The organism is Aquimarina aquimarini (assembly GCF_900299535.1).
In the GTDB taxonomy this organism is placed as follows: domain Bacteria; phylum Bacteroidota; class Bacteroidia; order Flavobacteriales; family Flavobacteriaceae; genus Aquimarina; species Aquimarina aquimarini.
Genome location: NZ_OMKE01000020.1, coordinates 1 through 57,671 on the forward strand (window position 1 = coordinate 1; position 57,671 = coordinate 57,671).

General features: G+C 33.0%; 46 protein-coding genes (1 of these 46 running past the window's edge). 24 read left to right on the forward strand and 22 right to left on the reverse strand.

The features are described 5' to 3' along the window. Together DG508_RS10430 and DG508_RS10435 are read left to right on the forward strand one after the other, a co-directional pair. A partial coding sequence (locus DG508_RS10430) for an Ig-like domain-containing protein (protein ID WP_159090791.1) occupies positions 1 to 1,519 on the forward strand: 1,519 nt, incomplete at its 5' end. 56 nt (positions 1,520 to 1,575) lie between these two features. Next, complete coding sequence (locus DG508_RS10435; protein ID WP_103864002.1) at positions 1,576 to 2,451, forward strand: PorP/SprF family type IX secretion system membrane protein; 876 nt, start codon at positions 1,576 to 1,578, stop codon at positions 2,449 to 2,451. Positions 2,452 to 2,554: 103 nt separating this feature from the next. On the opposite strand, the gene DG508_RS10440 is transcribed toward DG508_RS10435, so the two are convergent. Further along, positions 2,555 to 3,808, reverse strand: coding sequence for an ABC transporter permease (locus DG508_RS10440; RefSeq protein ID WP_108868086.1), 1,254 nt, complete (start codon positions 3,806 to 3,808; stop codon positions 2,555 to 2,557). Between the two features lie 151 nt (positions 3,809 to 3,959). Here DG508_RS10440 and purH point away from each other — a divergent pair, with 151 nt between their 5' ends. The 6 genes from purH (at position 3,960) to rodA (ending at position 11,358) form a co-directional block, all read left to right on the forward strand. Beyond that, the gene (purH, locus tag DG508_RS10445; RefSeq protein WP_108868087.1) at positions 3,960 to 5,492 is read left to right on the forward strand and encodes a bifunctional phosphoribosylaminoimidazolecarboxamide formyltransferase/IMP cyclohydrolase; all 1,533 of its coding nucleotides are present in this window, start codon (positions 3,960 to 3,962) and stop codon (positions 5,490 to 5,492) included. A gap of 43 nt (positions 5,493 to 5,535) precedes the next feature. After that, positions 5,536 to 6,564: a rod shape-determining protein gene (locus DG508_RS10450; RefSeq protein WP_103069858.1), complete on the forward strand. Its 1,029-nt coding sequence runs from the start codon at positions 5,536 to 5,538 to the stop codon at positions 6,562 to 6,564. Between the two features lie 134 nt (positions 6,565 to 6,698). Then, positions 6,699 to 7,514: a rod shape-determining protein MreC gene (gene mreC, locus DG508_RS10455; RefSeq protein WP_108868088.1), complete on the forward strand. Its 816-nt coding sequence runs from the start codon at positions 6,699 to 6,701 to the stop codon at positions 7,512 to 7,514. Between the two features lie 3 nt (positions 7,515 to 7,517). Continuing rightward, positions 7,518 to 8,024, forward strand: a complete 507-nt coding sequence (locus tag DG508_RS10460) for a rod shape-determining protein MreD (RefSeq protein ID WP_108868089.1) — start codon at positions 7,518 to 7,520, stop codon at positions 8,022 to 8,024. Then, positions 8,021 to 9,892, forward strand: coding sequence for a penicillin-binding protein 2 (gene mrdA / locus DG508_RS10465; RefSeq protein WP_108868090.1), 1,872 nt, complete (start codon positions 8,021 to 8,023; stop codon positions 9,890 to 9,892). Before DG508_RS10460 ends, mrdA begins: the two co-directional genes overlap by 4 nt. Next, complete coding sequence (gene rodA / locus DG508_RS21180) at positions 9,892 to 11,358, forward strand: rod shape-determining protein RodA (protein ID WP_199912778.1); 1,467 nt, start codon at positions 9,892 to 9,894, stop codon at positions 11,356 to 11,358. Before mrdA ends, rodA begins: the two co-directional genes overlap by 1 nt. 8 nt (positions 11,359 to 11,366) lie before the next feature. Here the strand turns inward: rodA and DG508_RS10480 are convergent, their stop codons facing one another. Further along, complete coding sequence (locus tag DG508_RS10480) at positions 11,367 to 12,164, reverse strand: DNA/RNA non-specific endonuclease (protein ID WP_108868091.1); 798 nt, start codon at positions 12,162 to 12,164, stop codon at positions 11,367 to 11,369. Between the two features lie 309 nt (positions 12,165 to 12,473). Here DG508_RS10480 and DG508_RS10485 point away from each other — a divergent pair, with 309 nt between their 5' ends. The 3 genes from DG508_RS10485 (at position 12,474) to DG508_RS10495 (ending at position 14,761) form a co-directional block, all read left to right on the forward strand. Next, on the forward strand, positions 12,474 to 14,063 hold the full coding sequence (locus DG508_RS10485; protein WP_108868092.1) for a vitamin K epoxide reductase family protein: 1,590 nt from the start codon (positions 12,474 to 12,476) through the stop codon (positions 14,061 to 14,063). Positions 14,064 to 14,086: 23 nt separating this feature from the next. After that, positions 14,087 to 14,296 (forward strand): hypothetical protein, encoded by a 210-nt coding sequence (locus DG508_RS10490; protein WP_108868093.1) that lies wholly within the window; start codon positions 14,087 to 14,089, stop codon positions 14,294 to 14,296. A gap of 261 nt (positions 14,297 to 14,557) precedes the next feature. Further along, the gene (locus DG508_RS10495; protein WP_108868094.1) at positions 14,558 to 14,761 is read left to right on the forward strand and encodes a hypothetical protein; all 204 of its coding nucleotides are present in this window, start codon (positions 14,558 to 14,560) and stop codon (positions 14,759 to 14,761) included. A gap of 95 nt (positions 14,762 to 14,856) precedes the next feature. On the opposite strand, the gene DG508_RS10500 is transcribed toward DG508_RS10495, so the two are convergent. Then, positions 14,857 to 15,969: an ABC transporter permease gene (locus DG508_RS10500; RefSeq protein ID WP_108868095.1), complete on the reverse strand. Its 1,113-nt coding sequence runs from the start codon at positions 15,967 to 15,969 to the stop codon at positions 14,857 to 14,859. Positions 15,970 to 15,977: 8 nt separating this feature from the next. Continuing rightward, positions 15,978 to 18,113, reverse strand: a complete 2,136-nt coding sequence (locus DG508_RS10505) for a carboxy terminal-processing peptidase (RefSeq protein ID WP_108868096.1) — start codon at positions 18,111 to 18,113, stop codon at positions 15,978 to 15,980. 262 nt (positions 18,114 to 18,375) lie between these two features. On the opposite strand from DG508_RS10505, the gene surE reads away from it, so the two are divergent. The 3 genes from surE (at position 18,376) to lpxB (ending at position 20,637) form a co-directional block, all read left to right on the forward strand. Next, positions 18,376 to 19,158, forward strand: a complete 783-nt coding sequence (gene surE / locus DG508_RS10510) for a 5'/3'-nucleotidase SurE (protein ID WP_108868097.1) — start codon at positions 18,376 to 18,378, stop codon at positions 19,156 to 19,158. Then, positions 19,151 to 19,447 (forward strand): hypothetical protein, encoded by a 297-nt coding sequence (locus tag DG508_RS10515; protein WP_234418217.1) that lies wholly within the window; start codon positions 19,151 to 19,153, stop codon positions 19,445 to 19,447. The genes surE and DG508_RS10515 overlap by 8 nt, the downstream gene beginning before the upstream one ends. Positions 19,448 to 19,521: 74 nt before the next feature. Next, entirely contained in the window at positions 19,522 to 20,637 is a 1,116-nt protein-coding gene (gene lpxB / locus DG508_RS10520; RefSeq protein WP_108868098.1) for a lipid-A-disaccharide synthase, read from the forward strand. A gap of 18 nt (positions 20,638 to 20,655) precedes the next feature. On the opposite strand, the gene DG508_RS10525 is transcribed toward lpxB, so the two are convergent. Then, on the reverse strand, positions 20,656 to 22,860 hold the full coding sequence (locus DG508_RS10525) for a hybrid sensor histidine kinase/response regulator (protein ID WP_108868099.1): 2,205 nt from the start codon (positions 22,858 to 22,860) through the stop codon (positions 20,656 to 20,658). 226 nt (positions 22,861 to 23,086) lie between these two features. On the opposite strand from DG508_RS10525, the gene DG508_RS10530 reads away from it, so the two are divergent. After that, on the forward strand, positions 23,087 to 23,620 hold the full coding sequence (locus DG508_RS10530; RefSeq protein WP_108868100.1) for a C40 family peptidase: 534 nt from the start codon (positions 23,087 to 23,089) through the stop codon (positions 23,618 to 23,620). A gap of 118 nt (positions 23,621 to 23,738) precedes the next feature. Continuing rightward, entirely contained in the window at positions 23,739 to 25,784 is a 2,046-nt protein-coding gene (locus tag DG508_RS10535) for a ComEC/Rec2 family competence protein (protein WP_108868101.1), read from the forward strand. Positions 25,785 to 25,797: 13 nt separating this feature from the next. Here the strand turns inward: DG508_RS10535 and DG508_RS10540 are convergent, their stop codons facing one another. The 5 genes from DG508_RS10540 to DG508_RS10560 all read right to left on the reverse strand — a co-directional run bounded on the left by DG508_RS10540 (position 25,798) and on the right by DG508_RS10560 (position 33,247). After that, positions 25,798 to 27,075: a serine hydrolase domain-containing protein gene (locus DG508_RS10540; protein WP_108868102.1), complete on the reverse strand. Its 1,278-nt coding sequence runs from the start codon at positions 27,073 to 27,075 to the stop codon at positions 25,798 to 25,800. Positions 27,076 to 27,390: 315 nt separating this feature from the next. Beyond that, a complete protein-coding gene (locus DG508_RS10545) occupies positions 27,391 to 27,930 on the reverse strand; it encodes a thioredoxin family protein (RefSeq protein WP_108868127.1) in 540 nt (179 codons plus the stop codon). Positions 27,931 to 28,091: 161 nt separating this feature from the next. Next, positions 28,092 to 29,657 (reverse strand): peptide MFS transporter, encoded by a 1,566-nt coding sequence (locus tag DG508_RS10550; RefSeq protein ID WP_108868103.1) that lies wholly within the window; start codon positions 29,655 to 29,657, stop codon positions 28,092 to 28,094. A 9-nt stretch (positions 29,658 to 29,666) separates the two neighbouring features. Continuing rightward, a complete protein-coding gene (locus DG508_RS10555; RefSeq protein WP_108868104.1) occupies positions 29,667 to 31,058 on the reverse strand; it encodes a peptide MFS transporter in 1,392 nt (463 codons plus the stop codon). A 17-nt stretch (positions 31,059 to 31,075) separates the two neighbouring features. After that, a complete protein-coding gene (locus tag DG508_RS10560) occupies positions 31,076 to 33,247 on the reverse strand; it encodes a S9 family peptidase (protein ID WP_108868105.1) in 2,172 nt (723 codons plus the stop codon). 349 nt (positions 33,248 to 33,596) lie between these two features. Between DG508_RS10560 and DG508_RS10565 the strand changes: the two genes are divergently transcribed. The 3 genes from DG508_RS10565 (at position 33,597) to DG508_RS10575 (ending at position 37,242) form a co-directional block, all read left to right on the forward strand. Next, positions 33,597 to 34,913 carry a hydroxymethylglutaryl-CoA reductase, degradative gene (locus tag DG508_RS10565; protein ID WP_108868106.1) on the forward strand — a complete coding sequence of 439 codons (1,317 nt, stop codon included), beginning with the start codon at positions 33,597 to 33,599 and terminating at the stop codon, positions 34,911 to 34,913. Beyond that, complete coding sequence (locus DG508_RS10570) at positions 34,914 to 35,846, forward strand: GYDIA family GHMP kinase (protein ID WP_108868107.1); 933 nt, start codon at positions 34,914 to 34,916, stop codon at positions 35,844 to 35,846. It begins immediately after the preceding gene. 286 nt (positions 35,847 to 36,132) lie between these two features. After that, positions 36,133 to 37,242 carry a toxin-antitoxin system YwqK family antitoxin gene (locus DG508_RS10575; protein WP_108868108.1) on the forward strand — a complete coding sequence of 370 codons (1,110 nt, stop codon included), beginning with the start codon at positions 36,133 to 36,135 and terminating at the stop codon, positions 37,240 to 37,242. Between the two features lie 15 nt (positions 37,243 to 37,257). Here DG508_RS10575 and DG508_RS10580 read toward each other — a convergent pair whose 3' ends face one another. The 3 genes from DG508_RS10580 to DG508_RS10590 all read right to left on the reverse strand — a co-directional run bounded on the left by DG508_RS10580 (position 37,258) and on the right by DG508_RS10590 (position 45,231). Next, positions 37,258 to 40,785 (reverse strand): CHAT domain-containing protein, encoded by a 3,528-nt coding sequence (locus DG508_RS10580; RefSeq protein ID WP_108868109.1) that lies wholly within the window; start codon positions 40,783 to 40,785, stop codon positions 37,258 to 37,260. A gap of 385 nt (positions 40,786 to 41,170) precedes the next feature. Then, positions 41,171 to 42,385 (reverse strand): 2-oxoglutarate dehydrogenase complex dihydrolipoyllysine-residue succinyltransferase, encoded by a 1,215-nt coding sequence (gene odhB / locus DG508_RS10585; protein WP_103864028.1) that lies wholly within the window; start codon positions 42,383 to 42,385, stop codon positions 41,171 to 41,173. A gap of 68 nt (positions 42,386 to 42,453) precedes the next feature. Further along, positions 42,454 to 45,231 carry a 2-oxoglutarate dehydrogenase E1 component gene (locus DG508_RS10590; RefSeq protein ID WP_108868110.1) on the reverse strand — a complete coding sequence of 926 codons (2,778 nt, stop codon included), beginning with the start codon at positions 45,229 to 45,231 and terminating at the stop codon, positions 42,454 to 42,456. A gap of 114 nt (positions 45,232 to 45,345) precedes the next feature. On the opposite strand from DG508_RS10590, the gene DG508_RS10595 reads away from it, so the two are divergent. Next, positions 45,346 to 45,885 carry an alpha-ketoglutarate decarboxylase gene (locus DG508_RS10595; RefSeq protein WP_108868111.1) on the forward strand — a complete coding sequence of 180 codons (540 nt, stop codon included), beginning with the start codon at positions 45,346 to 45,348 and terminating at the stop codon, positions 45,883 to 45,885. Positions 45,886 to 45,899: 14 nt separating this feature from the next. On the opposite strand, the gene DG508_RS10600 is transcribed toward DG508_RS10595, so the two are convergent. From DG508_RS10600 to DG508_RS10610, 3 genes are read right to left on the reverse strand one after another with little or no spacing between them, the layout of a single operon-like run. Continuing rightward, complete coding sequence (locus DG508_RS10600) at positions 45,900 to 46,520, reverse strand: hypothetical protein (protein ID WP_159090792.1); 621 nt, start codon at positions 46,518 to 46,520, stop codon at positions 45,900 to 45,902. Positions 46,521 to 46,530: 10 nt separating this feature from the next. After that, entirely contained in the window at positions 46,531 to 46,893 is a 363-nt protein-coding gene (locus DG508_RS10605) for a hypothetical protein (protein WP_108868113.1), read from the reverse strand. After that, entirely contained in the window at positions 46,886 to 47,860 is a 975-nt protein-coding gene (locus DG508_RS10610; RefSeq protein WP_108868128.1) for a polyprenyl synthetase family protein, read from the reverse strand. The genes DG508_RS10605 and DG508_RS10610 overlap by 8 nt, the downstream gene beginning before the upstream one ends. Positions 47,861 to 48,056: 196 nt before the next feature. Between DG508_RS10610 and DG508_RS10615 the strand changes: the two genes are divergently transcribed. The 4 genes from DG508_RS10615 to DG508_RS10630 are packed head-to-tail and all read left to right on the forward strand — an operon-like array spanning position 48,057 to position 54,699. After that, complete coding sequence (locus tag DG508_RS10615) at positions 48,057 to 48,662, forward strand: TetR/AcrR family transcriptional regulator (RefSeq protein WP_108868114.1); 606 nt, start codon at positions 48,057 to 48,059, stop codon at positions 48,660 to 48,662. After that, a complete protein-coding gene (locus DG508_RS10620) occupies positions 48,659 to 50,026 on the forward strand; it encodes a TolC family protein (RefSeq protein ID WP_108868115.1) in 1,368 nt (455 codons plus the stop codon). The genes DG508_RS10615 and DG508_RS10620 overlap by 4 nt, the downstream gene beginning before the upstream one ends. A gap of 7 nt (positions 50,027 to 50,033) precedes the next feature. Next, on the forward strand, positions 50,034 to 51,200 hold the full coding sequence (locus tag DG508_RS10625; protein ID WP_108868116.1) for an efflux RND transporter periplasmic adaptor subunit: 1,167 nt from the start codon (positions 50,034 to 50,036) through the stop codon (positions 51,198 to 51,200). A 7-nt stretch (positions 51,201 to 51,207) separates the two neighbouring features. Next, a complete protein-coding gene (locus DG508_RS10630; protein ID WP_108868117.1) occupies positions 51,208 to 54,699 on the forward strand; it encodes an efflux RND transporter permease subunit in 3,492 nt (1,163 codons plus the stop codon). 73 nt (positions 54,700 to 54,772) lie between these two features. Here the strand turns inward: DG508_RS10630 and DG508_RS10635 are convergent, their stop codons facing one another. The 6 genes from DG508_RS10635 to DG508_RS10660 all read right to left on the reverse strand — a co-directional run. Next, on the reverse strand, positions 54,773 to 55,144 hold the full coding sequence (locus tag DG508_RS10635; RefSeq protein WP_108868118.1) for a DUF1801 domain-containing protein: 372 nt from the start codon (positions 55,142 to 55,144) through the stop codon (positions 54,773 to 54,775). A gap of 42 nt (positions 55,145 to 55,186) precedes the next feature. Further along, the gene (locus DG508_RS10640) at positions 55,187 to 55,903 is read right to left on the reverse strand and encodes a hypothetical protein (RefSeq protein WP_108868119.1); all 717 of its coding nucleotides are present in this window, start codon (positions 55,901 to 55,903) and stop codon (positions 55,187 to 55,189) included. Positions 55,904 to 55,917: 14 nt separating this feature from the next. Then, positions 55,918 to 56,319 carry a hypothetical protein gene (locus DG508_RS10645; RefSeq protein WP_108868120.1) on the reverse strand — a complete coding sequence of 134 codons (402 nt, stop codon included), beginning with the start codon at positions 56,317 to 56,319 and terminating at the stop codon, positions 55,918 to 55,920. A gap of 85 nt (positions 56,320 to 56,404) precedes the next feature. Then, positions 56,405 to 56,662 (reverse strand): hypothetical protein, encoded by a 258-nt coding sequence (locus DG508_RS10650; RefSeq protein ID WP_108868121.1) that lies wholly within the window; start codon positions 56,660 to 56,662, stop codon positions 56,405 to 56,407. Between the two features lie 142 nt (positions 56,663 to 56,804). Then, positions 56,805 to 57,302 carry a DUF2867 domain-containing protein gene (locus tag DG508_RS10655; protein WP_108868122.1) on the reverse strand — a complete coding sequence of 166 codons (498 nt, stop codon included), beginning with the start codon at positions 57,300 to 57,302 and terminating at the stop codon, positions 56,805 to 56,807. A 126-nt stretch (positions 57,303 to 57,428) separates the two neighbouring features. After that, positions 57,429 to 57,671, reverse strand: the final stretch of a protein-coding gene (locus DG508_RS10660) for a YARHG domain-containing protein (protein WP_108868123.1). The gene runs 483 nt beyond the window's last position; only the last 243 of its 726 coding nucleotides appear in the window; its start codon lies off the right edge, out of view — the gene reads right to left on this strand; it ends in the stop codon at positions 57,429 to 57,431.

Genomic DNA, 57,671 nt, shown 5'->3' on the forward strand with positions numbered 1-57,671 from the left:
GGTAAGCAATGTGAATACAGCAGATTTTACAGTGAGCGGAACAACAGCTACAATTACTTCGGTAACAAACCCAAGCGGTAATGTATACAGAGTAACTACTTCTGGTGGAGACTTAGCAGGGTTAAACGCAACAGTTACTTTAGACTTTGCAGGTGGGCAAGACATTGCAGATGCTTCAGGGAATGCATTGACTAATTTAACACCAACAGGAACAAACAATAATACTTTTGTAGTAGATAACACTTCGCCTCCAATAATAATCAGTGTTAATGTACCCGCAAATGCAACTTACATAACAGGGCAAAATTTAGATTTTGTAATAAACATCAATAAGAATGTAACAGTAAATACCACTGGTGGAACTCCGCAATTAAGCCTTACTATAGGTACCACAACCAGACAAGCTGTTTATTTAAGCGGAAGTGGAACTTCGGCATTATTATTTCGTTATACCGTACAAGCAGGAGAACAGGACACCGATGGAATAGCAATAGAAACATTAAATACCAATGGCGGAACGCTAAGAGATGCTATTAACAACGACCTAAATACCACATTAAATAGCATAGGAAGCACCACAGCTGTATTAGTAGACACTGTTGCTCCTACCGCAACGATAACAATGAGTGATACTAATATTATCACAGGTGAGACAGTAATCGTAACCTTTACTTTCTCTGAAGCCGTAACTGGATTTACCAATACTGATATTACTACAACACCAAACGGAACACTATCTGCAGTAAGCTCAACAGATGGTGGGATTACCTACACTGCAACCTACACTCCTAATACTAGTGTAGAAGATGCAACCAATGTAATCACTATTGACAATACGGGAATAACAGATACCACTAGTAATCCAGGTACAGGAACAACAGATTCTCCTAATTTCACAATCGATACAAATGCTCCTACTGCAACGATCGTTATGGATGAAACTATGCTATCAACAGGTCAAACTGCAACAGTTACTTTCACATTTTCTGAAATAGTTACTGGTTTTGATAATACTGATCTTACTATACCAAACGGAACACTATCTGACGTAAGCTCAACAGATGGAGGTATTACATATACTGCCACCTATACTCCAAATACAGAACTAGATGATGCTACCAATGTGATTACAATAAATAACATTGGAATAACCGATGTTGCTGGAAACACTGGAATAGGTACTACAGATTCATCAAACTTTGTAATAGAAACAGAAACTCCTATTGCTACGACTACACTTACATTTGACAAAGGATTTTCTCCTAATGGTGACGGAATCAATGACACTTGGGTGATAGAAGGTATTGAGAATTTTGCGAATCATATGATTCAAGTATTTAACAGATCTGGTAAAAAAGTGTTTGAAGCGGTAGACTATCAAAACAATTGGAACGGAGAGTCTAATGGTCGTTCTACATTTGGAAACGACACTTTGCCAGCAGGAGCTTATTATTATGTTATAGAAACTGGTAATCCAGAAATCCCTCCTTTTAATGGCTGGATCTATATTAACTATTAAATGATTTCAAGTCCATAAAAAGGTAAAATCTTATTATTTCTATAAAAAAAATAAAAATGAAATATTTACAATATATATTTTTCACACTTGCTACTTCATTCATATGTAATGCACAGCAAGACCCACATTTTAGCATGTACCGATACAATATGAATGTTATTACTCCTGCTTATGCAGGAACTAGCGGAAATCTTGAAGCTGTATTCGGGGTTAGAAGTCAATGGACAGGAGTTCAAGGAGGGCCTGAAACTCTTAATTTTAATGTAAACACTCCTGTTAGTGACAAAATAGGAGTTGGGCTAACTGTAGTAAGCGACAAAGTTTTTGTACTAGATGAAACGCATTTATATGCTGATTTCTCATACAAACTTAAGCTAGCAGAAGAGCTAGATCTCTATGCAGGAATAAAAGCCGGAGGATCTTTCTTAAAGATTGATCTCAATAAAGTTGGTATTGAAGATGACCCTTTATTTGCAGAGAACATAAGTACTTTTAATCCCAATGTTGGAGTAGGGTTTTATCTTAAAGCTCCTAAGTATTATATATCTGTGTCTGCTCCTAGCCTTCTTTCTAATGATAGGTACGAAAAAGAAGGAGTAAACCCTGTATCTGCAAGTGATGATACGCAATTTTTTATGGGAGGTGGATATGATTTTGATATTAGTCCAGATTTCAAATTACGCCCGTCTGTATTAGGAAAAGTAGTAACAGGAGCTCCATTCTCATTAGACCTTACAAGTTCATTACTATACAAAGAGCGAATAGAGTTAGGAGCTAATTATAGGCTAGACGAAAGCGTAACCATGTTTCTGACCACAAGTTTCCTTGAAAATGTACTAACCTTTGGATATGCCTATGAGCATACCACCACAGATGTTAATACATACACCAACGGAACTCATGAAATTATTTTAAAGTTTAAGTTAAATTAAGTAATATATACTTAGACAAGAAACTAAGCATACAATATCCAACACATACGCACACTATTTGCAAATAGTGTGCGTATGTATTAAAAATCTTGTTGTTTTAGTATTACATTCCTGTTCTAATAGCCTCTACAGGATCTAATCTAGAAGCTGATATAGCAGGTAAAATTCCTGCAATCAAACCAATTATAGTAGAAGAAAACATACCCCAAAACATATTCGATCCAGAAAGGATAAATTGAAAATCCCCTGTAAATTGTGATGCCGATATTGATATTAGCCAAACTAGTATAAGCCCTATCAAACCACCAAAAACAGCCAAAATAATTGCCTCAAACAGGAACTGAAATAATATAAACCTTTTTTTAGCCCCCAAAGCTTTTTGTATCCCGATTAGGTTGGTTCGTTCTTTTACACTTACAAACATAATATTTGCAATTCCAAAACCTCCTACCAACAAAGAAAACATACCTATAAAACCACCTATAGTAGACATTGTACTGGTTATATTATCAATAAAATCAGTAAATCCTTGTAATTGATTCACAAAAAAATCATCTACCTCATCTGGTTTTAAACCACGATGTGCTCTAATTTTCTGTTTTAGCAAAGCCACAAACTCGGGAGTATCAATATCTGATTCTGGTTTGATGATAATGGCAGGAAAAACTGATTTATTATTATCCCCATACATTCTTCTTACTAAATTAACAGGAAGAATTACCACCGTATCTTTACTATCCCCAAAAAGTCCAGTTCCTTCTTTTTTCAGCACTCCGATCACAGTAAGTTTTCTACCATATAAACGCACTTTTTTACCAATAGGATCCACCCCTCCAAACAAACTATTAGCAATCTGATCACCAATAACTATCACAGGAGCTCCAGCAACAGATTCCTGCTCATTATAAAATCTACCATTGACTACCTGTAGCTCTTCTATATCATAATAATCATTTGTTACAGGAGCAACCTGCACATTACTTACACTATTATCCTCATACTTAATCGTTTCTTCACCTACATTCAGAATAAAACTTGTTGCTTTGACATTAGGCATTGATCTTTTGATATATTGGTATTCTTCAAAAGTAACATCAGGAAATTGTTCTCTTTTCCATTGTGGAATATCTGTAGGTCCAAAAGAAAAACGCATCACATAAATAGTGCTATTATCTAATGAACTGATACTTCCTTTTATCTCTTGTTTTAATGAATCTACTGCCGCAAGAACTCCAATTATTGAGAAAATACCTATGGTAACTCCCAATAAAGAAAGAAATGTACGCAACTTGTTATTTACAAGCGCATTAACCGCAAAATTAAAACTTTCTTTAAGTACTCTAAGATAGATGAGCATGCTTTGTTTTTTGAACTGAATTTTGGATTATTTAAAGATAGGACGTATTCCTTATCTTTTTGTTACAATTTAATAAAAACAATTACATATAATTGGTTGTCTAATTGACTACTAAATTGCTACTTTTGCGTTTTACAAACTAAATTTTCTCATGAGCAACACAAAAACTGCTAAATCTGCATTAATTTCTGTATTCAGTAAAGACGGATTAGCTCCGATCGTAAAAAAATTAGACGAACTTGGAATTACAATTTATTCTACAGGTGGAACTGAAAAATTTATCAGAGATCTTGGTATTAATGTCATTCCAGTAGAAGATGTTACTTCATATCCTTCAATTCTTGGAGGAAGAGTTAAAACCTTACATCCTAAAGTTTTTGGAGGAATTTTAAACCGTCAGAATAATGATAGTGATGTTGCAGAACTTGAGCAATATGAGATTCCACAAATTGACATAGTCATTGTTGACTTATATCCTTTTGAAAAAACAGTAGCTTCTGGTGCTTCTGAACAAGATATTATCGAAAAAATAGATATCGGAGGAATTTCATTGATTAGAGCAGCTGCCAAAAATTTTGCAGACGTTACTTGTGTAGCTTCTGTTGATGATTATGCTGAGTTTTTATCTGTCATCTCAGAAGGTAATGGTACTATTACAATCGAAGATAGAAAACGTTTTGCTGCAAAAGCTTTTAATGTATCTTCTCACTATGATACTGCAATTTTTAACTATTTTAATAGTAACCATACAATTCCTTCTCTAAAAGTAAGCGAGACAAAAGGAAAAACATTACGTTATGGAGAAAACCCTCATCAAAAAGGATTTTTCTTTGGGGATTTTGAAGCTATGTTTGACAAACTACATGGTAAAGAACTGTCTTACAACAACCTCCTTGATGTAGATGCTGCGGTAAATCTTATGTATGAATTCAAAGGAGAAGCTCCCACATTTGCAATATTAAAGCATAATAATGCTTGTGGTTTGGCTCAAAGAGAAACTGTTCTCAAATCTTATGTTGATGCATTAGCAGGTGATCCAGTTTCTGCTTTTGGAGGAATCTTGATTAGTAATACAGAAATTGACAAAGCAACAGCAGAAGAAATTCATAAATTATTTTGTGAAGTAGTTATTGCTCCTTCTTTCAGTAGTGAAGCTATTGAAATTTTAAAAGGAAAGAAAAATAGAATCATTCTGGTACAAAAAGAAATTGATCTGCCAGAAACACAAATAAGATCATGCTTAAATGGGGCATTGGTACAAGATAAAGATCTTAAAACCGATACTACAGACGATCTAAATACTGTTACAAAGACTGCTCCTACTGCAGCACAGATAGAAGATCTTTTGTTTGCTTCAAAAATATGTAAACATACCAAATCAAACACGATTGTGTTTACCAAAGAAAAACAATTACTAGCTAGTGGAACAGGACAAACATCAAGAGTAGATGCATTAAAACAATCTGTAGAAAAAGCGCGAGCTTTTGATTTTGATCTTAATGGAGCAGTAATGGCTAGTGATGCTTTTTTTCCTTTTCCTGATTGTGTAGAATTAGCAGATAATGCAGGCATAAAAGCGGTAATTCAACCTGGAGGATCTATCAAGGATCAATTAAGTATTGATTACTGTGATGAAAACGGAATTGCAATGGTTATGACAGGAACACGTCATTTTAAACATTAATTTTATTACATTTACTGAATTTTAACCCCTTTTTTCGACTTTTATGGGATTTTTTGACTTCTTTACCGAAGAGATTGCAATAGATTTAGGTACCGCCAATACGCTAGTAATTCACAATGACAAAGTAGTTGTGGACAGTCCCTCTATTGTAGCCAGAGATATAATGACTGGCAAAATTATTGCAGCAGGAAAAGAAGCTGCTATGATGCAAGGAAAAACTCATGAAAACATAAAAACCATAAGGCCATTGAAAGATGGGGTTATTGCTGACTTTGATGCTAGTGAAAAAATGATTAGCATGTTTATCAAAGATATTCCAGCATTAAAAAAGAAACTATTTGCTCCTGCATTACGTATGGTTATTTGTATTCCTTCTGGGATTACAGAGGTAGAAATGCGTGCTGTAAAAGAAAGTGCCGAGCGCGTAAACGGAAAAGAAGTATATCTTATTCATGAACCCATGGCTGCAGCCATAGGAATAGGCGTAGATATTATGCAACCCAAAGGAAATATGATTGTTGATATAGGTGGAGGTACTACCGAAATTGCGGTTATTGCTTTAGGCGGAATTGTTTGTGACAAATCTGTAAAAATTGCAGGAGATGTTTTTACCAATGATATTATATACTATATGCGTACACAACATAACTTATATGTTGGAGAACGTACTGCAGAGAAAATAAAAATACAAATTGGTGCTGCAACAGAAGATCTAGAATTACCCCCAGAAGAAATGAATGTTCAAGGACGTGATCTTCTTACAGGAAAGCCAAAACAAGTGCAGATTTCTTTTAGAGAGATGGCAAAAGCTTTAGATAAATCAATTTTACGAATTGAAGATGCAGTAATGGAAACCTTATCACAAACTCCTCCTGAACTTGCAGCTGATATCTATAACACAGGAATCTATCTTGCTGGTGGAGGATCAATGCTTCGCGGACTAGATAAACGTTTATCACAAAAAACCGATCTACCTGTATACATTGCAGAAGATCCGTTGAGAGCAGTAGTAAGAGGAACAGGAATCACACTCAAAAATTTAAACAGATATAAAAGTGTGCTTATAAAATAATGTTTTTGAAAAAAAACATTCTTAAAATATACCTAAATTTCTGATTTTACGTTATCCTGCTTTGACACTTGCTAAATATGAACTAGCAATGTATTACAGAAGGTTTAACCAAGAAAGTTATCATATTGTAAATCATGCAGCAGATTATTAATTTTTTAATAAAGAATAAACATTTTCTGCTATTCTTATTATTATTGTTTTTATCATTGATATTTACAATACAATCTCATTCATACCACAAGAGTAAGTTTATAAGTTCTACCAATTTTTTTAGCGGAGGCTTATATGGGTGGCAAAATTCTACCAGTGATTATTTCGGCTTAAAAGGAGAAAACGAACGTTTATTAGCAGAAAATGAAAATCTACGCAATCAGTTGAGTGTTTTATTAGGATTAAAACCTACTGATATCAAAAAAACAGATACATTATCGTTTGACAAACCCTACACCTTTACCAAAGCTAGAGTCATTAAAAACGATTACAGTAAAATTGATAATTATATTCTTATTGATAAAGGAGAGAACGACAGTATTTTCCCTGATATGGGAGTAATCACAGACAAAGGTATCATTGGTATTGTAGAAAACACATCAAAAAATTACAGTAGAGTTATATCTATTCTCAATAGTAATTCCAGAATCAATGCTGGTCTTAAAAAATCAAATCAATACGGCTCACTAGTTTGGAATGGCAAGGACCCAAATATTGTTCAATTAGAAACCATCCCCAGACAAGCTATTCTCAAAGAAGGTGACACAATTATTACTCACGGGCGTTCTACTATTTTTCCTAGAGGCATAGGAATAGGAACTATCGCAAGCTATAAACTCAATCAAAATAAAAGTTATTATTTGATAGACATCAAACTGTTTAATGACATGAGTGATATTGGTTTTGTGTATACAATAAAGAGCAGAGATATTGAAGAAATCAAAAGTCTAGAGGATTAATTCATGAATAAAGATACACTACTACATATCACACGGTTCATTGTTTTGATTTTGGTTCAGACTATGGTACTTAATCACATTAATTTTTTAGGATATCTAAACCCTTATATTTATATTATTTTTATTCTTCTTGCTCCTATCAATATCAATAGAAGTCTTTTTTTGGTAGTAAGTTTTATGCTAGGATTGACTATTGATATGTTTGGAGATTCTGGAGGGGTGCATGCTGCCGCCTGTACCATTATTGCTTTTTTTCGACCTATAGCATTGCGTTCTGTATTTGGACTAAGTTATGAGTTTCAAACTGTAAAATTAAGCAATGTTAGATTTGGAGAACGTTTTGCTTATGTAATCTTAATGGTTTTAACACATCATATTGTACTTTTCTCACTAGAAATTTTTAACTTTTCTCACATACTATTAATTATCAAAAAAACGTTATTATCTAGTTTATTTACTATCGTAATCACTATGTTAGTTTTGGCATTGTTTAGAAGAAATAATTCATGAGAAAGTTATTACTCTACCTAATTATTATTACTACTGGTATTGTATTTATTGCAAGACTATTTTATCTACAAATTTACAACACGTCTTATGCTTCATTATCAGAGGACAATGCTATAAAAGTAATATATGATTACCCCCAGAGAGGAGCTATCTATGATAGAGACGGTAAGCTACTGGTTACCAATCAACCTTCTTATGACGTTATGGTAATCCCCAGAGAATTGAAACCTTTTGATACGTTAGAGTTTTGTTCTATTCTTAATATCACAAAAGAAAAGTTAAAAAAAAGACTAAAAAAAGCCAGAGTCTATTCTCCTAGAGTTCCCTCTATCGTAATCCCACAATTAACTAAGGATGAATATGCGTACCTACAGGAAAAGATGCGGAAATTCGACGGTTTTTATATTCAGAAACGTTCCTTAAGAGAATATCAAACTACAGGTGCTGCCAATGTTTTAGGGTATATTGGAGAGGTAAATGACGCTTTGATCAGAAAAGATCCTTATTATCTATCAGGTGATCTTATTGGCATTGGTGGTGTAGAAAAACAGTATGAAAAAGAGCTTAGAGGGATTAAAGGGGTTAAACGTATTCAAAAAGACAGGTTTAATAGAGATATTGGCCCCTATAAAAATGGTAAATTTGACACTTTACCTGTAAATGGAAAAGATCTTACCCTGACCTTAGACAGTAAACTACAGGCGTATGGGCAAAAATTAATGGAGAATAAACGTGGTGGTATTGTGGTTCTTGAACCAGCATCAGGAGAAATTTTAGCTTTGGTGACTGCACCAACCTACAAACCAGAATTACTAGTAGGAAGAAAAAGATCTCCTAATTTCACTAAACTAGTTTATGACACTATCGGAAAGCCACTTTATGACAGAGGATTAAAAGGTGAATACCCCCCTGGCTCCCCATTCAAAACAATAAACGCATTAATTGGACTACAAGAAAATGTCATTGATGTAAAAGAAGGTATTTCTTGTAGGATGGGATATTACTATGGAAAAAATGGCCGAAAACTAGGCTGTCACTCACACAGAAGTCCACTAAGTATGATTCCAGGAATAGCCAATTCCTGTAATGCTTATTTTGCTACTGTTTATAGACGAATTATTGAAAAATACGACACGCCTCAAAAAGGAATTGATACATGGAGAGAGCATGTACAAAGTTTTGGCTTAGGAAACTACCTAGGGTATGATTTACCAACGGGAAAACGAGGAAAAGTACCTACCTCTGAGTATTACAATAAAATATACCAATATCCAACCTATAAATGGTATGCCACTGCTACATTATCAAACTCTATTGGGCAAGGTGAAGTTATAGCAACACCTATCCAGCTTGCCAATATGACTGCGGCAATTGCCAACAGAGGATTTTATTACACACCTCATATCATAAAGAATGTTAATGGAAAACCTATAGAAAATGAAAATTATACTACTCCAAAGGTAACAACCATTGATAAAGAACATTTTGAACCTGTTATAGAAGGAATGCATCAGGTATACACCCAAGGTACCGCACTCTCTTTACAAGTTGAAGGAATCGAAATTTGCGGAAAAACAGGAACAGCAGAAAACTTTACTAAAATCAATGGCAAAAGAACACAGCTCACCGATCACTCTGTATTTATTGCATTTGCTCCTAAAGACAACCCAAAAATTGCCATTGCAGTATTTATAGAAAATGGATACTGGGGATCTCGTTATGCAGGTAAAATAGCCTCTTTAATGATAGAAAAACATATTAACGGCACTATTTCCAGAACAGATTTAGAAAAATGGCTTCTCACTCATAGTCTAGAAGAAGAATATGCAAAACAATATAGTGGCGAACCTTTTAAAATTAATCAATAATGGCAAAATCCAGTATAGCAGCAATAGATTGGATCACAGTCTTATTATTTATAGCCCTAGTTGGTTTTGGATGGGGAAATATCTATTCCTCCTCCTATGATAACGAAGCTTTTTCTTTAACCGATTTTTCTCACGCGTATGTAAGGCAAGCCTACTGGATCTTATTCAGTATTGTTCTTATTATTATTACTCAAGCAGTCGAGGTTAAATTTTATGAACGTTTCGCTGGACTAATCTATGTAATATCACTATTATCTTTATTAGGTCTATTTGTATTCGGAAAAACCATCTCTGGTGCGACTTCTTGGTATCAATTAGGGCCAGCTAGTATACAGCCATCAGAATTTGCTAAAGCCTGTACTGCATTAGCTCTTGCTAAATTTCTTAGCGACATGCAGACCAATATTAACCTTTTGGGGCATCAGGTAAGAGCTTTTTTAATCATTGCGATTCCAGCGATAATTATTATTCCTCAACCCGACCCTGGAAGTGCATTGGTCTATGCCGCTTTTTTCTTTCCTCTTTACAGAGAAGGACTCGCTGCTATTTATCTAATTGTAGGAGCTGCTGCTGCCATATTATTTGTCCTTACACTACTCTATAGCCCTGTTTTTGTAGTCATAGGAGCTCTTTTATTTTTAATTGGATTTTTAATCTCCAAATCAATCTATACGCATAGAGAAAGAAAATCAAAAATACACTTAACCACTGGGTTATCTATATCTATATTAATTGTATTATACTTCATTCTAAACATAGAATCAATAGTTACTAAACTAGGTATACTGTCACATATTATTAACCTAACTATCATATCGCTATTAATAATTGCCATTGGTTTTTTTATTGGCTTATTAAGCAAAAAGAAATCTTCTGAAAGGCAAAAAATAAGATATTCAAGATTTATCCTTGTTTTTATTGTCATCACAGGGTTTTGTTTCTCAGTCAATTATATTTTTAATAACGTATTCGAGCAAAGGCATCGTGACCGATTTAATATCGTTCTAGGCAAGGAAGTCGATTCAAAAGGAATAGGATATAACACCAATCAAAGTGAAATCGCTATCGGTAGTGGTGGATGGACTGGTAAAGGATGGAAAGAAGGAACGCAAACCAAAGGTGGATTTGTACCTGAACAAAGTACTGATTACATTTTTAGTACCGTGGGTGAGGAATGGGGTTTTCTAGGAGCCACTCTAATTATAATTCTGTTTGTTCTTTTATTAATCCGCCTTATTCATCTTGCAGAAAGACAAAAGTCTCAATTCAGTAGAGTGTATGGTTATAGTGTTATTGGTATTTTATTTATTCATTTTGCTATTAATATAGGCATGGTAACGGGGCTTATGCCAACTATTGGAATTCCGCTACCTTTCTTTAGCTACGGAGGCTCTGGATTATGGGGCTTTACAATTTTACTATTTATTTTTATTAAGCTGGATTCTAATCGTGTTAATGAATGGTAGTTTAACTCTTAGAATTTCCATTTTTTGATGGTTATTGATGATTCCAACTTATTTTCAGTTTTATCATCAAGTTTATCAAAGAAATCAATCCCTGTTAATTCTTCTATTTTATCCACAGGTACTACAAATTCTTGTAGTTTTTTTTGTGTATCAGTATGAGGAATTAAAAAACCTATCATTTTTGGGTTTGCAGAAGAGTTATCAAGAACAACTTTATAAAAATATCTTGGCACAGAGACATGCTCATACCCTATCGTAGAAAGATCATTTACCAATACTCCTCCCGTAACCACATAGATTGCATTATATGTTTTTGCCCAATACCTTACCTTTTTCTCCAGATCATTCCATACACCACTATTAAACTCATGATTCATTGGCGATATATTAGAAGTAAGAAAAGTTTCTTCAAAAGCTTTATATGTAAATCTTCTATCTCCCGCAGGACATAAATGCCCTCTATCGTATCCTGATTTTTTATAATTACGCCAATCAGCAGAGGATGTTTTTACTTTTCTATCTTCTTCAAAGAATGGTCGTTTAAAATTATTTGAGGACATATGCTCTTTCTTTAATTCATAAGCCACCCATTCTGCTTGTTCATGCTTCTCAGAATATGATAATGAATAATTGTTATGAATTATTACTGAACCTGTAGTAGATGTAGGGAGATAGAAAAAACCTTTATTACCATTTTCGCTTTCTTCATTCGGTATAGTTCTATTATTATCTAGGTATCCTTCAAAATAATAAAATCCAACGGTAACAATGATAATCAACATTGGGTATATATACTTTCTATTCATGTGCTATTTTTTAGGCGAGACAAAAATAACAAAATGCGCACTCCTATCGTTTTCAAAAACCCTATAACCTTTATTATTTCTACATATATTACATTAAACAATCATACGATGTGGTTTTTCCTTCTTTTTTTTGAGCTAAACCCTTGTTGCTTTAGACAATAAAATCTTTACATTAGACAAAGTGTTTTTTTTATAAAATAACATCTGTATTACAAATATTAAAACCATTCAGTTACTTACTACGCAGTGTTAGTTAGATTTTTAAAAAACACCCATACTTAAACATATAACAATTCTAACCAGACATAGATGAATACTACTATAGAAAAAATTGTTGAAACTACTTTAATCAATAACAGAATTGGTAATTACGACAAAAAAGATCTGGAACTACAATTGCAAATACACCCAAATTATCCAAGTTTTCAATCTATTACTGATACATTGGATTATTTTGATATAGATAACATAGCTGTAGAAGTTCCTAGTGAAGCATTAGATCAATTACCAGAATGTTTTATCACCTTGATCACATTAGACAACAAAGAAGAAATTGTAACTGTAATCAAAAAAGGCAACAATATAGAGTTAAAACACACAGGTTTAAAGAAAAACAAACTTACCCTAGAAGAGTTCAAAGATATATGGGTTCCTAAAGTTATCGCAGTTGAATATAACACAAAACAAAAACTTATTTCTGATAAATCTATTTTTCAGAATCTAATATTGGCTGGTTTATGCATTAGTACACTCTTTGTACTCTACAATAGACCATGGGTTATACATCATTTAGTTTTTATTGCTTTGTCAATTACTGGTACTATTTTAAGCTTTTTTGCAATACGAGAAAGTTTAGGGATACAATCACAAACAATACATCAATTTTGTACATCGGTAGGTAATACAAATTGCGGAGAAGTTATAAATAATAATAGCGGAAAATTATTCCCTAATTTTTCTTTAGCAGATGCTGGAATGGCCTTTTTTGGTTCAATATTATTACACCAATTGTTTTATGGATTTAACAGCACATTATTGGTCTCATCTCTAATTGGTATTCCTTTTATTGCATACTCATTGTATTCTCAAGCGTTTATTATAAAAAAATGGTGTGCGATTTGTTTAGCTATGGGATCAGTATCCATAGGCTTAGTGGTGATAGCAATACTCAATATCCCTATCAAATTAGATCTTCTCGAAATTACCAGTTTTATTATTGTAGCCTCGTTATTTACATTAGGCTTTTTATATGCAAAAGAGAAAATAAAAGAAAACAAAAAATTTAAAGCAGAAAACTTAAAGCTAAATCATTTCAAAAGAGACGAGCAGATCTACAATCATTTATTTAATAGTTCAGAAAGAATAGAAGACAACAAGACTATCCCTCATGAAATTGTTTTGGGTAATCCAAATGCTACTTTCAAAATTATTAGCCTTACCAATCCAATGTGCGGATACTGTAAAGATGCATTTGAAGCGTATACACGCACTCTAAAAACCATGGGAGATCAAATTCAGATAATTATTAGACTCAATATTAAACATAATGATGTCAATGATAAAGCCACCCAAATAGCCCTTACTCTTTTTGATATCTATCGCAATCAAGGAGCTGACAAATTTATTCTTGCTTACAATAATTGGTTTGCAGACAGAACGCATAGCAAATGGCTTAAAAAACATGCTGTTCCCCAAAACACTCAAGAATATGTAGACATCTTGAAGCAGCAGTCTGAATGGGCAGATAAAAACAATTTGTATTACACACCTGCTACGCTTATCAATACCAAACTATATCCAAAAAAGTACAATTACCAAGAATTCTTTCATTTTATGAGCATGATGATCGAAAATCACACCAATCAACTTGAAGAATCTCATAATGCTGTGACCATATAATCATACCTTAAAACCGATATAACATGTTAACAAAAATTTTGAAATTAAAAGATATTCAAGAAATCGACAAGAATCAACAATCCAGTATTAAAGGAGGCACTTTTCCGTTTCCCTCAACAGATCACTGCGGGTGTATCGTAATGGGTAATGGTGGTTATCTTGAAATCATTGCCATCTCGTGTGATAGTATTTGTCCTGATGGTTCTAATCCTGTGCCTGGTTTGGGGCATTAACATCTCCTTTTTAGCTTTGAAGGAACAATTAATTAAGTTATTTCAAAGACCAGAGTTACAGATACAGTACCAATAACTAATAAAAACACATACGATAACCTTGCTCATAGCGTTATCTTAATAGAAACAAAAACAGTGACTTAGTAAAAATTATAATAAATACGCTTTACTTTATAATGAATGCTGTTTTCATTTTTCAAAACAAAATATCGTTCTATATAAGTAATTAAATAATTTATTAACTTTAATTTTTCATTCATTATGTTACGTAAAATTTTAAGCTTAGAAGGTACTCAAAAAATCGAAAAAAAAGATCAGAAATCAATCTCTGGAGGAGGTAGACCTATCCTAATAAGATGCTACCCTAGTAGTGATCCTGAGTGCTGTGGAACTGCACAATGGCAATGTGGTGTAGGCCCTCATAGTGGAGGATCTTATCAGAATGGATATTGCGCATGTTTTTAAGCATTAACATAAGGAGATTAAAACTCTAGAGTTTTAATCTCCTTATGTTAATTTAATTTCGTTTTTTCTTTTTGAAAAAAAGTAATCAAACTATACTATCTTTTTACATCTAATGCGTCACGTAGTGCATTACCTATCAACATAAATGCCATTACTAAACTCATAATACCTAATCCAGGTATAACTGCAAGATAAGCTTTACCAAGGATGATATAAGAATAATGATCTTTGATCATTGCCCCCCAACTTGCCATAGGTGGTTGGGCTCCTATTCCTAAAAAGCTAAGCCCACTTTCTATAAGAATTGCACCAGCAAAGTTTGCAGCAGAAATCACAATTACGGGCGCTAAACTATTTGGGAGTATATGTTTTATAATAATTCTAGAGTTAGTAAATCCTAATGCTTTTGCAGCAGTAACATACTGCATTTGCTTCACACTTAAAACTTGTCCTCTAACCACTCTAGCCACTTCTACCCACATTGTCAACCCTACTGCAACAAAAACTTGCCAAAATCCTTTCCCTAAGGCTAATGTAATAGCAATAACTAATAACAAAGTAGGTATTGACCACGTAACATTTATCAACCACATAATGATCGCATCTACCTTGCCTCCAAAATAGCCTGCAATTGCTCCCAAAGATATCCCTAGAATCAAAGAGATCAACACTGCCACAAATCCTATAGCAAATGATATACGGATCCCTATCAACATTCTACTCAACAAGTCTCTTCCATACTTATCTGTTCCTAGAATAAAAGTTTTGGATTGTACATAGGTTGAAACTATTTCTTGAGAAGTTAAACCAGCTGGAAATTTTTCAAAGTTAATTTCCTTTGATAGCTCTATCACTTCTCCTTCACTATACGGGTAAATTTTGAGCGCATCACTTTTTAGAACATAGCGTTCTATTGGAATTTCTGTATCTGTGTTTTTTTTACCAAAAAAAGTTGTATTCAAAAAGGATTGATCTGTTACTTCTTTTGAGGGAATAGTAAGCATCTGAACCTTAAACCCTGGAGATTTGGAGTGGATAGACAAGTGCATTTGATTAGCATTCTGAGAGTTATCAGGAGCTAAAACATATGCAAAGACAGCTATAATTGCACAAAAAACAATAAAACTAAAACTTAAAACGCCCCAAAAATTCTTTTTGAATTTTTGGAGCGCTAATTTACTCAGAGAGTTTGATTTTATTTCTGGCATTACACCTCTTAATTCTTTAGTGAAACTGGGTTTTTAGACCTTCTAATGTTATTGATTTTCAGATCTTCAAGTACACTAATTGCTTCTTCAACATAAACATCTTTACTAAGACTTTCGTGCCATCTGTTTCTTTTTCTTTCTAAAATTGAATCCTCTTTCATCATTTTCTTTTCGTAAGGTAATGACTGAAATGTTAAATTAGTTTTATAGTCTCCTATTGCTTTAAATCGTTCAACCTGTTTCTCATTGGCAGCTATATTCGATTTATACTCATCATATTGCAAAGAGTACATATTAACATCTCTTCTTTGTCTTACCCACTTTGCATTTTCTTCGATCAATTTTAATTGATCATTTTTTAACATTCGCTCTTTACTATTATTGATTGTCTGATCAAAATCAATATAACCGTTCCAAATTTTATAATCTGCTGCAGCAATTTTATCCCATGGCAATGGGTTTTCCTGATCTTTTTCTCCTATATCAATATAACTATAACGATCAGGAACAACAACATCACTCTTTACTCCTTCTAATTGTGTTGAACCACCATTCACTCTATAAAACTTCTGTGTAGTAAGTTTTAATGCTCCTAGATCTCCAAAATCATTACTACGCATCCATCTATTAAGATCCATTACATTCTGCACAGTTCCCTTACCATAGGTTTGTTTACTTCCTATAATAATTGCTCTTTTATAATCTTGCATTGCTGCTGCTAAAATTTCTGAAGCCGAAGCTGATAATTCATTTACCAAAATCACTAATGGGCCATCCCAAAGTATACTTCTATCTTTATCGCTCAAGACTTCTGGAGATTCTCCTTTTGTTCTTACTTGTACTACAGGTCCTTTTTCTATAAACAACCCAGCAATATCTACTACTGTTTGCAAAGAACCTCCTCCATTATCTCTAAGATCTATTACCAATCCGTCCATATTTTGTTCTTTAAGACGAATAATCTCTTGTTTTACATCTTTGGCAGCATTACGTTGGTTATAATCTTGCATATTAAAATAAAACTTTGGCAGATTCACTATTCCAAATGTTTTATCATTCTTTTTTACAATAGATGATTTTGCATATGTTTCTTCTAACTCAACAATATCTCTTGTAATCTCTATAAACTCAGTAGTTCCATCTACTTTTTTTACAACTAGAGTAACTTTGGTTCCTTTTGGTCCTTTTATAAGGCTTACAGCATCATCAAGGCGCATTCCTACGATACTTACTGGTTCTTTCTCATCTTCTTGTTTTACTTTTAAGATAAGATCACCAACTTCTACTTCATTACCTCTCCATGCTGGCCCACCAGAAATAACTTCTATTACTTCTACATTATTATTTTTTTTCTGTAGCCTTGCTCCTATTCCTTCAAGTTTTCCAGACATTGCAATATCAAATCGGTCTTTGTCTTGAGGTGCAAAATAATAGGTATGAGGATCAAATTCTTCTACTATAGAGTTTATATAAATAGAAAACCAATCTTTTCTTTCTAAATCATCTGCAATTTCAAAATAATCTTTTAAAGATTTTTCTGTCATTTCACGAGCTTCTTGCTCTAAAACAACCGAAGTTTTTCTTTTATAATTACTGTTTTTGGTTACAGAATCTATTTGCTCTTCGACTTTATCATAATAACTGGACAACACATTAAATTTAAGCTGTAATCTCCAACGATTTCTCATATCAATTTTACTTGCTACATACGGTAACTTTTCATAATCTGTATCGATACTTTCGTTTTTCTCGAAATTAAATGGTTTTTCTAGAATTTCTTTATGTAAGATTCTTGCCTCTGCCATTCTTTGTTGCAGACGATTGTATGTTAAATTAAAAAAGGTGATTTCTTTATTTCTGATTTCATCATCTACCAACTTCTCATATCTCTTAAATTCGTCGATATCACTTTTATAAAAATACCGCTTTAGAGGATCTAATGCGTCTATATAATCAGAGAAAACTTCTTTAGAAAAATCATCATTAATATTCTTTGCATCATAATGCCCTTTTCCTAAGACATAGCTAATTAAATCTATTAACAATTTATCTTTATCTGGATCATTTTCAACCTTGGTCGTAAAACTACAAGAAGCCGCCGAAACAATCACGGTAAGCATCAAAATCAAAAAACTCTTTTTCATACGCTCATTTAATTTAGGGATTCTACAGGCAAAATACATTAAAAATCGTGCCAATAACAGGTAATATTACTAAAATTTTCTTAAATGAACTAATATTATTCAATCCACTTTTGCTTATTCAAAACATCTCTTGTATACATTTATTACTTATCGGTTATTAATTAGTTTTTTTATGACTATTGTTTGATTTGATATTGACATCTACTATATCTTTTATTCATCTAAAAAAGTGTATTTTTACCTTCGCAAAAAAAACAAGGTCATGGCACACAAAAAACCACTAATTTTAGTTACTAATGATGATGGTATTACTGCTCCAGGAATACGTGCTCTTATTAGTGTTATGAATGAAATAGGTGATGTGGTCGTAGTTGCTCCTGATAGTCCTCAAAGCGGTATGGGACATGCCATAACAATTAATAGCACCTTGTATTGTGACCCTGTGACCATTGATAAAAGTGAACCCCAAAAAGAATATAGCTGTTCTGGTACTCCTGTAGATTGTGTAAAAATGGCTTCACGACAAATTCTAGAAAGAAAACCAGATTTATGTGTGAGTGGAATTAACCATGGTTCTAATTCTGCAATCAATGTAATCTATTCTGGAACTATGAGTGCTGCTGTTGAAGCTGGTATTGAAGGAATTCCTGCTATTGGATTCTCATTGCTAGATTACGGCATGGATGCAGACTTCGAGCCTTGCAAAAAACATGTGAAAACTATCGTTGAAAACGTGTTAAAAAACGGATTACCAAAAGGTGTTGTTCTTAATGTAAATATCCCCAAACTAGCTAAAGAAGAAATAAAAGGAGTAAGAATTTGTCGTCAGGCAAATGCGCATTGGGTTGAAAAATTTGACAAAAGAACAAACCCAATGGGTAGAGAGTATTATTGGCTTTCTGGTGAATTCATAAACGAAGACAAAGGCGAAGATACTGATGAGTGGGCACTACATCATGGTTATATCTCTATAGTACCTACACAATTTGATCTCACTGCCCATCACTTTATTCAAGAATTAAACAACTGGTCATTAAATGATTAAAAAAGAAATTAGTATTGGTCTTGTTATAGCTTTACTTGGTAATAGTATTGGTTTTATTGTATGTGTATTTATTTTTTCTGCACTTAGCAATCAAGGTCTTTCATTTACAGAAACCGTAAAAGCATCTATAGCAAATGATTCTTTAGGCAGCTTAATTGTACTAGGGGCCATCCCAAATTTGATTATTTTCTTTCTTTTTTTAAGAAAAAATAACATATATCGTGCTCGTGGCGTGCTTCTTGCTACACTTATTGCGGCTGTTTTTATTGCAATTAGTAAATTTGCATAACATATGACATCCTAGACTAGTTAATTTTGAAAAAAACGCTGTTATAATTAATAATAGCTTATAATAAATAACACATGAAATATTACCTTCTTGCAGGAGAGGCTTCCGGTGATTTACACGGTTCCAATCTTATGAAATCCATTCTTAAAGAAGACCCTCAGGCAGAATTTAGATTTTGGGGTGGCGATCTTATGCAGGCAGTTGGTGGCTCTTTGGTAGTACATTATAAAGAGCGGGCATTTATGGGTTTTTTAGAAATAATAACTAATCTTCTAAAGATATTAAAACTAATAGGGTATTGTAAAAAAGATATTATGCAATACCAGCCAGATGCACTTATCTTTATAGATAATTCAGGATTTAATTTACGTATCGCAAAATGGGCAAAACCATGTGGATTTAATACTCATTATTATATCAGTCCGCAAGTATGGGCTTCTAGGCCTGGGCGGATCAAGACTATAAAATCTACTATTGACCACATGTATGTGATCTTACCTTTTGTCAAAGATTTTTATAAAAAACACAATTATAATGTTGAGTTTGTTGGCCACCCATTGATCGATGCTATTTCAGAACATAATCAGGTCATGCCTGAGACCTTTAAAGCTGAATACAAATTAGATGAACGTCCTATTATAGCTATATTACCAGGAAGTAGAAAACAAGAAATTCGAAAAATGCTTGAGGTAATGCTTTCTGTGGTAGATGATTTTCCTGATTACCAATTTGTCATTGCTGGTGCTCCTAGCCAAGATGCTTCTTTCTATACTCCTTTTATCAAAAAAGAAGGAGTTCATCTTATTATGAATAAAACATATGACTTATTAAGTTTAAGTAATGCGGCATTAGTAACTTCTGGGACCGCTACTTTAGAAACCGCATTATTCAAAGTACCACAGGTAGTTTGCTATAAAGGAAGCTATATTTCTTATCAAATTGCAAAACGAATCATTAATCTGGATTATATTTCTCTGGTAAATCTTATTATGGACAAACCAGTTGTAAAAGAATTAATTCAAAATGATTTTACTTCTGAAAAACTCAAAGAAGAACTTTCTATCATTATCGATGATTACAAAAGAGCTGTTATGTTTTTGGATTACTATGATCTAGAAAAAAACCTTGGTGGTAGGGGAGCTAATGAAAAAACAGCCAAATCCATTATTAATGCTATAAAAGAAAAATAAGGGGTTCTCACCCATTATTCATGAACAACTCATAATTGTTTTGTATAATAATTCAGGATTTACTGGCTTATGAAGAATAGTTGCAATACCTACCTCATCAAACTTATCTTTATTTAACTTTTCTGAGATTGCTGTCAACGCAACAACTGGTATTTTTTTGTCATATTTTTTAATATGTTTTGTAGCTTCAAAACCATCCATGTTAGGCATCATAATATCCATTAATATCATAGAGTATTTATTACTTCTCACCATATCAATAGCCTCTTTCCCATCATAAGCTGAATCACATGTAAAACCATAATCCGAAATTATTTTTTTAGTTATTAACTGATTTACTTTATTATCCTCTACCAGCAGAACATTTATATTTTTTTGCAATTCATCTCTACTATCAGCAAATATCTTATTTTCCTCAGCACTTTTTTCAGGAATATCAAAATCGATCTTAAACGAAATTTTAGTTCCTTTTCCTGGTTTGGATTTTATAGTGATACTACTATTATGCAACTCTAGTATTTTTTTTGCTATAGATAACCCCAATCCAGTCCCTCCAAATTTTCTATTTACTTTTACCGAGCCTTGATCAAAGTTTTCAAATGCTTTATCTATTTGTGTTTTAGTCATCCCTATACCAGTATCTCTTATAGAAAACCTAATTTTGGCCTTATCTTCTGTTTTTGATTCTAACACAACTTTTATATCTATATCTCCATATTTGGTAAACTTTAATGCATTCTCCAATATTTTGAGAAATACTTGAGACACCTTGAGCATATCTCCTATAAGGTTTTCTGGGATATCATTATCTATCCTTTTATTAATTACATTATTATTCCCCTTCATAACTACAGAAAAATCTATTAGGTTTTCTAATAATGTTTTTAAATCAAAAACTTCATGTTTCAATTCAAACTTATCCTTTTCAAGATTGTTTAGATGAATAACATCGGTAAGTAAATTCAATAACTGATCACTAGACATAGAGATCAGTTTTAATTGTTTTTTTTGACTTATTGTTAATTTTTCTTTTTGTAATAAGAAGACAATTCCTTTTATAGTGGTAAGAGGTGTAAAAAGCTCATGGGTTACTGAATCTAAAAAATCCGATTTTGCCCGTAATGCTTTGTCAACTTTTTCATTTGCTTCTTTAAGCTTATTATTACTAGAGCTCAATAAAGCATTTACTTTTGATTTATATTTAGATTTTCTGTTTTGTGCTACACTCAATGCGATTAATCCAATAATAAGCACGCTTGAGAGTAGAATAATATATTTATTCGTTTTTATTTGGGATTCTTTTAGTTCATTCTCTACCCTAATTCTTTTATTTTCTTCTTCTTTTAAATTTAATTTATTTGATAAAATACGAGTTGTGCTTATTTCTCTTGATCTCTTATTATAATGTTCAGAAAAACTTTTTGAGGACTGACTATAGAGAAATGAGGCTTTTTTATAATTGTTTTGTTTTTCGTAATAAAATCCTTTTGCATAAAATAATTTACCTTTAAAATTAAGATCAGTAGCATATGTTGATTTTTCTTTCTCTATGATATCAAAGCAACTTCGAGCTTTATCAAATTGACCTAAATTTATATAGCCTTCTGCCAAAAACAGGTTTAGATTTCTTTTTCTATTCCTCTTAACTTGTGTATTAACTACTGCATCTATAGACCTCAAGGCATGCACAATAACCAAGTTCCATTTTTTCTCCCTTAAATACAATAAGCACAAATTATAATTGATATCGATTACATCTTCTTTCTTTCCATATTTGCGCAATAATTTTTCTGCAGTAAGAAAAGCATGATGTCCTTCTTTTTTATTTCCTTTCTCCAGTTCAAATATGCCCATAGACTCATAGTACAGACCTAATTCTCTTTGATCATTTAACTCTTTTATTATCTTAAAATTTTCTGCCAGATACTCTTCTGCTTTTATAGTATCTCTTCTTTGAAAAAAAAAATCTATTATTGCCTTATTAACTTCAAGTTTTATATAGGGGTCATTTATTTCTTTTACTAAATTCTCTGCATATTCTAATAGGTAAGTTCCTTTTTCTTCTCCTTCTTTTGTTTTTGCAGAAAATGATTCTGAAGATTCTTTTAAGATACTTCTTACGCTGTCTATACTAATTTCTTTATCAGAAATCTGGGCTTTTACAGGTATTGCACTCAAATTAACCAGTAAATACAAGACATATAGACACGCACAGGATTTCATTTTTGAAGAGTTTGATTTTCAACGCATTAATATATCAAAAAAAAACACTCCCTAATCCTAAATTTTAAACAAATTATGTAAAATTACACCTACAATATTTTGTCATATTTTACCTCAGACCAAAAGTATTTTTACTAGAATACTATTAATCTTACATCTCATAATTAATTTTTAAACTTTTGAAAATGTTACAAAAAACACGTACTTTGTTATAAACCCAAATCAAATGAAAAGAGTAATTATATATCTTCTGGTCGCTGTTTTACATATTTCCTGCGGAAGTTCTTCTAAAAATAGAGTTGTTATATCTTCTAAAACAAGAGCTACCCATAAAACCAATACAAGAACTGCTCATAAAACCAATAAAACTCCTGGTAATAAAAAAATTAAAAGTATCGTAAAGTATGCCAAAACTTTTAATGGTACTAGATATAAGTATGGAGGTACTACAAAAAAAGGAATGGATTGTTCTGGATTAGTCTATACATCATTCAAAAAGGAAAATGTTGTTCTACCTAGAACTTCAAAAACTATGGCTACTCAAGGTAAGCCTGTATCTCTAAAAAAAGTTACTGTTGGAGATTTACTTTTTTTCAAAACCAATAAAAGAAAAAACGTTATCTCTCATGTTGGTTTAGTAGTAGAAACCAAAGGGGTTATTAAATTCATACATGCCTCAACATCTAAAGGAGTGACGGTATCTAGTCTAAACGAAAAATATTGGAACAAGTGTTTTGCTAGCGCGAGACGAATACTGTAAATCAACGCAACACATTTTTATTTTTTTTAGAAAACAAAAATCATAATTTCAAAAAATGAAACTGTGATTTCATATCATTGCATCATAAACAACTGAATTTCAATTTCAACAGTGTTTTATGAAGCTTCTTAACATCCCTTTTATTTTCATAACGATTTCAACAGGTGTTGGAATTCTACTTGGTTACTATTATGTTGATATTGCTATTAATGCTCTTCTTCCTATTTTTTTCATTTCAACATGTATTCTAAGCGGCACATGGCAACAATCAAAAAAAATGTTCAGTAAAGGGCATTTTTTCACCTTTTCAATGATTCTTTTCTTTATCATTTTTGGAATAACGCTAGTAAAAATTCATAATCCAAAAAATCAACCAAATCATTACATCAACCATATCAACATAAGTCATAAAGATCCTATCGGAATACGATTTCACATTAAAGAACACCTAAAATCCTCTTCATATTACAACAAGTATATTATTTCTCTTAGATATCTAGAAGAGGAGATGGTAGATGGTTTATTACTACTACGAATTTCAAAAGATAGCATATCCCCTACTTTAGAAATTGGTGATACCTATACCATTTATACCAAAATAGAACAAACTCCCAAGCCTCTGAATCCACTTCAATTTGATTATGCAAAACATTTAAGCAAACAATACATATATCACCAAATTACTGCAAAATACCATCAACTCATTCATAACGAAAGAAAGAAATCTTCTCTACCTCAGATAGCGTATCAAATAAGAAAAAACATCAATTTATCCTTGAGTTCTTATTCTTTTACTGATAAACAACTATCTATTATTAATGCACTAATACTAGGACAGAAACAAAATCTAAGTAAAGAGACCTTTGATGCATATAAAGATGCAGGAGCTATTCACATTCTGGCTGTATCTGGGCTACATATAGGAATCATCTTGTTATTTTTAAACAGTATAACTTCTCCTCTTAATAGGTATAAAAGATTTGGAAAAACTCTTCAATTAATCCTAATTATATTATCGCTGTGGTCTTTTGCTATTATAGCTGGATTATCTCCTTCTGTACTTAGAGCAGTTACTATGTTCTCTTTTTTATCAATAGGAAAACATATGAGATCAAAAGCCAGCACTTTAAGTTCTCTCTTTATTTCAGCATTTGTTCTTTTGTGTTTCAATCCGTTATTATTATTTTCTATTGGTTTTCAATTGAGTTATCTGGCTGTACTTGCCATCATCTTGATACAACCACTTATTGCCAAATTTTATGCTCCCAGATTTTATATCTTCAAAAAACTATGGGAGACATTCACTGTTACAATAGCAGCTCAGATAGGTTTACTACCAATAACACTCTACTATTTCAACCATTTTCCGATCTTGTTTTTTGTTTCTAACCTTATCATTATTCCTTTCTTAGGAAGCATTCTTGGGATCGGGATTATTGTTATCATTCTTGCTTCTTTACATATTCTTCCTGATTTTATAAGAAACTTATTTTCTGATTGCATTAGTACAATGAATTACATTGTAGCATGGACCGCACAACACGAAAACTTTATAATTAGAAATATTTATTTCTCTAAAAGCATGCTCTTTTCTTTTTATCTTATCTTGGTTTTTGCAATCGCAACCAGTAAATTACATCTAAGAAAAAGGCTTATCTGGCTAACTGCTCCAATTCTTTTATTTATTGGTATTCTTATCTATGAAAAACATAGTAAAGTAGCTATAGAAGAATTAATTATATATCACACTCATCGTAATACAACCATTGGTTTTTTAAAAAACCAATCTCTCAGAGTATATAGTAAAACTCCTTTATCTAAAAAAAACCAAACTTTTTTATTTGGCAATTATTTGACAAAAAAGCAAGCCTCTCTTGATAGTACAGTGCGACTAAAAAACAAGTATCAATATAAAAAACAAAACATCATTATCATAGATAGTTCTTGTACTTATAACACTCAACTCTATTCTCCTGACATCCTTTTATTATCTGGTTCACCAAAAATACATCTGGATAGGGTTTTATCAATTCTGAAACCCAAACAAATCATTGCAGATGGCAGTAACTATAAAAGCTATATAGACCGATGGGAAATTAGCTGTAAGAAACAAAAAATCCCTTTTCATCGTACAGATAAAAAAGGAGCCTTTGTATTAAAATAAGGGTATCAAAATCCTAAAGTGATACTACAGATTTTTTCACATACTCTTTTCTAATAGAAAGTTTTACTTCTTTTATCATCTTATATAGTGCTGGTATACAATCTCTGGCAAGACTAGTTTGACTATTAAAAAGCACGCAAATACCTAAATCTTCTTCAGGGTAAATTGCAATTTCACTTCTATAATCATTAACACTTCCACCGTGATGAAAAACCATATTTGGTTTTTCTATTTCTTTATCTGTGAGGGTATGAATCCTCCATCCTAGCCCATAAAAAGAGGCGGCATATCCTGGCCATTTTTGATAGTATTGTCTTCTACCTGTTACTTCTATTTTTGGATTAAACACATAATCCATTGTATCAGGCATCATAACTTCAGGGTTATTACCCAATAAAAACTTCATCCATTTTGCCATATCAGAGACACTTGCATTAATCCCTCCTGCGGCAATAGCATTATTATAATATTTCTTATTAATCTGTATTGGAGTCCATCTTTTATGACGACGACGATGGGGTTCTGCTACATTTTCTGATCCTTTAATTGCTTCATAGCTTGCAGAAGCAGAAGTCATTTGTAATGGTTCAAAAATCTTATCTCGTATAACTTGTCTAAAAGGTTTACCAGTAACCTCTTCTATAATTGTACCACTCAATGCAAAAACAGCATTTTGATAGCTATATATTTTTCCTGGTTTATCTATTGGAGTAACTTTCTTAAATTGATTTGCAATAGTCTTTATGGGCACCCCGTCCTCTACAAGATTCGTATAACTATGATATGGTAGTCCAGTAGTATGCGATAAGATATGTGACAAGGATATTTTTTTGGTTTGTCCTAAACTAGAAAATCTAAAATCAGGAACATACTCTATTACTTTATCATCCCAATCAAGCAAGCCTTCTTCTACATGTATTCCTGCCAATATTCCTGCAAAACCCTTAGATACAGAACCTATTCTAAAAATAGTTTTTTCATTAATCTCATCTTGTAAAGCTACATTTCTTTTACCATATCCTCCTATGTAAACAACAGAATCGCATTTCACAATCCCGATTGCAGCTCCAACAATTAATTTTTCTTGGAGTGCTTTTGCAAAATAGGTATTGATAGAATCAATTAATCTTTGTTTATACTCCTCATCAGGGGGATTAAAACTTTCTGATGCTACTACTTGAGCAGATTGTGGTTTTTGAAATGTTTTTGGTTGCTGTCTTGCGGAAACATAAGAAACAAGTAACACAAGTAACAACATAGTCGGGGTGGCTATGGTTATTATCTTTCTCATAAGCAGGTAGGACTCAAAAAAAAAGCAAATAAAACTCAATAAAGTAATTATTATTTTGATGTAGGTATATCCTAATTACCTCAGGCTATATGAGCTATATTTTCTTATCTTTTCAAATCAGATTTGGGTATTAAGTTTATGGTTTATATATGTATATAACGAACAAGTTCTCAATTCATTGTGTACGCAACTATCAGACAAACATTAGTCACATTATTCAAACCCTTATAATTTAAGAAATAAGAGCGCACATAAAACCTTATTTGGTTACATAACCAGCTTAAGATTTACATGATATTATTATCGTGTTTAGCTTCAATTTTCAAAAGTACTTACAAAAGATTCTTCATACTTTTGCCATGCAGCTTTGGTGGTTAACTTTTTATAATCATTAGAATAGATCATTTTCAAGTAGATCTCTAATTGCTGCGGAGTCTTATACCCTACTACTGGAGCTATTAGACTTCCTTTCTCATCAAAAAACACCATACTTGGATAGCCACTAATTTTTAATGCATTTGCAAAAAAGTGTTGGCTATTTCTACCTTTTCTATCTGGATTATGGTTTGGGTTTGTATAGGTAAAGTCATTGTACTCTACCTCTTCTGTTCCTTCTGCATTAAATTTTACTGGGTAGTAATTCTTATTTACAAAAGACACGACATCTTTATTGTGAAATGTTTTTTTATCTAAGAGTTTACAAGGCCCACACCAATCGGTATAAACATCCATAAAGATTTTTTTAGGTTCTTTTTTTTGGGCCTCTAATGCATTATTCATAGTCATCCATTTAATTTCTTGAGATTGAGCAAAAAAGCTCATTAGAAATACAAATAGAACAAGTAGGTTTTTCATAGGTTCTCTTTTTATTGTGTTCTGAATATGAGATTGACAAAACACACTTTTACTGGTAATATATTTTGTCAATCTCATTTTTATAACTAGTCGGAAACAAAAACTGTTCCTTAAATAAAAATTACTTTGCCTTTGGGAAAGCAAGTAAAGTTACATAATATTTATCGCACTCCGTGCATTAGTTTTTTCAACACAGGGTTAAGCACTATCATTATTAGTCCTGCTGCTGCTGGAACAACTGTAAATATCATAAAGAAGGTAGTAAGCGAATATTCTGATGTGATTTTATCAATCATACCTCCTAATTGACCTGCAGACCAGTTACCAAGAAAAATTGCCAAATACCATACTCCAAACATCAAACCAATGAGTTTGGCAGGAACAAGTTTACTTACATACGATAACCCTACAGGTGATAAAAACAATTCTCCTATTGTGTGGAACAGATATGCAAAAATCAACCACATCATACTCACTTTTGCGGTTTCAGCTCCTTGTGGGATCGAGATAGCACCAAATGCTAATAATCCAAACCCAAAACCTAGTAATATCAGTCCGAGTCCAAATTTTACCGCAGCAGAAGGATTGTATTTACTCTCCCATAATTTAGAAAACAATGGTGCAAAAGAGATGATAAATAGTGAATTCAAAATCCCAAACCATGAGGCAGGTACTTCTGTAGTTTCTGCGCTAAATTCTCTATTCAATTTCCAAATTACAATTCCCCAAATAATAGCAAAGCTACCTCCAAGAATGATATTGGATAATGATATTTTTTTGAAAGTCTGTGCAAAAAGCTTCCACAACACCCATGTGATAATCAGTAATGGCACTAATGTTATTATTGTATCTACAATTTTAAAGATATTTGCAGCGCCACCCTCAAGGATTCTATCGGTATATTTATTTGCAAAGATAGTCATTGACCCTCCTGCTTGCTCAAAAGCAGCCCAAAAAAATATGGTGAAAAAGGCTAAAACCCCAACTACTATATATCGATCTCTTTGAACTCCAGAACTCACTTTTACTTCTTCTACTACCTCTTCAACAGCATCTTCTACCACATCATCTATATCATCAAGGTCATATTTTTCCTTAGGAGCTAGCCCTACATTTTCTAATATCCCTTTACCGAACCAAAATTGAAGCATTCCTAGGAACATAAATATTCCTGCCAGACCAAATCCTAAACTCCAACTTACTTTTTCTCCAATATATCCACAAAGCATTATCCCTAAAAACGCTCCTGCATTAACTCCCATATAATAGATAGTATATGCTCCATCTTTTTTCTCTTCATTTTTTGCATACAACCCACTAACTATAGATGTCAAATTGGGTTTAAACAAACCATTTCCTAATATCAAAAAAGCTAATCCTGTATATAAAAACATTGGGGTTTCTATCGCCATAGAAGCATGCCCCAGAGTCATTAATAATGCTCCTAATGCTACTGCTTTACGATATCCCATAAATTTATCTGCAATAAACCCTCCTACAATTGGAGTAAGGTATACTAATCCCGTATACCAACCATATAGTTTTAATGCATCTTCATTACTCCATGCCCATCCTCCATCTGCAATCTTAGTGGTCAAAAACAGAACAAATAGCGCACGCATTCCGTAATACGAAAAGCGCTCCCACATCTCTGTAAAAAAAACCATGAATAAAGAAGGCTTATGCCCTAGTAAGCTAAAAACTTTTGAGTCGTCTTGAACTGTCATACTATTGTTTTATGCGTTATCAGCTATTTCAAAACCTTCAGCTTCTTCATGTATAGTACCTTCTTTGTCTTCTACACCATGAGTAAGTTTCTCTAATTGTTTTCTAAAAGCCATAACCAGCAACCCAAAGACTACACAAAAAACGGCTATTCCTGTAAAGATGGTAAACTCTCCAAGGCTTTCTGCAGATTCTCCTAATAGCCCTGCTACTTTATTTCCTAAACCTGTCATTGCAAAATATACTCCCATCATTAATGCTCCATATTTCACAGGAGCTAACTTGGTGATAAAAGATAAGGCTACAGGAGATATACAAAGCTCTCCTATTGTATGAAATAAATATGCCAATACCAGCCAATACATTGCTGAAGATCCTTCTGTATTAAACTCCATAGAAGCGGCTGTCATAAAAAAGAATCCAGTTCCCATTATAATAAGTCCTATAATCATCTTGAATAAAGAACTTGATATCTTCCCTTTTAATTTTCTGTTCGCCCAATATCCAGCGACTAATGTTCCTAAGAAAATAATAAACATCGCATTCAATGACTGAAACCATGAAGCAGGAACTTCCCACCCTAATAACATTCTATTTGTTTTATCCTTGGCATATATATTCATCAATCCTCCAGCTTGCTCAAATGCTCCCCAAAAAACAATTACCAATAAAAATGAAATAAGAAGTACTACTATTCTATCTTTTTCAATTTTTGTAAGCGGTTTATTCATTGCTTCTTTATCTTCTTTTTTCTCAGAAGTTCCTAAGAAATTACCAACATTGGCTAAATATTTTTGTCCAATTAGGTACTGTAATAGCCCTAATGCCATTCCGATTCCTGCCAAACCAAATCCATAATGCCATCCATGTACTTCTCCTACATATCCTACAATTAAACTTGATAAAAATGCTCCTAGATTAATTCCTATATAAAAAATAGTAAATCCTTTGTCTCTACGAATATCTCCTTGCTCATATAGTCCTCCTACCATCGTAGATATATTTGGCTTTAACATTCCTACACCAGCAATGATCAAACCTAGCCCTGAGTACCATGCCCACATTTGTTCTATTGCTAAAACACTGTGTCCTGCAACTAATAAGATTCCTCCTACCAATACAGATTTCTTTTGCCCTAAAAATTTATCTGCTATCCATCCTCCTGGAATAGACGCCACATAAACAAGCATGGTATACCAACCATATAAAGATAAAGCCTCTCCTGATGACCAACCTAACCCAGCATTTTCATCCATCGTTTTTGCGGTTAGATACAAAACAAAAATTGCTCTCATCCCGTAGTATGAAAAGCGTTCCCACATTTCTGTAAAAAATAATATATATAATCCCACCGGATGCCCAAAAAGCTCTTTTTGGTGAGCTGCTTTAACTGTATTTGCCATTATGTATGTTTAATTAATTATAAGTTGTTTTTTATGAAGTTAGTCATCTTATTGTATAAATGTAACCTTGTGTTACCACCATAGATTCCATGATTTTTATCGGGATAAACTGCCCAATCAAAATCTTTATTTGCCTGTACTAATGCTTCTACCAATTGCATTGTATTCTGTACATGTACATTATCATCTGCACTACCATGCACTAGTAAGAATTTTCCTTTTAATCCATTTACAAAATTAATTGGTGAATTATCATCATATCCCTTTGGGTTTTCTTGTGGGGTAGTCAGGTATCTTTCGGTATAGATAGTATCATAAAATCTCCAGCTGGTTACAGGGGCAACAGCAATTGCCATTTTGAATGTGTCAGGGGCTTTAAACAAGCAATTGCTTGACATAAAACCTCCGTAACTCCATCCCCAAATTCCTATTCTGGAAGCATCAACATATGGTAAACCACCAAAATGTTTTGCTGCCGCTATCTGATCTTGTACTTCTAGGTTTCCTAAATCATTTTGAGTAGCTTTTTTAAACTTAGCCCCTTTCAATCCCGTTCCTTTTCCGTCTACACAAGCTACAATATATCCTTGTTGTGCTAACATCATATACCAATAATCATTTGCACTACTCCAAGAATTTTTTACCGATTGAGATCCTGGGCCAGAATACTGATACATCAACAATGGATATTTCTTGGTTGCATCAAAATCTTTGGGTTTAATCATCCAAGTATTCAATGTTTCACCATTGACTTCTATTGTAGAAAACTCTTTTGGGCGTACATCATATGCTGCAAGTTTCTCTACTAATTTTTTATTGTTTTTAATCTCACGAACAACTTTTCCTGTCTTACCATCGTTAAGAGTATATTCATAAGGAGTTGTTGCATTAGAAAAATAATTGATGTAAAAGCTGAAATCTGCACTAAACTCAGCATCATTCGTTCCTTCTTTTTGACTTAATCTCTTTTTATCTTTCCCACTCAATGCTACAGCATAGATATCTCTATTTACACTTCCGTTTTCTACACTTTGATAATAGATGTTTTTATTCTTTTTATCATAGCCGTAATAATCAGTTACCTCCCAAGTACCTTTTGTCAACTGATTAATTAACTCCCCAGATTCTTTATAATGATAGATATGGTTATACCCATCTTTTTCACTTGTCCAGATAAAACTATTGTCATCTAAGAATGTAAGATTATCAGTAATATCAATATATGCTTCATCTTTTTCATTAAGAACAACTTTTGGTGCTTTGGTCTTAGCATCTACAAAAATTAAATCCAGATTATTTTGATGTCTGTTTAATACTTGTACACTCAAAATATCTGGATTTGCTGTCCATTTGATTCGTGGGATATAAAAATCTTTATAATCTCCCAGTTTAATTTCATCTAAACTCATTGCATTTATATCTGCAAGATACAGAGAGACTTTTGCATTTTTCTCACCTGCTTTAGGGTACTTAAATACTTGTTGTTTTTGGTATAAATCTTTACCATATACATCCATAGAGAATTCTGGCACTTCTTTTTCGTCAAATCTCAAAAATGCAATTTTATTACTATCTGCACTCCAGTCAAAAGCTCTTACAAAAGCAAATTCTTCTTCATACACCCAATCAGTAATCCCATTAATAATTTCATTTTTCTTACCATCATCTGTCAATTGAACTTCTTGACCAGTTTCAAAATTGAGCATATATATATTGTTATCTAAAACATATGCTATCTTTTTACCATCAGGCGATAAAAGAGGGGATTGTATTTTTTTATCACTTACCTTAAAAATTCCTTTTGAGGGCACATCATAAATATGATAAATTCCTTTTGAAGAGTGACGATATATTTGCTCTAGCCCACTAGAAAGCAAAATTCTATTCTCATCCTTACTAAAAGAATATCCTTGAAACGAATCAAGATTATCTATAAGAGATGTGCTTACTAATGTTCTAGCTTTCTCACCAGTTTTATATGTATATACTTCAATATTGGTAGCTCCAGAAGTTCCATCTCTCTCTATAACCGAATACTCGGTTCCGTTTTTCATAGAATGTAATGATTGTAATCCTTCTGTTCTAAAAGCTCCTCTCCAAATTTCTTCGAGAGTAAAAGCTTTATTTTGTGCCGATATGGCTAGAGTAATAAAAAATGTTATTGTAAAAAACAATTTTGTAATTTTCATCTTATATTTTTAAAAATTGTTAACGCCAAGAATAATAAAAAATCCGTGAAAAATACAACAATTGCTGTTAAATACCATAAAACAACAGCCACATAGAGGCTTTTTTTAACATATCGTTAATTTTATGTATTTCCCCCATCGTTGGTTTAAGTGATATCCGTATTGTTGAATCCTCATTGAGTTTGCATAAAATCACCTGATTAAATCATTTTATCCCATTAAGTATCGTATATTTTATATCAAAATCTATCTTATAATTATATATGCAAAAGGTTTCAATAGTAATTTGGTCATGCATATGATAAAACAGAATAGTATATTTGAAGGCACTAAATAATAATTAAAGATAATGGCGGCTGTAGTTTCTGGATTTTCCAAACTCTCAAAAAATGATAAGATTAAATGGTTGGCAGAACACCATTTTGAAAATGATCAAAATACAATTGACACTCTTATAACTTACTGGAATTCTGACAACCAACTCCAACAATTACACGATGAATTTACAGAAAACACTATTTCTAACTATTATCTACCCTTTTCTGTAGCTCCAAATTTCTTAATCAATAACAAACGCTATACGCTACCTATGACTATAGAAGAAAGCTCTGTGGTAGCTGCGGCAAGCAAAGCTGCTAAATTCTGGCAAACACGTGGCGGATTTAAAGCGGAAGTAATCTCTACTCAAAAAGTTGGTCAGGTACATTTTATGTATACTGGGGATGTTGAACAATTATTACATTTTTTCACCTCTTTAAAACCTAAATTGTTTACGGCTGTTTCTGAAATAACCGAAAACATGAATAAACGAGGTGGAGGAATTACTGATATTGAACTTAAAAACAAAACTACTGAAATAGACAACTACTATCAATTGCATTGTACTTTTGAAACGGTAGATGCTATGGGCGCAAATTTTATAAACTCTTGCTTAGAGCAGTTTGCAAAAACATTAATTACTGAAGCTAAAGAATATTCTGGTTTTTCTAATCTCGAGAAAAATATCGAAATCATTATGAGTATTCTTTCTAATTATGTACCACAGTGTTTGGTAAAAGCTTCTGTTTCTTGTGCAATAAAAGAGTTACCTAGTACCCCCCTACTTTCTTCACAACAATATGCTGAAAAATTTGTACGAGCTGTACGTATTGCAGAGGTTGAACCTTATCGTGCTGTAACTCACAACAAAGGGATTATGAATGGGATTGATGCCGTTGTACTAGCTACAGGAAATGATTTTAGAGCAATTGAGGCTGGAGCACATGCGTATGCTTCAAGAAACGGACAATACACCAGTCTTACTCATGCAAAAATACAAGATGATATTTTTACATTTTCTATAGAATTGCCTTTAGCTTTAGGAACCGTAGGAGGGCTAACCTCTCTTCATCCTTTGGTAAAACTAGCTTTGCAACTTCTAGAAAAACCCAATGCAAAAAAATTAATGGAAATTACTGCTGTAGCAGGAATTGCGCAAAACTTTGCAGCTATCAATTCTCTTATTACTACAGGTATTCAACAAGGACACATGAAAATGCACCTTATGAATATCCTAAATCAATACAAAGCTACAGAAAGCGAAAAAAAACTACTTATAAAATATTTTGAAACCAATGCGGTAACCCATAGTCAAGTGGTAACCCAAATTGAAAAACTAAGATCCTAAATGAAAAAGTCCTTTTACAGTCATGGTAAGTTATTGATCACATCAGAATATCTGGTACTGGATGGAGTACAGGCATTGGCAATACCCACCCAAAAAGGACAATGGCTAACTATTGAAGAAGAAGAAAATGATACCCATCAAATCAAATGGAAAAGTCTGGATGAAAACAATCTTTGCTGGTTTGAGATCGACCTCATCTTAAAAGACACTTCCTTTCAATTATCTGATACTACCAGTTCTGAGGGTCATGACATCATCAATACACTGATCAATATCCTAAATACAGCAAAAGAATTAAATCCTAATTTTCTTGCCACAGAAAAAAGATATATTGTTGAGAGCAAACTAGAATTCAACCGCCAATGGGGACTTGGATCTTCTTCTACTCTTATTAATAATATTGCACAGTGGGCAAAAGTAGATGCGTTTACTTTATTAGAAAAAAGCTTTGGAGGCAGTGGGTATGATATTGCTTGTGCACAAAATGATTCTCCTATACTATACAGACGTAATGAAGGCAAACCGATCATAACAACAGCTAATTTTACTCCTTCTTTTAAAGATGACTTATTCTTTGTTTACTTAAATCAAAAACAAGATAGCAAGGCATCTATAAAACATTATCAATCACTACCTCTTAAAGATTTTGACAAGGCAGAAAATTTGATTAACGATATCACTTCCCAAATTTTAAACTGTGATACACTCGAAGAGTTTAAGGCTTTAATCAACGCTCATGAAGAGATCATATCCAAAATAATAAAAACTCCTACCATAAAATCAACTTTGTTTCCCGATTACACCGGAAGTATAAAAAGTCTCGGAGGATGGGGAGGCGATTTTGTATTGGTTACTGGAGATATATCAGAAATGACATATTTTAAGAACAAAGGATACACAACTATAATACCTTATGTAAAAATGGTATTATAGCAACTTTATTTTGTTATTATTATTGAAATACGCATCATACACATAAAGAACAATTATTACTTTCTAGATATTGAAGTGATTTAAACTTTTTTGATTCTGGCGAAAAATAGTTATTTTTTGATCAATTGAAGTGTTTTTTACACTTCATAGCAGGGCTACGAAGTAAGAAAAAGACAAAAATTGAGTGAAAAAGAGCATTTTTATAGCGAATTGAAAAAAGTTTAAATCACTTCATTGCTACAAATCAAAATATCTAGAAAGATGTATAACAATTTTAGTAACATCTATGAAACATCTATTTTTAGTACTTGCCACCATTTTATGCATTACCACAAGCTCTGCGCAAACTTATACTACATGGTCTGCGATCAAACAAGTACGATATGGTACAGAAATCATATATCAAACTTATAAAGGTGAATTCCTTGATGGAACATATAAAGTTGCTGAATCATCTTATGGAGGTTATTCTGAGGTTACATTCAAACAAGGAAAAGCAAATGGCACTTGGACAGAATATTCTTCTGAGGGTAAAAAAGAGCTAGTTTCTACATTTATAAACGGAATAATTGACGGAAAAGCAATTTCGTATTTTCAAAATCAAACAGTAGAAAGTGAATCTTATTGGGACAAAGGAAAAAAAGTAGGTACTTGGAAATCTTATACTAAAAAAGGGAAAGTGCGATCTACAGAAACCTATAAAGATGGAATGAAACATGGGAAATGGAAAAAAACCATTATCCACCCTCAAACCCAAACCACTTCTACCTCAACAGAACATTATAAGAACGATCAACGTACAGGAACCTGGACTTCCATATCTAATGAGGATAACAAATTAATATGGAGTAAGAAATATACGGCGCATCGAGATTATACAGAAAAGAGATTTTTTCCTACAGGCACATTACACACTACAAAAAACTATAAAGACAATAAGCCTCATGGAATTCATGAAGAATACACAGCATCTGGTCTGAAAATAATCACTCAGGAATTCGAAAACGGAAGTATTATCCTCAAAAAAAAGTATTATGAAAACGGAATTACTGAAGAGATTAGCCATTATAAAAATTCAAGAAAAGAAGGAACACATATTTTTTATAATAAAAAAGGAAACAAAACCTTCGAAATACAGTATCTCGATGGATACAAAAACGGAAAAAGCACAGCTTATAATGATGATGAGCAATTACTTTGGGAGCAGGAATACAAAAATGGAGCTAAAGAAGGAACCTACAAAGAGTACAATAAAGCAGGAAACCTGCACAAACAAGGAGATTATAACAATGGCCAAAAAACAGGAATATGGAAAATATATTCTCTGGCAGGAAAAGTAAAAAAAGAGATCATCTACAAAGCAGGTGTTCAGCTATCTGAGAAAACGTTTAACTGATCACCATGAAGTAATCTAACGATTATGTTTTTTTTGATACCAAATCAACCCAAAAAATAGAATTCCAACAGCCATTATTCCTAATACCCAATATACTGTATAATTAGCATCAAAATCAATTGGTGAGTGATCTCCTACCAAATAAAACCCTCCCCAATAAAAAGGAGCAGTTCTATTAATATGTGCTGAATTCAGATATTGCAACTTTGCTTGTTGCAAAGCCTTGGATTTATTCATCCCTTTTTTTAGGTAGCTATAAAAATATTTCATCAATTCAGGAGTGGTTCGGTCTGACACTTCCCAACTACTTAATACCAAACTTTTGGTTCCTGCATATTGAAACGCATTACCCAAGCTCATAATCCCTTCGCCTTTTGCTATTTTTCCTGTACCAGTATTACAAGCACTTAATACTGTAAGTTCTGCAGGAATATTCATTGCAAATAATTCATGACCATATAAGTAATTATCCTCTATAGTGTCTTTTTCTTTTGTAAATAACAGTCTAGATTTTTCAGGATGCTCATTATCAACTTCCCCGTGCAATGCCAAATGAAGAATACTATAATTTGCTGCGTTTCTCTTAAAATTATGTTCTATCGCTTGTGATCCAAAATAATATTTACCATCTATAATATCTGCAATTGCTTTGATTTCTTTGCGAGTTCCTGGCAAATCCTCTTTACTATCTCTCAAAGTAGCAAGACTTATCATATTTGTGTCTATTATATCGGTATCAGAAAAAGAAAACGCAAGACATTCTTGTTCTTGTTGAAAACCCTGATCTGTAACAAAAGGAATCATAAGTAACTTAACAGAATTGGCATAAGAAATCGCGTATTTTTTAAGCATATATGACAACTCTTTTGGATTATTTGAAGCATCATTTTGAATACACAACAATTCAAAATTAAGATACCATAAAGGGCCATCAGGGATAACAACAAGTTGATCTCCTTTTATATAATCTTGCACTGGAGCTATTAACTGATTATATAATTGATGTGCATACCTCTTGAATCCAGTAGTATTTTTTGTCGTAATCGCTACCCTCAATTGCTCGATATCCTGAATAAGATTGGGAGTAGATAAAGAAGCGATATTCAGATCATTTTTGGTTATCGCAAACACATACGTTCTATCTTCTGTATAAAAATACTCTAGCAAGGTTATATTTTTATCCATCTTTTTTTGAATATCAGCTACAGTGATCCTATGATCCTTATGTTTCAATTCATAATATTTAGGGTATTTTTGTTCAATAACACGAGTAAGAGAATCTTGTTTTCTCGCAATATCAAACAATCGGTTTTCATAAGTCGCAATTTTTGTTGTGTCTGGTACTGTTTCTGATCGTTGCTGCATCAATTCTGAGGTACATACTGCACGTTCAGCTTTTAGTCCCTGCTCTACTTCTAGGATGGTTTTTGGTAAACCTGCAAATTTTTTAGCGTTAGATGCTGCCAATAACCCTTGTAGCGTATTGGCTTTACTCTTTTCTGCATAATAAAAAGCATCGTGTAATGATTGCGATTGTTGGTCTTTTTTATATTGCAATAGTTTGGATTGTATAGCCCCAGAATATACCTCCTGAATTTGGGTAGCAAAAGCCAGCTTATCTTCATGTGTATGTAGCCCTTGTCTAATGGCATGGATTACATTGTCTGCTTTTTGATATAAAGCTATGCTTTCTACCAGATGACTTGGAGCTTGATCTTTTATATACTGTTCTTGTAATACTTTGGCTTTATATTGTAAACTACGCAAAAGCACATTGAGGTCTATATATTGCTGAACATCAAATTGATTAGCTACCAAAGTCTCTTCCGCTTTAATATTGGCAAGAATAGCTTGATCGTAATATGAGATTGCTTTTTCATAATCCTTACTCTCACAATACACCTTTGCTATCTGATTATACGATTTGGCAGTTCTGGGATGATGCGCCCCATCTGTTTGCAATCGAATATCCATACTTTTATGCAAGTACTCTAATGCTGTCGCATATTCTTTTTGCCCTGTATATACAGTAGCTATACGATTATAAATATCTGCCACATAGTAATTAACTTCTCCAAATAATTTTTTTTGAATTTGCAATGCTTTTTCATAATATCCTAATGCTGTTGAATATTCTTTTTGCACAACATATACATCAGCAATATCAACATATGAATAGGAGGTATCTGAATGATATCCCCCTCTAATACTAACTCGTACATCCAAAGCCTTTTGATAATATATCAAAGCTAAATCATATGATTTTATCGCTTTATATACATTCGCCATATTATTATAAGTACGAGCTAAAGCAGTATGTTTTCTCCCTAAAGATTCTAAATAATTAGTTACAGTTTCTGTATAGTACAATAAAGCTTCATCATACCTTCCCTCATATTCATACACCAACCCCATATTATTGTAAGTTATTCCTATAAAAGGATGTTTCTTCGGAAATACTTTCTTAACAATATTCAAAGTTTTATTAAAAAAAGATAAAGATTTATTGTAATTCCCATTTTTAAAAAAAATAAAACCTAATTCAATATATAATTCAGCATGTTCAACACTATTACTAAACAATTTATTTTCAACTATTTTTAATCCTTTATTAAAATACTTTAATGCTATATCATGTTCCCCCAGAGCTCCATAAACCACACCAATACTTTCATAAAGTAATGCCATATCAGGATGACCTTGTGGATAGGTTTTAGACAGAATAGATATTGCTTTTTTATGACTCTCTATAGCTTTCTCAAACTTATCTAATCGAAGAAGAATATTCCCTATATGATTATAGCACAGCCCTACTTCTGGGCTATGATCACCAAAAGCTACACTATTTATCTTCAAAGCTTTTTGGTAATAGGATAACGCCTTATTATTTTTTCCTAAATGGTAATAGGTAGTTCCAAAATCGATATACGTCTCTGCTATATTCGGGTGTGTTTTGCTATACGTTTGTTGTTGTAGATATAATGCTTTGGTATAATAACTCAATGCTTTATCATATTGTGCCAATACGTGATGAATAGTCCCAATATGGCGATAAGAATTCCCCACATGATGGTTATTCTCTCCAAATACATGTAATCGAATATCTAATGCTTTTTGGTAATAGCTCATAGCATCTTGATATTGATCTTTGGCTTTCAAGATATGTCCTAAACCTGTATACGATGTGGCAATCTCTGGATCTTTTTCACTAAACAGCTGTAAACGTATCCCCAGAGATGTTTGCGCATACAGCAGGGCAATATCAAAATTATAGGCCTCCTTATGACTTTTTGCTATAGCGGCATAACAATCTGCCACTCGCTTTAAATTATTTATTTTAGCAAACTCTGATAATGCTTTATTATAATAAACAATTGCACTATCAGGTTTTTTTTGAGCATACCATACTTCTGATTCTGAGAAATATTGAGAAGCTACCAATGTATCTTTTGCTGTTTGGGCATATCCTATATGACAATATAAAACACAAAACCACAGCAAACATCCGATTGTATTAAGAGGTAGTAATCTAAGACTGATCATAAGGACACATATATAATCAACAAAGATCGTAAAAATGTTGTATCAATAGTATTGAAAGGTTATACCATTTCCAACTTAAACTAACTCAATAAAACCGTGCCTTTTTGTCTAATATTTCAAAAAAAACACGACCATAGCTCTGCTATGCTTGAATTTTCTTTTTCATCTAAGTCAAAAATACATCATTTTTCTTATGAATAAATTTAAATCAGAACTGGTATTAGAATTGAGAGGGAGATTAATTTTACATTCAATATTTTGATCGTTGCTATTGATATTTCATATGGATTCCTGTCTACACTAGAATAGAAAACAGAATTAACCAAACAAAAAAATCCCATTAGCAATACACTAATGGGACTTGAAGATTAAAAATCTTATTGTATTATAATTCTAATGCTTTGGTTACATTATTATTCATTAGTAATTCTTCTGGGTTTTCTAATGCTTCTTTTACTGCTACCAAAAATCCTACAGATTCTTTACCATCAATAATTCTATGGTCATATGATAATGCCACATACATAATTGGTGCTACTACAATTTGTCCATCTCTTACGATTGGGCGTTCCACGATATTATGCATTCCTAGAATAGCACTTTGCGGTGGATTGATAATTGGTGTAGATAACATACTACCAAATACACCTCCATTTGTTATAGTAAAGGTTCCTCCTGTCATTTCATCTACCGTAATCTGACCATCTCTTGCTCGTATTGCCAATCTCTTCACTTCAGACTCTACTCCTCTGAAACTCAAATTCTCTGCATTTCTAATTACTGGTACCATCAATCCTTTTGGTCCAGAAACGGCAATACTGATATCCTGAAAATCATAAGAAATCATTTCTTTACCTTCAATCATTGAGTTTACTGCAGGATACATTTGTAATGCTCGCACACAGGCTAGCGTAAAGAACGACATGAACCCTAAACTTACCCCATGTTTACTTTTGAATGTTTCTTTGTATTTACTACGAAGATCAAAAATAGGTTGCATGTCTACCTCATTAAAAGTAGTAAGCATAGCTGTTTCATTTTTAACTGAAACTAATCGTTCTGCTACCTTACGACGAAGCATTGATAATTTCTTACGGCTTTCTCCTCTTGCTCCAAGTCCAGGAGTTCCCATAGATGGTTTTGCATCTACAGCGTCAGCTTTTGTAACACGACCATCACGTCCTGTACCCTTTACCTCAGAAGCATCTATTCCTTTTTCTGCCAATACTTTTTTGGCTGCAGGAGAAGCTGTTCCTGTAGCATACGTTTCTGTTTTGGCAGGTGCTACTACTTCTTGCTTTTTCTCTTCTACTTTTGGTGCTTCTACAGCGGGAGCTGATGAAGCATCACCTTCTGGTTTAGCAGCATCTGTATCAATAAGACACACTACTTGTCCTACTGCTACCGCATCACCTTCTTCTGCCATAAGTGTAATTACTCCACTTGCTTCTGCTGGCAGTTCAAGTGTTGCCTTATCACTGTCTACTTCGGCAATTGCCTGATCTTTTTCGACATAATCACCAGTTTCAACAAGCCATTGAGCTATTTCTACTTCTGTAATAGACTCTCCCGGTGATGGGACTTTCATTTCTAAAGCCATAATTCTGAATTTATCCTTTGTAAATTTCCTTTGGAAACCTTTAATCTATGATTATTATTTATTAAATTTTATCTGTTTTGATTATCTTTTGTTTTATCAAACACATAATCGATAACTTGCTGGTGTCTTCTTTTTGATCTTGTAGCACTTCCTGCTGCTGGAGCACCATAAGGTCTTCTACTTGCAAATCTTACTGTTTTTGCATTATCATAATTCAACAATATATGACCCAATGCCCCCATATTACGAGGTTCTTCTTGCGCCCATACCACATCATCTGTTTTATATTTTGCAATCAATTTATCCATCTCTACAACTGGCAACGGGAACAACTGCTCTACTCTTACCAATGCAACATCTTTTCTATCCAGCTTTTCTCTTTCTTCTAATAAATCATAATAAAATTTACCCGTACAAAACACTAATGATTTTACATCTTTTGCTTTTACATCGGTATCATCTAATACGGTTTGAAAACTACCGTTTACAAATTCATCAACAGAAGAAACTGCTTTAGGATGACGCAACAAACTCTTAGGCGTAAATACAACCAAAGGCTTACGGTATGTTGCTTTCATTTGTCTTCTCAATAAATGGAACATATTGGCTGGTGTAGTTACATCTGCAACAAACATATTATCTTTGGCACACAATTGCAAATAGCGCTCCATACGAGCCGAAGAATGTTCTGCTCCTTGACCTTCATATCCATGAGGTAGTAACATCACAATACCATTTTGTAATTTCCATTTATCTTCTGCTGAAGAAATATATTGGTCAATCATAATTTGCGCTCCATTACTGAAATCTCCAAACTGTGCTTCCCAAATAGTTAATGTTTTTGGATTTGCCATTGCATATCCATAATCAAAACCTAAAACTCCATATTCTGACAATAATGAATTATAGATATAAAAGTCTCCTTGTTCTCCTTTGAGGTGGTTCAACAATTCTATCTCTTCTTCACTATCCTCTACTTTTACTACAGCATGTCTATGAGAAAAAGTTCCTCTCTCTACATCCTGACCACTCATTCTTACATCATATCCCTCTTTTAATAGTGAACCATACGCTAATAGTTCTCCCATCGCCCAATCAAGTTGATCTTTCTCAAAAAACATTTTACGCCTTTGATCTATCAATCGTTCTATTTTACGAAGGAATTTTTTATCAGACGGAAGTTTTGTAATTACTTCTGCAATCTCTGTCAACGCATCTTTAGGATACGAGGTAGTAACTACTTGCATCATTTCATCCTCTTGCACTCTCTCAAAACCAGCCCATTCATCTTGCATAAAGGGAGTAATAACGGTTTTTTCTTGCTTACGAGAGTCTTCTAATTCTTCTTCTAGCGATGCTTTATATTCTTTTTCAAGCTTTCCAACAAATCCTGCATCAATGATTCCTTCCGCAATCAATTTTTCTGCATAAATATCTCTTGGATTATTATGCTTGGCAATAGCTTTATATAATTTAGGTTGTGTAAAACGAGGTTCATCTCCTTCGTTATGGCCATATTTACGATATCCCAATAAGTCAATAAATACATCTCTACCAAAATTCATTCTAAACTCTAATGCAAAATTGGTAGCATGCACTACTGCTTCTGCATCATCTGCATTTACATGTAATACTGGAGATAAGGTTACTTTACCTATATCTGTACAATAGGTAGATGATCGTGCATCTAGGTAATTAGTTGTAAACCCTATTTGATTATTTACTACAATATGGATTGTACCTCCTGTTTTATACCCATCTAATTGTGCCATCTGAACAATCTCATACACCAATCCTTGTCCTGCCACCGCTGCATCACCATGCACTACGATTGGCAACACTTGTGAGATGTCATTCTTATAATGGGCATCTTGTTTTGCTCTTGTTATTCCTTCTACAACTGCACCTACTGTTTCCAAATGTGATGGATTTGGTGCAATATTCATATTAATAGCTTTTCCTGAATCTGATGCTCGTTTAGAGGTCCACCCTAAATGATATTTTACATCGCCATCAAATACCGCTTCTTCATAATCTTTACCATCAAACTCACTAAATATATCTTTAGGGCTTTTCCCAAAAATATTGGTCAATGTACTCAAACGGCCACGGTGAGCCATTCCCATTACAAATTCTTTTACTCCTAAATCAGCTGCTTTTTCTACTAATGCATCTAGTGCAGGAATCAAAGATTCTCCTCCTTCTAGAGAAAATCGTTTTTGTCCTACATATTTGGTATGCAAAAAACTCTCGAATGATACTGCTTGATTTAATTTCTTGAGAATATGTTTTTTCTGCTCAGGAGAAAACTTAGTTCTATTAGTGTTAAAATTAACACGTGCTTGTATCCATTCTCGCTCTTCTGGATTACGAATATACATATACTCGATACCTATAGAGTCACAATATATTTGCTCTAGGTGAACAATTATATTACTTAGTGTATTGGGTCCTATCCCAATAATCTCTCCAGCATTAAAAACAGTATTAAGGTCTGCTTGACTTAATCCAAAATTTTCTAACGCTAAGGTTGGATTGTACTTTCTTCGTTCTCGTACAGGATTAGTTTTGGTAAACAAATGACCACGAGTTCTGTAGCCATCTATCAATCGTACTACCTGAAATTCTTTTTGGACATTTTGAGGAACTTCAATAGTGCTACCTCCGGGAGTCTGTTCAACATACACGGTATCCTCTGATCCGTTACTACTTTCTATTCCAAAGTCAAACCCTTGAAAAAATGCTCGCCAACTAGGTTCTACACTATCTGGGTTTTGCAGGTATTGATCATACAAATCTGCAAAAAATGCGGTATTAGCCGCATTCAAAAATGAATATTTATCCATATGTAAGTACTCAATTATCTTTTTAATGATAAAACGTCACAAAAATACAACAATTACGGTATATTAAGTATCGAATTATTTATATTTATATTATAATTTTTTATAAAATTAACAATGAAAGTACGTACTCAGCAAAATATAAGAATTATCACACTAGTTTTTATCATTCTATGTTCTTTGCATAAAGGATATTCGCAGGATGAGAATTTTTGGTCTAATGTGCGATTTGGTGGTAATATAGGTATTGGCTTTACCAATGACACATTCAACGCCATTATTGCACCCGCCGCAGTGTATGAATTCAACGAATGGTTTAGTGCTGGATTAGGGCTGAGTTTTGGGTACAGTACTTTTGAGAATGATCGCTTTGATCAAAAAAATAAAAGCTTCAATTACGGAGGTAGTATTATAACTATGTTCAACCCCTTGCCGCAATTACAAATTTCTGCCGAGTTTGAGGAAATGGGAGTGAACAGAGAAATTAAGATTCAAAACCAAAAAATCACTGAGAATTATTGGTATCCTTCACTATTTATTGGAGCAGGATACAGAACTGGATTTGTAAGTTTTGGCCTGAGGTATGATGTATTATATGATGATGACAAAAGTATTTATGGCAGTGCTTATTCTCCTTTTGTAAGGGTCTTTTTCTAAATAATAGTCTCTGTTTACCAAAGATGAAAAATACATCTTGGTTTTTGCCCATAATAGTTTATAAGTTTTTTCTCTGCCTTACGGAGTAAATTATATTTGTAATTAATTTCATCTATAGGTATTTTACAACTGCTCTTTTCAAAACTTAATGCATTAAACGCATCGTGATCCCATTCTGAAAATTTTTGCATATCTCCCCTTGTATAACATGAGGCAATAACATTATCTTTTATGTAGGTTCTATATTCTGTAACATCTAATACCTTCTCTGCTGAAAATGCTTTTCTCTGAGCTGACTCCTGTAACAAGGTATTAAAACGAGTAATCTCTGTAAATATGGTTTGTAACTTTAATGTATCATTTTGAACATAATAATACTCTAATGTAATATCTGCATTTTCTTTATACACATGTTTTATCAGTTGCAATTTTTCTTTTTTATAGAAATAATCAATACTTCCCGAAAACTGCTCAGAACATTCATATTGTTTGACTGTTCTGGTTATCAATGTATCTTTTGCAATTATGGCTTTCAAAAGGGTTTCATATTCAGAAATAGTTGTATTCTTGGAAAGCTCCTGAGTATATACTAAAGAAACAATTAAAAAGAAAAAAACACTTGTATATAGCTTCATTTTTTTTACTTTATTTTTTTGATTGTTTATTTCTAAACCATACTTTTTGCCATTCTCTTTGCAATATAAGGTAAGTAACATGTTCTGCAATATCTTCAGAGTTTTCAGAATCAATAGCTCTTACTTTGGCTTCAGAAACATCTACCGCATATAATAAATTTAAATATTCATTAAATGCATTTTGCAATTTATCTAGAAGCACATGGGCTATTTCTGAAAACAAATCCCTTGGCGCTTTACTCTTAATACAATAATCAATACCTGCACGACCCAAATCTTTTTGTAGTTGTATCAAAAAATTAGGATACAGATCAGATTCTGAAATCTCATCTATCCATTGATTCACAACTGTAAGATCATATTTTTCAGACATTTCTATTCATTAATTGTTCTCCAAACAGTTTTAGCACTGCCTTTTTATCATCTGAAATAGATAGTTTATCCAAAACGGCAAATGCCTTATTTGTATATTCCTCTATTTCTAATCTAGTTTGATCTTTTGCTCCTGTGGTTTCAAAAAGATATTTTACAGTATGTATTTTTTGAGTTGGATCTTCTGGAGTAAGAGAAAACAATCCTTTTAATTGTTTTCGCTCATCTTCACTAGCAAACTCCAGTGCTTTCAAATATAGAATAGTTTTTTTATTCTCTATAATATCCCCTCCTACTTGTTTACCAAAAGTATTTGGGTCTCCAAAAGCATCCAGATAATCATCCTGAAGCTGAAATGCTAACCCCAACAATCGTCCAAAGTCATAGATAGAAGCACTACACTTCTCTGAAGCATTGGCAACTATAGCTCCCATTCTCATAGCAGCCCCTACCAAAACAGCAGTTTTATATTCTATCATTTTAATATACTCATCGATACTCACATCATCTCTCGTTTCAAAATCAATATCATATTGCTGCCCTTCACACACTTCTATTGCAGTCTTTGTAAACAGCTTTGCTAATTCTCTAAACGTATCTCCTTCATAACTTTCAAATAATTGATATGCATTAATCAACATAGCATCACCAGAAAGTATCCCTGTATTCAAATCCCATTTCTCATGCACTGTTTCTTTACCTCTTCGCAAAGGAGCATCATCCATGATATCATCATGTATTAACGAAAAATTATGAAAAACCTCTATTGCCAAAGCAGCATCCAATGCCTTTTCATAGGACCCATTAAATATTTCAGAAGCCATCAATACCAAAATTGGACGTAACCGTTTTCCTCCTAGGTTAAGAATATACGATATTGGCTCATAAAGATTTTTGGGCTCTTTGGTAATCGTTTTTTTAGAGAGATACTCTAGAAAAAAACGCTGATAATCAGAAATTGTATGCACAGTATTTTTTTTGCTAAAATAACTGAATCTTTTTAAAAACAATAGCGTGTTTTAACTCTCATTATTTAAAAATATTTTTAGCAATAAAAAATGACAAGAATCATATAAAATGTTAAAAAAATGCAAAACTTAGGAAACTTTTATTGTTTTAAAAGTTTCCGTTACGTACATTTGACAAAAATAAGTCCATCCAACAATGAAGGAGAAAATAATAGAAAAAGCTACTGACATGTTTTTGACACTAGGTTTTAAGAGTGTTACCATGGATGATCTTGCCTCAGAAATGGGGATTTCTAAAAAAACAATATACACACATTTTCAAAACAAAACAAAATTAGTAGAAGCCACTATTGACCTACTTTTCAACCTTGTTTGTAATGGGATTGACACTATTATAGAAGAGGGTTTTGACCCTATAGAAGAACTATATGCAATCAAGGCTTTTGTGATGAATTACTTAAAAAACGAAAAGGCAGCACCACAATATCAACTTCAAAAATATTATCCAAAGATTTACAAAGTACTTAAGTCAAAACAATTTGATGTGATGCAAAAATCTGTTGTCGATAATTTGAATAGAGGAATTGAAAAAGGTGTTTTTAGAGATAATATCGATGTCGAATTTATATCAAGAATATACTTTATAGGAACTAACGGCATCAAAGACAAGGAAATGTTTCCTGATCAAATGTTTCCTGTTACAAAACTTATGGATGATTACTTAGAATATCACATTCTAGGTATCACCACAGAAAAAGGACGTACAATTTTAAACAATCTAATAAAAGAGAACCAAGTATGAGAAACAACCTTTGGTTAATTTGTCTAGGCTGGCTATATGCAACCACTGTGTTAGCCCAGCAGCAACCACCAGCAAATTCTTCATATTCCTTTACACTGGATGAGGCGATAGAATTCGCATTAGAACATAGCTATCAATCTATCAATGCAAGACGAGATGTTGCAAAAGCTTTAAAGAAAAAATGGGAAACAACGGCAGATGGTCTACCACAACTTAATGCCTCTATTGATTATCAAAACCAATTAAAACAACCCGTATCATTATTACCAGCAGAAATTACTGGTGGAGAACCAGGCACCTTTGTTCCCGTTGTTTTTGGGACCAAACAACAAGCATCTGCCACTGCAACCTTGACACAACTTATTTTTGATGGGTCATATCTAGTAGGTCTAGAAGCAGCAAAAAGTTTTTTACAATACACTAATGATGTAGAAGAAAAAACACAACTTGAAGTTCGTAAGGGTGTAATTAATGCCTACGGTAGCGTTTTGATTGCTCAAGAAAGTGTAAAAATACTGAGAAACAATGTAGCTACTTTAGATAAAAACTACAATGAAACCAAAAAAATCTTTGAAAACGGTATGGCCGAAGAAGAAGATTTAGAGCAAATTCAGATCACTCTACTACAAATTACCAATCAGCTTAACAATGCAGAACGTTTAGAAAAAACTGCTATGCAAATGTTTAATCTGACTATAGGTGTAGATGTAAATTCAGAGATAGTTCTCTCTGATGACCTTAATAGTCTTGCTATAAAAAACACGGATCAATCTGTGATCACAAAACCATTTAATATAGAAAACAATATCGATTATCGACTAGCACATCTTCTTACCGAACAAAGACGATTAGAATTAAAACTAGAAAGAAGTAAAGCACTCCCTTCTTTGTCTGCCTTTGTAAATTATGGAACTGCGGCCTATAATAATGATTTTGTTTTTCTTGATAGTGAGACTAGATGGTTTCAATCTTCTATTTTGGGAGCAAGCTTAAAAATTCCAATTTTTAGCTCATTAAAAAGAAGTGCCAAATCACAACAAGCAAAAATAGCTAGCGAACAATCTATTACAGATTTATTAAAAGCACAACAACAGATTAATTTGCAATACAATAATGCTATTAATGATTATAAATTCTCTATAGAAAGCTATGACACTGCAAAACAAAACCTAACTCTTGCCGAACGTATCGAAAAGAAGAATCAAATTAAGTATTCTGAAGGTCTTGCCAGTAGTTTCGAATTAAGGCAAGCACAATTACAGTTATATACATCACAAAATGAAGTACTTAATGCAATGCTAACGATCATTAATAAAAAAGCTGATTTAGAGACGATTTTAAACACACCAAATAATAATAATTAACCATATTATGAAAAAGATATTCATTATTTTACCTATATCACTTCTTATCATTTCATGTGGAAACAATAATTCGAAGTCTATTGATAAAATTATAGAAGAAGGTAATCTACAGGCATTGCGTACTAAGAGAACCGAGGTAATGGCTGAACAACAAACTATTACCAACCAGTTAAAACAATTGGATGAAGCGATAGCCTCTTTAGGCTCAGTAAAAAAAGTTCCTTTGGTAACTACTATTACTGCAAAAGACACAATATTCAATCACTATCTGGAATTGCAGGGTAATGTAGAAACCAAGAAGAACATTGTACTTTACCCTGAAATGGGAGGAATTCTTACTCGCGTTTATGTCAAAAAAGGGCAAAAAGTATCCAAAGGTCAATTATTGGCTAGAATTGATGATGGTGGATTGAGCCAGCAATTATCACAAATCCAAGTACAGGCACAATTAGCAAAAACTACTTTTGATCGCCAAAAAAGACTTTGGGATCAAAAAATTGGTTCAGAAATTCAATTCCTAGAAGCCAAAACAAATTTTGAAGCACAGCAAAATGCTGTGAATCAAATTAAACGTCAATTAGCAAAAACAACTATCAATGCACCTTTCTCGGGAGTAATTGATGATATTATTACAGAACAAGGAACTGTTGTGTCCCCAGGACAATCATCTATCATACGCATCATTAACCTAGATGATATGTATATAGAAACAGAAGTCCCTGAACGCTACATCCCTAATGTTACCGTTGGTAAAAATGTAGAAGTGTTTTTTCCTATACTAGGAAAAACAATCAGTACCAAAATTAGACAAGTAGGAAATTACATCAACCCAAACAATCGTTCTTTTATGGTTGAAGTAGGTATTCCATCTGAAGGAGGAACCGTGAAACCAAACCTAACTGCCAAAGTAAAAATAAATGATTACACCAATGAGAAAGCAATACTAATACCACAAAGTATTATTTCTGAAAACGCAGAAGGAGATCAATACACCTATGTTACCTCTAGTAAGAATGATCAGAATATTGCTGAAGCCAAAAAAGTGATCATAAAAACAGGAAAAATACAAGGAGACCTTATCGAAGTTATCGAAGGGATTTCTAGTGGTGATGCAATTATTAGTGAAGGAGCTAGAAGTGTAAAAGATGGTCAGGAAGTTAAAATTTTAAACTAGTACACCTATGGAAGTCAACAAAAAAAAGGTAGATAAAGAATTTAAGCTATCGTCCTGGGCTATAGACAACCCAACTACGATCTATGTAATGATCGGCATATTCTTGGTACTAGGACTCTCTGCATATTTTTCTATGCCAAGAGAAAATTTTCCAGAGATCAACGAAACCAAAATTTATATCAGTGTCCCCTATCCTGGGAATACAGCAGAAGATATTGAACGTCTTATTGTTGATCCACTTGAGGATAAATTAAAAAATATAAGTAATGTAGTCGAAGTTCTTTCTACTTCTCAAGAAGATTATGGAATTTTGACAATTGAGTTTGATGAAGAAATCTCGGTTCCTGCTGCCAAACAAAAGGTAAAAGACGAAGTAGATTCTGAAAAAGCAAATGAAGATTGGCCTACTTTTAATGGAGCCAAAGTAGAACCTAATGTTTTTGATTTAAGTATTTCTGAAGAGACACCGATCATGAACATCAATATAGCAGGTGATTATCCTGTTGAAAAACTCAAAGAGTTTGCCGAATATCTAGAAGATAAAATCGAAGATCTCCCTGAGATTAAAAAAGCAGAAATCAGAGGGGCTCAAGAAAAAGAAGTTGAAGTAGCTGTAGACATTTATAAGATGATGGCAGCCAAAGTGAGCTTTGATGATGTGATTAATACCATTCGTAATGGTAATATGACGATGTCTGCTGGAAATATGATTACTAGTGGGCAGCGACGTACCATCAGGATTTTGGGGGAAATTGACACCCCTTCTCAACTAAATGATTTTGTAGTAAAAAATATAGATGGGGTAGTATACCTAAGAGATATTGCTAAGATTAGTTTTAAAGATGAAGATAAAACCACCTATGCCAGAGAGTTTGGTCATAGTGTAGTTATGATAGACGTCATGAAACGTTCTGGAAAAAATATGATTGAGGCAGTAGAAAAGATAAAAGAAATTCTTGAAGACGCTCAAAAGGATATTTTTCCACAAGATTTAGATATCACTGTAGCCAATGATCAGTCAGAAAAGACTAATAACCAAGTAAATGATCTGGTAAACAATATTATTTTTGGTATTATTCTGGTTGTTGGTGTTTTGATGTTCTTTTTAGGGTTTAGAAATGCATTGTTTGTTGGGTTTGCTATACCAATGTCAATGTTTATGTCTTTTATGATTTTATCAGCTCTAGGATACACCATGAATACGATGATCCTCTTTGCCTTGATTATGGGGTTAGGAATGTTGGTAGATAATGGCATTGTAGTAGTTGAAAACGTATACCGATTAATGGAGGAAGAAGGTATGTCTAGAATTGAAGCTGCAAAAAAAGGAATCGGTGAAATTGCATATCCTATCATTATTTCTACCGCTACAACCGTAGCTGCATTTATTCCTTTGGGTATGTGGCCTGGAGTTATGGGGCAATTCATGATCTATTTCCCAATCACATTATCCGTAGTATTAGGATCCTCATTATTTGTTGCCATTTTCATCAACTCTATGCTAGTTTCTAGGTTTATGGAAATTGGCGAAAAAACTCTGACCGTAAAACAATTAATCCGACTTAGTATTATCCTAGGAGGTCTTGGTCTTTTCATATTAATTTTTGGAGGAGCAGTAAGCGGTCTTGGAAGTCTTATGATTTTTACTGCAATCATGTTTTGGGGGTATAAATACGGGCTCAAAAAAGCAGCAATTTTCTTTCAAACAAGAATTTTGGCATGGCTAGAGAACCAATATCAACGCTTCTTAACTTCAGCGCTAAAAGGTTGGAGAGCATATGGATTTGTTATAGGAACCTTTATTCTACTATTTGTTGTATTCGCAATGTTTGGAGCCTCTATAGGTAGTCAGCGTACCAAAATTGAATTTTTTCCTGATAACAAACCTAATCAGATTGTTGTATACATCGAATATCCTCAAGGAACTGATATTCAAAAAACCAATACAATAACCAAAGAGATAGAACAACGTGTTTATGCTGTAGTCAACGATACTGAATATATAGAGGGAGCAAATCATAATTTCCTTGTAGAGTCTGCAGTTTCTCAAGTAGGAGCAGGTGCAGGAAACCCTCAAACTGATGGAGGGAGTAATGCTGAAATGCCTCATAAAGGTAAAATTACAGCTACTATGAGAGAATACAAGTATCGTAAAGGAAAAGACTCTGAGGTATTACGTCAAAAAGTACAAGAATCACTAAAAGGAATCTACCCAGGTGTTGCTATTTCTGTAGAAAAAGACCCTGTAGGACCACCTGTAGGATACCCTATCAATATTGAAATAGAAGGACCGGATTATGACGAGTTGATCAATATTGCAGAGAAAATGCGTAACTTTATTAATGAGAAGAATATTCCTGGTATCGAGGAACTAAAAATCGATGTTAATAAAGGAAAACCTGCTATGCAAGTAGTGGTTGATCGTGAAAAAGCAGGTGGATTAGGAGTCGCTGCTGGTCAAGTAGGAAATCAACTACGTAGATCTATATTTGGAGAAAAAGCAGGAGTCTACAAAAAAGACGGAGAAGATTATGATATCTATGTTCGTTTTAATAAAGACAACAGGTATAATACAAGTGCGCTGTTTGATCAAAACATTACATTTAGAAACACTAGAGGTCAACTAAAAGAGATCCCCGTATCTACTGTTGCTTCTAAGAAAAACACTTCCTCTTTTAGTGCTATCAAGCATAAGGACGCAAAGAGAGTGGTTACTGTTTATTCTGGATTACAGCCAGGATATTCAGATGCTGGAGCTATCGTGTCACAGATACAATCTGAAATGAGTAATTTTATAAAACTACCTAGAGGGGTTAAGATCGATTACACGGGTCAGATAGAAGAACAAAATAAACAGATGGCATTTTTAATGGGCGCATTTTTCTCTGGATTAGGGCTTATTATGTTGATTCTAATTTTCCAATTCAGTTCTGTTTCAAAACCAACTATCATTATGATTGCTATTTTCTTGAGTTTTATTGGTGTTTTTGGAGGAATATTAGTGACTGGAGCATCTTTTGTTATTATGATGACGATGATGGGTATTATTTCTTTAGCGGGAATTGTTGTAAATAATGGGGTTGTCTTACTGGATTACACACAACTTCTTATAGATCGTAAAAAAGTAGAACTCAATATCCCAGAGAAAAGTCTACTACCTAATGATGAAGTAATGAAAATCATTATCAAAGGTGGTAAGGCTCGTTTGAGACCTGTATTACTAACTGCTATTACCACAGTATTAGGGTTAATACCACTAGCAATAGGTTTTAACATTGATTTCTTTTCATTATTCTCTAATTTTGATCCAAAGATATACCTAGGAGGAGATAATGTAATTTTCTGGGGGCCACTAGCATGGGCAGTAATTTATGGATTGATTATCGCAACATTCCTTACATTAATTATCGTGCCTTGCCTATTCTTTATTGTAAACCGCATAAAGGTTAGATTTAGCAAAAAGAACGTTGCTGAAATCCCTACTACAACTACTGCTTAGTAGTAACGGTTTAATCTTATTAATTATGAAAGAAGTCATTTAAAACTAGTTTTAAATGACTTCTTTCATTTCTCTATTTTACTTTAATAATTCCTTTTCTATACAAATCTAAAGCCATCTTTAGCAATAAAGAAATCTCACCAATAGGAATATCTTCATTTGGATTGATTCTGAAAATTTTCATTCGGGAGCGGTTTCCTGCTTCCAGTTTTGGGTGATCAAGATGTTTTCCTTCTACCATTAGAACATAAGGTTCATTCGTTTTTTTATCTGTCCATAAATAACAACACATCTTTTGTTTATAACAAAAGCAAGGCATTCCATATTTTCGGGTTTCAGTAATATTGTCATCTTGTGCAAGTATAATATCTCGCAAAGCAAGTAAACAACTTTTATTAGGTTCTTCTTTGTTTAAATAATAAGTATCTAGTTGTTCTTGTTTCATCGATTTAAATGTTTTGCGACCATAAAAGTCTACTTCTTGTGTCTAATGGGCTTTACTCTTTTCCTCTAAAAACATCCCGTACTCTCTAGTTCTCATAGTAGTAATTCGATATGGAGCAATAGTTGTAGAATCTTCTTGATTATAATTATCCAACAGCTCATCTATCAACATTTTTTTTGTCGCACCAGAATCTACCTCTGTAAAATAATAGGTATACTCCTTATTTTTGTCTATTCCTAATAGCAACAAATTACTTTGCTCATTTTTTGAATAATAATTAACAAATTCAGGTGTTTGCTCGACAAGTTCAAAAGTTCCTGTTTTTGAAATTTTCTTATCAACACATCCATCTTCTATCAGTTTAAAGTTAATCTCAGAAGGAAATGACACAGGGTTTGTTGCAGGAATTCTGAATGTAATATTTGTGAAATAACAATCGGGAGCTCCGCAATCAAAATCATGCAAATCATAATTGAGAGTAAACTCATACATTCCGTTACGCTCATCGACAACTCCTTTTATATAAAACTCTTGAAGCATACTCAATTTCAAGGCTTCGTTTGGTTTAGAATTAAGGAGTACTTTTTTTAATGAATTCTGCTTCTCCCCCCAGGTACTCTTAGTCGTTATTTCCTTTTCTTGGTTTGTTATTATCAAATTTGATTCCTGCTCAATCACTGTATCCTCTAAATCACGTTCCTTTCTTACCTTACATGAAACTATGAATATTGTTATTATAAGAATTAAACTGGTTCGCATATACAGCATGTATATTAAGATTTACGTATTAGTGGCTCTCCTTTAATAGACTGACATGAAATAATAGTAGCTGGACTATACCCCCCAAAAACCAATGGCTTAATTTTACATTGTAATTGCATGGTATAGTTTTTTTGTTTCATTTCGAATGGATTTTCTGGATATATAGTATCATTATTTTTTCTATCAACATATATGTACGCTATGTCTATAAAACCATCTTTGATCCACACTTTCTTTTTCCCCATTAAAGATTCAAAAGCATGTCTATAAAAATCTTGTTGCCCTAGTTCAATCATCACATACTTAACTTCTGACTCAAAGACAATAGATTTTGAATATGACATACGATATCTCAAAAAAATGATCCCCCATATCATCATGAGAGCAAACACTATAATCACTAATATATTCATAATAATTATCTTCTTTTCTTCTATACAAAGAAAGGTGTTATATACCACACATGGCTCCCTTTATACCGTGATACAAAATATTTTTTTACAATTTAATCACAGTATAATAAACAACTACCCCTATACATAGAATAACAAATGAGATTTTAAACAGATACCCAATTGTTGTATTTTTCTTAAGCTCTTCTTGGTTATAAAATGAATTAAATTCTCTTTTTCCTAAATACCAAAAATACCTAAAGATTGCCCCAAACCATTCTGAAGAATTTAACTCACTATCTGCTACATTTTGCCATGGCAGGTTTTCTTTTCTTATTTTTTTTGATTGTGGTTTTGCCCTCATTTACGATCTCTTTATAGTATATGGCTCTTTTGCCTGATCTGTTACTATGAGTTTGATGATTTTTTTTATTTGTATGCCTATATCAATTTATTTATCCCACATTAATCACTATTTCAAAATTAAACCAGTATTCCATTTAAAATCACAAAACAGCATATGCATTTCTTACCATCCTCTTAACCACCAATCTATGGAATGGTTTCACGATTCCCATATAAATTTTGCCTTTGCGGGAGTTAAACTCTACCAAGGTAGTTACCTTGACATTATACTGTTGTAGATGATCGTTTTTTATCACCGCTCTAAAATTAAGATGAGATTCATCTGCTCCCAATATTATTTCATCATCTGTGAGATAAAAAATTTTAAAAAACCCAATATATCCTCCTACCTTGAAATCCTCATTATAATCATCGGGTTTACTCTCGTTTATCCCAAAAAACTTAACTACCTTATTCCTAATACCAAATAGCCATGCTACCCATTTTGGGGTTGTCTTAAAAATTAAATTGGTTATTTCTTCTATAGTATTACAATGATTAATAGTAGAAAAAGTGTCTGCAAAATCAATCTTAGGAAACAATTGCTTTGATTTTTCTGTTTGATAGAGTTGTTCTTCTATAACTTTCTTTATTGCCATTGTATTATGAATAAGAGTGGTAAATTATTTTTTTTAACTTATAATAGCGCTACCAAAACTAATGATCTCTACTATATAAATAAAAGAATATTTGAGAAGTATACTTCATATTTTGCATTATTAATTTTATTCTATTTTTAGAATTAAATTTACATTATACTCCTCTATCTCGCTTAGATTAATTTCCTCTCTTTTTTCTACGGTTTTATACCATTGTTGCTTCAAGAAATATCTATTCATTGTTCCGCCCTCTCTAAAAACGTATCCATTCCTGGCATATATTTCATTACGGATAATTTTTAAGTCAGACTTCGTATACTGTTCCAGATCATCAACAGACAATTTTACAAAGCTTGCTTCGGGATATTT

Coding starts and splice junctions, on each gene's coding strand:
- DG508_RS10435 (WP_103864002.1), top strand. CDS start 1,576: ATGAAATATTTACAATATATATTTTTCACACTTGCTACTTCATTCATA.
- DG508_RS10440 (WP_108868086.1), bottom strand. CDS start 3,808: ATGCTCATCTATCTTAGAGTACTTAAAGAAAGTTTTAATTTTGCGGTT.
- purH (WP_108868087.1), top strand. CDS start 3,960: ATGAGCAACACAAAAACTGCTAAATCTGCATTAATTTCTGTATTCAGT.
- DG508_RS10450 (WP_103069858.1), top strand. CDS start 5,536: ATGGGATTTTTTGACTTCTTTACCGAAGAGATTGCAATAGATTTAGGT.
- mreC (WP_108868088.1), top strand. CDS start 6,699: ATGCAGCAGATTATTAATTTTTTAATAAAGAATAAACATTTTCTGCTA.
- DG508_RS10460 (WP_108868089.1), top strand. CDS start 7,518: ATGAATAAAGATACACTACTACATATCACACGGTTCATTGTTTTGATT.
- mrdA (WP_108868090.1), top strand. CDS start 8,021: ATGAGAAAGTTATTACTCTACCTAATTATTATTACTACTGGTATTGTA.
- rodA (WP_199912778.1), top strand. CDS start 9,892: ATGGCAAAATCCAGTATAGCAGCAATAGATTGGATCACAGTCTTATTA.
- DG508_RS10480 (WP_108868091.1), bottom strand. CDS start 12,164: ATGAATAGAAAGTATATATACCCAATGTTGATTATCATTGTTACCGTT.
- DG508_RS10485 (WP_108868092.1), top strand. CDS start 12,474: ATGAATACTACTATAGAAAAAATTGTTGAAACTACTTTAATCAATAAC.
- DG508_RS10490 (WP_108868093.1), top strand. CDS start 14,087: ATGTTAACAAAAATTTTGAAATTAAAAGATATTCAAGAAATCGACAAG.
- DG508_RS10495 (WP_108868094.1), top strand. CDS start 14,558: ATGTTACGTAAAATTTTAAGCTTAGAAGGTACTCAAAAAATCGAAAAA.
- DG508_RS10500 (WP_108868095.1), bottom strand. CDS start 15,969: ATGCCAGAAATAAAATCAAACTCTCTGAGTAAATTAGCGCTCCAAAAA.
- DG508_RS10505 (WP_108868096.1), bottom strand. CDS start 18,113: ATGAAAAAGAGTTTTTTGATTTTGATGCTTACCGTGATTGTTTCGGCG.
- surE (WP_108868097.1), top strand. CDS start 18,376: ATGGCACACAAAAAACCACTAATTTTAGTTACTAATGATGATGGTATT.
- DG508_RS10515 (WP_234418217.1), top strand. CDS start 19,151: ATGATTAAAAAAGAAATTAGTATTGGTCTTGTTATAGCTTTACTTGGT.
- lpxB (WP_108868098.1), top strand. CDS start 19,522: ATGAAATATTACCTTCTTGCAGGAGAGGCTTCCGGTGATTTACACGGT.
- DG508_RS10525 (WP_108868099.1), bottom strand. CDS start 22,860: ATGAAATCCTGTGCGTGTCTATATGTCTTGTATTTACTGGTTAATTTG.
- DG508_RS10530 (WP_108868100.1), top strand. CDS start 23,087: ATGAAAAGAGTAATTATATATCTTCTGGTCGCTGTTTTACATATTTCC.
- DG508_RS10535 (WP_108868101.1), top strand. CDS start 23,739: ATGAAGCTTCTTAACATCCCTTTTATTTTCATAACGATTTCAACAGGT.
- DG508_RS10540 (WP_108868102.1), bottom strand. CDS start 27,075: ATGAGAAAGATAATAACCATAGCCACCCCGACTATGTTGTTACTTGTG.
- DG508_RS10545 (WP_108868127.1), bottom strand. CDS start 27,930: ATGAAAAACCTACTTGTTCTATTTGTATTTCTAATGAGCTTTTTTGCT.
- DG508_RS10550 (WP_108868103.1), bottom strand. CDS start 29,657: ATGACAGTTCAAGACGACTCAAAAGTTTTTAGCTTACTAGGGCATAAG.
- DG508_RS10555 (WP_108868104.1), bottom strand. CDS start 31,058: ATGGCAAATACAGTTAAAGCAGCTCACCAAAAAGAGCTTTTTGGGCAT.
- DG508_RS10560 (WP_108868105.1), bottom strand. CDS start 33,247: ATGAAAATTACAAAATTGTTTTTTACAATAACATTTTTTATTACTCTA.
- DG508_RS10565 (WP_108868106.1), top strand. CDS start 33,597: ATGGCGGCTGTAGTTTCTGGATTTTCCAAACTCTCAAAAAATGATAAG.
- DG508_RS10570 (WP_108868107.1), top strand. CDS start 34,914: ATGAAAAAGTCCTTTTACAGTCATGGTAAGTTATTGATCACATCAGAA.
- DG508_RS10575 (WP_108868108.1), top strand. CDS start 36,133: ATGAAACATCTATTTTTAGTACTTGCCACCATTTTATGCATTACCACA.
- DG508_RS10580 (WP_108868109.1), bottom strand. CDS start 40,785: ATGATCAGTCTTAGATTACTACCTCTTAATACAATCGGATGTTTGCTG.
- odhB (WP_103864028.1), bottom strand. CDS start 42,385: ATGGCTTTAGAAATGAAAGTCCCATCACCGGGAGAGTCTATTACAGAA.
- DG508_RS10590 (WP_108868110.1), bottom strand. CDS start 45,231: ATGGATAAATATTCATTTTTGAATGCGGCTAATACCGCATTTTTTGCA.
- DG508_RS10595 (WP_108868111.1), top strand. CDS start 45,346: ATGAAAGTACGTACTCAGCAAAATATAAGAATTATCACACTAGTTTTT.
- DG508_RS10600 (WP_159090792.1), bottom strand. CDS start 46,520: ATGAAGCTATATACAAGTGTTTTTTTCTTTTTAATTGTTTCTTTAGTA.
- DG508_RS10605 (WP_108868113.1), bottom strand. CDS start 46,893: ATGTCTGAAAAATATGATCTTACAGTTGTGAATCAATGGATAGATGAG.
- DG508_RS10615 (WP_108868114.1), top strand. CDS start 48,057: ATGAAGGAGAAAATAATAGAAAAAGCTACTGACATGTTTTTGACACTA.
- DG508_RS10620 (WP_108868115.1), top strand. CDS start 48,659: ATGAGAAACAACCTTTGGTTAATTTGTCTAGGCTGGCTATATGCAACC.
- DG508_RS10625 (WP_108868116.1), top strand. CDS start 50,034: ATGAAAAAGATATTCATTATTTTACCTATATCACTTCTTATCATTTCA.
- DG508_RS10630 (WP_108868117.1), top strand. CDS start 51,208: ATGGAAGTCAACAAAAAAAAGGTAGATAAAGAATTTAAGCTATCGTCC.
- DG508_RS10635 (WP_108868118.1), bottom strand. CDS start 55,144: ATGAAACAAGAACAACTAGATACTTATTATTTAAACAAAGAAGAACCT.
- DG508_RS10640 (WP_108868119.1), bottom strand. CDS start 55,903: ATGCGAACCAGTTTAATTCTTATAATAACAATATTCATAGTTTCATGT.
- DG508_RS10645 (WP_108868120.1), bottom strand. CDS start 56,319: ATGAATATATTAGTGATTATAGTGTTTGCTCTCATGATGATATGGGGG.
- DG508_RS10650 (WP_108868121.1), bottom strand. CDS start 56,662: ATGAGGGCAAAACCACAATCAAAAAAAATAAGAAAAGAAAACCTGCCA.
- DG508_RS10655 (WP_108868122.1), bottom strand. CDS start 57,302: ATGGCAATAAAGAAAGTTATAGAAGAACAACTCTATCAAACAGAAAAA.